Origin of the sequence: Serratia sp. BIGb0234, from assembly GCF_024809915.1 — a bacterium.
In the GTDB taxonomy this organism is placed as follows: domain Bacteria; phylum Pseudomonadota; class Gammaproteobacteria; order Enterobacterales; family Enterobacteriaceae; genus Serratia; species Serratia liquefaciens.
Genome location: NZ_JANUEI010000001.1, coordinates 110,341 through 166,298, shown reverse-complemented (window position 1 = coordinate 166,298; position 55,958 = coordinate 110,341). Strand labels below are relative to the sequence as shown.

Below are 55,958 nucleotides of genomic sequence, written 5' to 3'. Positions count from 1 at the left end.
TTCCGCTGCAGCGAACGCAGCCTGGCGGGGCAATAGAGCGTCAGATTTTCGCACTGCTCCAGCTGTTGCCAGAGCGCCAGTTGCAAAATACGGTTTTCTACCATAAAACCCAGCTCCGGCAGGCCGAGCGAGGCGGCGTCAAACGCTACCCGTGAAGAGGCCCACTCCCAGGTTTCCAATCGGCGGTAAGGCGCCGAGCGCATCGCTTGCACCGCCGGCCAGGCGCCGAGTTGTTTCAGCAACCCCACCGAGGTGCAGCCGATGGCGGAAATACGCAGATCCGGCGGGCTTTGCGCATCGAACGCCTGCGGAGCCTGATGTTCCAGCAAGGCCACCGACCAACCGGCCTGCGCCAGCCCCAATGCGGCGGCCGCGCCGACCATCCCGCCGCCTACCACCACGGCGTCATACCGTTTTTGAGATACGTTCATATTGGCTATGTTTTCTTAGTGAATTATCGCCATTCCCACCGGCATGGCGTTTGGCTCCAGTGTAACGGATTTTTAATTTGGCTTCAGGTCGCATGGTGTTTTCCCCGCGCTGGTCACAACGGCGTCAAATGTTTACAATAAGCGCCCTGCATGTCGCGTATCGCAACTTTCGTCCGCACTGAGTAATGGCAAGTCAATGACCAAAAAACTACATATCAAAACCTGGGGCTGCCAGATGAATGAATATGATTCATCGAAAATGGCGGACTTACTGGGAAGCACACACGGTTACCAATGGACCGACAACGCTGAAGAAGCGGACGTGCTGCTGCTGAATACCTGTTCGATCCGCGAGAAAGCGCAGGAAAAAGTTTTCGCCATGTTAGGGCGTTGGAAACTGCTGAAAGAAAAGAACCCGGCGCTGATCATCGGCGTCGGTGGCTGCGTGGCCTCACAGGAAGGCGAACACATTCGCAGCCGCGCGCCCTGCGTCGACGTCGTGTTCGGGCCGCAGACCCTGCACCGCCTGCCGGAAATGCTCAACCACGTGCAGGGCACCCGCAGCCCCATCGTCGACATCAGCTTCCCGGAAATCGAAAAATTCGATCGCCTGCCGGAACCGCGTGCCGAAGGCCCTACCGCCTTCGTCTCCATCATGGAAGGCTGCAACAAGTACTGTACCTTCTGCGTGGTGCCTTATACCCGCGGTGAAGAAGTCAGCCGCCCAAGCGATGACGTCCTGTTTGAAGTCGCCCAACTGGCGGCGCAGGGCGTACGCGAAGTCAACCTGCTCGGCCAGAACGTCAACGCCTATCGCGGCGCGACTTACGACGGCGAAATTTGCTCGTTTGCCGAACTGCTGCGCCTGGTGGCGGCCATCGACGGTATCGACCGCATCCGTTTCACCACCAGCCATCCGATTGAATTCACCGACGATATCATCGCGGTTTATGAAGACACGCCGGAGCTGGTGAGCTTCCTGCATCTGCCGGTACAAAGCGGCTCAGACCGTATACTGACCATGATGAAGCGCGCGCATACCGCGTTGGAATACAAAGCGATCATTCGCAAGCTGCGCAAGGCGCGGCCGGACATCCAGCTCAGCTCCGATTTTATTATCGGCTTCCCGGGTGAAACCCAGGCCGATTTCGAACAGACCATGAATCTGATTGCCGAGATCAACTTTGATACCAGCTTCAGCTTTATCTACTCGTCCCGCCCTGGCACACCGGCGGCCGATATGGTCGATGACGTCAGCGAAGAGGAAAAGAAACAGCGTCTGTACATCCTGCAGGATCGCATCAACCAGCAGGTGCTGCAGTTCAGCCGCCGAATGCTCGGAACCGTACAGCGTATTTTGGTGGAAGGCACTTCCCGCAAAAGCGTGATGGAACTGGCGGGCCGGACAGCCTGCAACCGCGTGGTGAACTTTGAAGGCACGCCGGATATGATCGGTCAGTTCGTTGATGTGGAAATCACCGAGGTTTTGACCAACACACTGCGTGGCGCAGTGGTGCGTACCGAACAGCAGATGGACCTGCGCGTGCATGAATCCCCGCAGTCAGTCATCGCCCGAACCCGAAAAGAGAACGCGCTGGGCGTCGGCATTTATCAGCCCTGACGCCCTCTCCGCAGTGCAGTAAGCCGTGGCGCCCGACGCCACGTCAGCGATTATCCTTATGACTTATCAGCCGGGTCTCGATGCCCGGCCATTTTCTTTTTTTTATTTTTTTGATTAAGAGGCGACATAACATGCAACTCCCACACTGCCCGAAGTGCAACTCCGAATACACCTACCAGGATAACAACCTGTTTATCTGCCCTGAGTGCGCCCACGAGTGGAGCGACAGCGCGCCGGCGGACGACAGCGATACGCTGATTGTCAAAGACGCCAACGGCAACCTGCTGGCCGACGGCGACGCCGTGACCGTAGTGAAAGACCTCAAGGTCAAAGGCAGCTCTTCCATGCTGAAAATCGGCACTAAAGTGAAGAACATCCGCCTGGTGGAAGGTGACCACAACATCGACTGCAAGATCGATGGCTTTGGCCCGATGAAGCTGAAATCCGAATTCGTGAAAAAGAACTGATCGCCAGCCCTGAATCTCCCAAGCATTACGCGGCTGTTTTGGCCGCGTTTTTCCTCCTTCGACCCTTGAATTTTGCCGCCGACGCACAGATAGATCATGGGTAAACTTGCGCCAGTGCGGCGCACCATGAATAATTCAAGGTAGAGAGTTCAGGCTTGGCCCTGGACGCGCGTACCGAAAACCAACCAGGCCCGATATGAGCCTTGAGGAATAGTTTGAACGTCGCAACACAAGAAATTTTGTTAGAGCCGGCAGACAATAAGCGATTGCTCAGCCTGTGCGGCCCGTTTGATGACAATATCAAACAACTCGAACGCCGGTTGGGCATTGAGATCAACCGCCGTGACAACCGTTTCAAGCTGGTCGGCAAGAACCCTTGCGTGGTTGCCGCCGCCGATATCTTGCGCCATTTGTATGTGGACACCGCCCCCATTCGCGGCGTGATCCCGGATATCGACCCGGAGCAGATCCATTTAGCGATCAAAGAAAGCCGGGTGCTGGAACAGGTTGCCGACAGCGTGCCGGATTACGGCAAGGCGGTGGCCATCAAAACCAAACGCGGCATGGTGAAACCGCGTACGCCGAATCAGGCGCAATACATTGCCAATATTCTCGATCACGACATCACCTTCGGCATCGGCCCGGCCGGTACCGGCAAGACCTATCTGGCGGTTGCTGCTGCGGTGGACGCATTGGAACGCCAGGAGATCCGCCGCATTCTGCTGACCCGTCCAGCGGTTGAAGCCGGTGAAAAACTGGGCTTCCTGCCGGGGGATCTGAGCCAGAAGGTCGATCCTTACCTGCGCCCACTGTATGACGCCCTGTTCGAAATGCTGGGCTTTGAGCGCGTGGAGAAGCTGATCGAACGTAACGTGATAGAAGTCGCTCCGCTGGCCTATATGCGCGGCCGTACGTTGAACGACGCGTTTATCATCCTCGACGAGAGCCAGAACACCACCATCGAACAGATGAAGATGTTCCTGACGCGTATTGGCTTCAACTCCAAGGCGGTCATCACCGGTGACGTGACGCAGATAGACCTGCCGCGCAACCAAAAATCCGGCCTGCGCCACGCGGTGGAAGTGCTTTCTGACGTCGAAGAACTGAGCTTCAATTTCTTCCATAGCGAAGACGTGGTACGCCATCCGGTGGTGGCCCGCGTGGTCATCGCTTATGAAGCCTGGGAAGCCGCCGAACAAAAACGCAAAGATGCTATTGCCGAACAACGTAAACGCGAGGCGAGCATCGCCTCCGAGCAGGAGACACCATGAGTCAGGTGATTTTGGATCTGCAGATTGCCTGTGCAGACAGCAACGGCCTGCCGGATGAAGCCACCTTCCAGCGCTGGCTGGAAGGCGTGCTGCCGCAGTTTCAGGAGGAGGCCGAGGTCACCATTCGCCTGGTGGATGAAGCGGAAAGTAACGAGTTGAACCTGACCTATCGCGGCAAAGACAAACCGACCAACGTGCTGTCTTTCCCGTTCGAAGCTCCCCCGGGTATCGAGCTGCCGCTGCTGGGCGATCTGATCATCTGCCGTCAGGTGGTTGAACAGGAAGCCATCGAGCAAGAGAAGGCGCTGGAGGCCCACTGGGCGCATATGGTTGTCCATGGCAGCCTTCATCTGCTAGGGTATGACCACATCGAAGACGATGAAGCCGAAGAAATGGAGTCTTTGGAAACCGAAATCATGCACGGACTGGGTTACCCGGACCCGTACCTGGCGGAAAAAGACCCCCTCTGACGTCAGCTGATTTCCCCGCAGCCCCCGTATGGGGCTGCCGCTGACTCCCCTAACTCTGACATGAGTGATATTAACTAAAACGCCATGAGCGACGACCATTCACAAAGCAATGACAGCCCCAGTCCCAAGAAGGGGTTCTTTACTCTTATCCTTAACCAGCTGTTCCACGGCGAACCCAAAAACCGTGGCGATCTGGTAGAGCTGATCCGTGATTCCGAGCAAAACGACCTGATCGATCCCGATACCCGAGACATGCTGGAAGGCGTGATGGATATCGCCGAGCAGCGCGTGCGCGATATCATGATCCCGCGCTCCCAGATGGTGACGCTCAAGCGTAACCAAACGCTGGAAGAGTGCCTGGACGTGATCATTGAATCCGCCCACTCGCGCTTCCCGGTGATCAGCGAAGATAAAGATCACATCGAAGGCATTCTGATGGCCAAGGATCTGCTGCCGTTTATGCGCGCGGAATCCGAGGAATTCAGCATCGACAAGGTGCTGCGCACCGCCGTGGTGGTGCCTGAAAGCAAGCGAGTAGACCGGATGCTGAAGGAGTTCCGCTCCCAGCGTTATCACATGGCGATTGTCATTGACGAGTTCGGCGGCGTGTCCGGCCTGGTCACCATCGAAGATATTCTGGAACTGATTGTCGGCGAAATCGAAGACGAATATGACGACGAAGACGATCTGGATATCCGCCAGCTCAGCCGCCATATGTATACCGTGCGAGCGCTGGCGCCGATTGAAGACTTCAACGAAGCCTTCGGCACCCACTTCAGCGACGACGAGGTCGACACCATCGGCGGCCTGGTGATGCAGGCCTTCGGTCACCTGCCTGCACGCGGGGAAACCATTGAAATCGAAGGTTACCTATTTAAAGTTGCGATGGCGGACAGTCGACGTATCATCCAGGTTCATGTAAAAATTCCGGACGATTCTCCGCAACCGAAACTGGAAGAATAAATCAAACATGGCTAAAGCCTCTTTCCTTGAACGCCAGTGGGTTCGCGCCCTGCTGGCGCTGTTGACCGGCGCCAGCGGCACGCTGGCGTTTTCCCCTTACGATATCTGGCCGGCGGCCCTTGTCTCTCTGTTCGGCCTGTTGGCCGTAACCCTGAACCGCACCACCAAACAGTCTGCCTTGCTCGGTTTTTGCTGGGGTTTCGGTCTGTTCGGGACGGGAATCAACTGGGTTTACGTCAGCATTGCCGACTTCGGCGGCATGCCTTTCTCCATCAACATTTTCCTGGTCGTGCTGCTGGCGGCTTACCTGTCGCTGTATACCGGGTTGTTCGCCGGGTTGCTGGCACGTCTGTGGCCGACCACCAGTTGGTACCGTTTAGCGATTGCCGCGCCCGTGTTATGGCAAGTCACCGAGTTTTTACGTGGCTGGGTGCTGACCGGTTTCCCCTGGCTGCAGTTTGGCTACAGCCAGATTAACGGCCCGCTGAAAGGCGTGGCGCCGTTGCTCGGGGTAGATACCATCACCTTTATGCTGATGGCGATCGCCGGGCTGTTGGTGTACGCCGTCAATCAGCGCCGGATCGCCGCGGCTGGGGTTGCCGTCGCACTGCTGTTGCTGCCGTGGCCGTTGCGCCAGCTGCACTGGTTTACCCCGCAACCGGACAAGGCGGTCAACGTCGCGATGGTGCAGGGCAATATCGCTCAGTCGATGAAGTGGGATCCGAAAGCGTTGGTCAGCACCTTGCAAACCTATTTGGACGAAACGCGTCCTTATATGGGCAAAGCGCCGATCATCATCTGGCCGGAGTCTGCCATTCCGGATTACGAAGCCAGCCAGAACGGCTTCCTGACCATGATGGATGACCTGATGCGCGCCAAAAACAGCAGCCTGATCACCGGTATTGTTGATGTGCGTGCTACGCCGCAGGGCCAGCAAATCTACAACAGCGCCATCGTGCTGGGCGAACCGACGCCGTACGTTTATCCGGCCAAGGACCGCTATAACAAGCACCATCTGGTGCCGTTTGGCGAGTTTGTGCCGCTGGAAACGCTGCTGCGCCCGCTGGCACCGTTCTTCGATTTACCGATGTCTTCATTCAGTCGTGGCGACTACGTCCAGCCACAGCTCAGCGTGAAAGGCTATAACCTGACGGCGGCAATCTGTTATGAGATTGTTCTCGGCCAGCAGGTACGCGACAACTTCCGGCCGGACACCAACTTCCTGCTGACCATCTCCAACGACGCCTGGTTCGGCCATTCCATCGGCCCATGGCAGCACTTCCAGATGGCGCGCATGCGTGCTCTGGAGCTGGGTCGCCCTCTGTTGCGCAGCACCAATAACGGCGTCACCGCCGCGGTAGACGCCAACGGTGAGGTGATCGCTGAGATCCCTCAGTTCACCCGCAAGGTGCTGGAGGTGAAAGTCACACCAACCACCGGCATAACGCCTTATGCCCGTTTTGGCGCCACGCCATTGTGGATAATCACCCTGCTGCTTGGCGGCCTGGCGTTGATCCTCGGCCTGCGCCGTAAATAAGCCCCCGGGGCGCTGCCCGTCAGCGCCCCGCTTCCCTCATCCACCTTGCTGCTTGCCACGCCGCACTCTCCCACGCGGCTAGCATAAAGCGTCGCCAAATCAATGCTTCTGGCACACTCCTTGCTTTAATTACTCTGTTATAGAGAGCCGATTTACTTTTACTGACGTTTTGTCGCACCTGTGCACAACTCAAGAGCATGACCGGCACCACAAAGGTGCATTGGGGTTTTGTTGCATTAATTTGGTGCGCGTGGCGTCTCAAAAAAAGAAACATTTTAGTTTCAATTCATTCACAATCGGCTATTTTCTAACGGTTATGTGTTCTAAGACTATCTTTATACTTGAGCAATAAATCTCCATTTAGAATCTGATGCTCTTTGAATTTGAGCCACCACAACAGCAAAGGAGTTGGACCATGCAAATGCGTAAATTGGCGTTATCGTTACTGCTGATCGGTATGGCAGGTAACGTAGCCCATGCGGAAGAACTGACCGGTACGCTGAAGAAAATCAAAGACAACGGCGTGATCGTTGTCGGCCACCGCGAATCGTCAGTGCCGTTCTCCTACTACGACAACCAGCAAAAAGTTGTGGGTTACTCCCAGGACTACTCCAACCAAATCGTTGAAGCGGTTAAGAAAAAACTGAACGCTCCTGATCTGCAGGTCAAAATGCTGCCGATCACCTCACAGAACCGTATCCCGCTGCTGCAAAACGGCACCTTTGACTTCGAATGCGGCTCGACCACCAACAACCTCGAACGCCAAAAACAGGCGGCCTTCTCCGATACCATTTTCGTGGTCGGTACCCGTCTGCTGGTGAAAAAAGGCTCTGACGTCAAAGACTTCAAGGATCTGGCGGGCAAACCGGTCGTGGTGACCTCAGGCACCACCTCTGAAGTGCTACTCAATAAACTGAACGACAGCGGCAAGATGAACATGCGCATCATCAGCGCCAAAGACCACGGCGACTCCTTCCGTACCCTGGAAAGCGGTCGTGCAGTAGCCTTTATGATGGATGACGCCCTGCTGGCGGGTGAACGCGCGAAAGCGAAGAAGCCGGACCAATGGGAAATTCTGGGCACACCGCAGTCGAAAGAAGCCTACGGCTGTATGCTGCGTAAAGACGATCCTGAGTTCAAGAAACTGGTCGATGACACCATCGCTCAGGCTCAAACTTCAGGCGAAGCAACAAAATGGTTTGATAAGTGGTTCAAACAGCCTATTCCACCGAAAAACCTCAACATGAACTTCGAACTGTCCGACGACATGAAGCAACTGTTCAAAGAGCCTAACGATAAAGCATTGAACTAATAGAACAAGAGCTGGGGCGGCCGCCAGGCCAAACCAGCCCTGTTGATGGCTGGGACAGACAGGAATACGGGAGGCCGTTCCCCTCCCGTATTTTTCCCATAACGCATTACCGATGCCCGCACACATAAGTCAGCCCGACTGGCCGCGGCGCCCTCGGCGTTGAATAGTCATCAATCTTTAGGCGCTCTGCGCCCGCTTAACGGAGTTTGTTATGTCAATAGATTGGAACTGGGGTATCTTCCTGCAGCAGGCCCCGTTTGGGAATACCACCTACCTCGGCTGGATTTGGTCCGGCTTTCAGGTCACGGTAGCCCTCTCCGTCTGTGCATGGATTATCGCTTTCTTTGTCGGTTCGCTATTCGGTATTTTGCGTACCGTGCCCAACCGCTTTCTTTCCACTCTCGGTACCTGTTACGTCGAACTGTTCCGTAATGTGCCGCTGATCGTCCAATTCTTTACCTGGTATCTGGTGATCCCGGAACTGCTGCCGGCGAATATCGGCATGTGGTTCAAAACCGAACTCGATCCTAACGTGCAATTCTTTGTTTCCTCGATGCTGTGCCTCGGGCTGTTTACTGCCGCTCGCGTCTGCGAGCAGGTACGTGCTGCCATTCAGTCACTGCCACGCGGTCAAAGAGCGGCCGGGTTGGCGATGGGCCTGACGCTGCCGCAAACCTACCGCTACGTGCTGTTGCCGAATGCCTACCGGGTGATTGTGCCGCCGATGACCTCGGAAATGCTCAACCTGGTCAAAAACTCCGCCATCGCTTCCACTATCGGGTTGGTCGACATGGCTGCCCAGGCCGGCAAACTGCTGGACTACTCTGCGCATGCCTATGAATCCTTTACCGCGATTACGCTGGCCTATATCGCCATCAACGCCGTGATCATGCTGTTTATGCGGTTGGTAGAGAGAAAAGTGCAGTTGCCCGGCAACTTGGGGAGTAAATAATGTACGAATTTGACTGGGCATCGATTGTCCCAAGTTTCCCTTATCTGCTGCAGGGCCTGTTGATCACGCTGAAGATCACCGTGACCGCCATCGTCGTCGGTATTCTGTGGGGAACCGTTCTGGCGGTAATGCGCTTGTCGCCCATCAAACCGATCAGTTGGTTCGCTGCCGTTTACGTCAACCTGTTCCGCTCCGTCCCGCTGGTGATGGTGCTGCTGTGGTTCTATCTGGTGGTTCCAAGCTTATTACAACAGGTTCTAGGGCTGTCGCCGAAAACCGATATTCGCCTGATCTCGGCTATGGTAGCCTTTTCCCTGTTTGAAGCGGCTTATTACTCGGAAATTATCCGCGCCGGTATCATCAGCATCTCCCGCGGCCAGTCCTCAGCCGCGCTGGCACTGGGCATGACCCAATGGCAGTCAATGAAGCTGGTGATCCTGCCGCAGGCGTTCCGCGCCATGGTGCCGCTGCTGCTGACCCAGGGCATCGTACTGTTCCAGGATACCTCCCTGGTGTACGTACTGAGCCTGGCTGACTTCTTCCGTACCGCCTCGACCATTGGCGAGCGCGACGGCACCCAGGTTGAAATGATCCTGTTTGCCGGCTTTGTCTACTTTGTTATCAGTCTCGCCGCCTCGGCGCTGGTAAGCTATTTGAAGAAAAGGACTGTTTGATGATATCCCTGAAAAATGTTTCTAAGTGGTACGGTCACTTTCAGGTTCTGACCGATTGCACCACCGAAGTAAAAAAAGGCGAGGTGGTGGTGGTCTGCGGTCCTTCAGGCTCGGGCAAGTCTACCCTGATCAAAACCGTCAACGGTCTGGAGCCGATCCAGCAGGGCAATATCCTGGTGAACGGTACTCCGGTCAACGACAAGAAAACCAATCTGGCGCAGCTGCGTTCCAAGGTCGGTATGGTATTCCAGCACTTCGAGCTTTTCCCGCACCTGTCGATCATCGATAACCTGACGCTGGCGCAGGTGAAAGTGCTCAAACGCGACAAAGACGCCTCGCGCGAGAAAGGCCTGAAACTGCTGGAGCGCGTCGGCCTGACCGCACACGCCAACAAGTTCCCCGGCCAGCTTTCCGGCGGCCAGCAGCAACGCGTGGCTATCGCCCGAGCGCTGTGCATGGATCCTATCGCCATGCTGTTCGATGAGCCCACTTCGGCGCTCGATCCGGAAATGATCAACGAAGTGCTGGACGTTATGGTCGAACTGGCCAATGAAGGCATGACCATGATGGTGGTAACCCACGAGATGGGCTTTGCCCGTAAAGTGGCGAACCGGGTGATCTTTATGGATGAAGGCAAAATCGTCGAAGACCGTAATAAAGACGACTTCTTCAACAATCCGGAGTCCGAACGCGCGAAGGACTTCCTGGCGAAAATCCTGCACTGATGCCTCGCCTGCGCCCCGCCCGGGGCGCAGTTTCATTCCCTCTTTCCGGCACTAAAAGCACTTGTTTCTCTCCGATTTTGATCCGATGCTCACTGGATAACAAATAAGGAGATAAACATGCCCCGCCCTATCATTATCGATTGCGACCCCGGTCTGGACGATGCCATCGCCCTTGCCATGGCGCTGAGTTCACCAGAATTGGACGTTAAAGCCATTACCACCTCCGCCGGTAACCAGACGCCGGAAAAAACCCTGCACAATGCGCTGGGTCTGTTGACGTTGATGAAGCGTGAAGACATTCCCGTCGCTGCCGGTGCTGCCGCGCCGTTGATGCGAGACCTGGTGATTGCCGACTACGTTCACGGCAAAACCGGCATGGGTAATACCCATCTGCCAACGCCCGCCATCCAGCCGGTGGCGCAAACTGCCGTAGAGCTGATCGCCAGCCTGCTACGCAGCAGTCCGCAGCCGATCACGCTGGTGGTCACCGGCCCCATGACCAATATCGCGCTGCTGCTGGCCCAACACCCAGAGCTGAAAGGTAACATTGAACGCATCGTGTTTATGGGGGGAGGTATGAATGCCGGCAACACCACCCCGGTGGCAGAGTTCAACATCTATGTCGATCCCGAAGCCGCCGAAATGGTGTTGAAATCCGGCGTGCCGCTGACCATGGCAGGGTTGAACGTGACTCACCAGGCGCTGGTGCTGCCACATGATATCGAACGCATCCGTCAGATAAACAACCCGGTGGCGCAGGCGGTGGCCGAAATGCTCGACTTCTACCTGCCGCTGTACCTTAGCCATCCCCGTGGGCTGCCCGGTGCCGCGATGCACGACCCCTGCACTATCGCCTGGCTGCTGGCACCACAGCTGTTTGGCAGTATCGAACGCTGGGTCGGCGTGGAAACCAAAGGGGAATATACCCTCGGCATGACCGTAGTGGATATCTTCGGTCAGAACGGCAAGCCGGCCAACGTTGAAGTGCTGACCGATATCGATCGCGAAGGCTTTATCGATCTGTTGGCCGAGCGCGTAGCCCGCTATTGACCACCGGGCGGGAAACCGCCCTGTCATTCAATATTTTTGATTTAACTCAGCGAATTTTTACGCTATCACTGGCCCAGGCTTGCCTCTAAGATGCTGTTAAACGCACAGCATCGCTGACACCTTAGACCAAGCCTGGAGATAGCCCAATGAGTCGTATACTGGTCCTGAAATCAAGTATCCTGGGTGATTACTCCCAGTCTGGAAAATTAGTCGATTTTTTTGTTCAACAGTGGCATGAAGCACACCCCAATGACAGCTTTACGGTTCGCGACTTAGCCAACCCGACACTGCCGGAGCTGGATGGTGAAGTGATTGGCGGGTTTAGCGCCGGTGACAAACCTTTAACACCGCATCAGCAAAAGACGCTGGCACTTTCCGATGAGCTGATCGCCGAGCTGAAATCGCACGACACCATTATCATCAGCGCGCCGATGTACAACTTCAACATCCCGACGCAGCTGAAAATCTATTTCGATCTGGTGGCGCGCGCTGGCCAAACCTTCCGCTACACCTCTGAAGGCTCTGAAGGTCTGGTCACCGGCAAGAAAGCGATTGTGATCTCCAGCCGCGGCGGTATCCACGCGGATACGCCAACCGATCTGATCACGCCGTACCTGAAGCTATTCCTGGCGTTTATCGGCATTACCGACGTCGAGTTCGTGCTGGCGGAAGGCTTTGCTTACGGCCCTGAAGCAGCAGAAAAAGCCGCTCAGGAAAGCCGGGTTGTGGTGGCTCAGAAAGTGCCCGCCAAAATCGACACCGCCCCGCAGGCTGAAGTAGCTACGGCCGCTGCCGGCGGAAGCTTTCTTGGCAACCTGATGAAAAAACTGTTTGGCTAAGAGCAGCGCCTGCCCTGACCTTTTCTAGCGGAGAGGCCAGGGCGCGCAGCAAGCTTAAGGTTCGAAAGGCCGACGCTGGAACTGGTCATGACCGCATTTCGGGCACAGCGGCAGCACTTCCGGCGTGTAAAACGCCAAATGATGGTGGCATTTTTCGCACACCAGATTACCCAGCCCGACAACCTCACCGCTGTGGTAAACGCCATGGTGGCTGACGTCCTTGAACACCTCGCGCCATTCCAACTGAGTTTTGTCGGTAATATCCGCCAGCTCCTGCCACAGGCTCTCCTTGATGACCCGCATGAAAACGCTGTCGGTAAACTCGTCCCGGCTCTCCTGATAACTGCGAGCGAACTCTTCCAGATCGCGCCGTACCGCCTGTGTAACCTGCTCAACTTCGTCGCGCGTCAGTTCACCCGCTTCGCTTAGCCGTTTTTCTGCGCTCGCGACCAGCGAGTCAATATCACGCTCGCCATTTTTCAGGCGTTCTGTCAGAGATGCCACCAATTCGCGGTAGTACTGAGCAACCTTGTTCATAATCTCTCCTCGATGAACTTACGTGACTGGGCTTACCTCCTAAACTATCCCTTATCATTTTAGCCGTAAATTGCTGATGTCACTTGGCAAGACATGGTTTCCTCAAGATGTGAGTCTTATCATGGCCGGTATTTTTTAAATACGTCGAGTCGGGCGCTTGGTGTTGTTGCCGGGAGGTCTTATCAGCTATGCTATGCGGATCTATAAGTACTCAACAGAATGCTACAGAAATCCCCCCGATAGGTTTCGAGTCACGGCCAGGCGGCCAGTACGTGAAACCCAAGAGCTTACAAAGGTAAGTGACTGGGTTGAGTGTACGCAGCCAACAACGCTGTGGCTTGAAAGATGAAGGGGGAGCTGTTTTACACCTACAGGACCACCAGCCGCCATGCAAGAGCAATACCGTCCAGAAGACATAGAATCGAACGTACAGCTTCACTGGGAAGAGAAGCAAACTTTCAAAGTTACCGAAGATGCGAGCAAGGAAAAGTATTACTGCCTATCCATGCTGCCGTACCCATCAGGCCGTCTGCACATGGGGCACGTTCGTAACTACACTATCGGCGACGTGATCTCGCGCTACCAGCGCATGCTAGGTAAAAACGTGCTACAGCCTATTGGTTGGGATGCGTTCGGCCTGCCGGCGGAAGGCGCTGCGGTTAAAAACAACACCGCACCGGCTCCGTGGACCTACGACAATATCGAATACATGAAGAACCAGCTGAAACTGCTGGGCTTCGGCTATGACTGGGATCGCGAGATCGCCACCTGCGATCCGGACTACTACCGTTGGGAACAGTGGTTCTTCACCAAGCTGTACGAAAAAGGCCTGGTCTACAAGAAGACTTCCGCGGTGAACTGGTGCCCACACGATCTGACCGTGCTGGCCAACGAACAGGTGATCGACGGCTGCTGCTGGCGCTGCGACACCAAGGTTGAGCGTAAAGAGATCCCACAGTGGTTTATCAAAATCACCGACTACGCCGATCAGCTGCTCAACGATCTGGACACGCTGGAAAGCTGGCCAGAACAGGTGAAAACCATGCAGCGCAACTGGATTGGCCGTTCCGAAGGGGTGGATATCACCTTTGACGTAGCGGGCAGCGACGAAAAGCTGACGGTTTACACCACCCGTCCTGACACCTTTATGGGCGCGACCTACGTGGCCGTAGCCGCAGGTCACCCATTGGCGCAGCAAGGCGCGGTGAACAACCCGGCGCTGGCTGAATTTATCGAAGAGTGCCGTAACACCAAAGTGGCCGAAGCCGAAATGGCGACGATGGAGAAAAAGGGCATGCCGACCGGCCTGTTCGCCATCCATCCGCTGTCCGGCGAACAAGTGCCAATTTGGGTCGCCAACTTTGTGCTGATGGAATACGGTACCGGCGCGGTGATGGCGGTTCCGGCTCACGATCAGCGCGACTGGGAATTCGCCACCAAATACGGCCTGCCAATCAAACCGGTCGTTCTGGCCCTCGACGGCAGCCAACCGGATGTACAAGCTGAAGCGATGACCGAGAAAGGCACGCTGTTCAACTCCGGCGAGTTTGACGGTCTGGATCACCAAGACGGTTTCAACGCCATTGCCGACAAACTGGTCGCCAAAGGCGTTGGTCAGCGCAAGGTTAACTACCGTCTGCGCGACTGGGGCGTTTCCCGCCAACGTTATTGGGGCGCACCAATCCCGATGGTCACGCTGGAAGACGGTACCGTGATGCCAACGCCAGAAGACCAACTGCCGGTGATCCTGCCGGAAGATGTGGTGATGGACGGCATTACCAGCCCGATCAAAGCCGATCCTGAGTGGGCGAAAACCACCGTTAACGGCCAACCGGCGCTGCGCGAAACCGACACCTTCGACACCTTTATGGAGTCGTCCTGGTACTACGCGCGCTATACCTGCCCGCAGTACGACCAGGGGATGCTGGATCCAGCCGCTGCCAACTACTGGCTGCCGGTCGATCAGTATGTCGGCGGCATCGAACACGCCATCATGCACCTGATGTATTTCCGCTTCTTCCACAAGCTGCTGCGTGACGCTGGCCTGGTCGACTCCGACGAGCCGGCAAAACGCCTGCTGTGCCAGGGCATGGTGCTAGCAGACGCCTTCTATTACACCGGCAACAGCGGCGAACGCGTCTGGGTTTCCCCGGTCGACGCCAACGTTGAACGTGATGACAAAGGCCGCATTATCAAAGCCACCGATCCACAAGGTCGTGAACTGGTCTATGCTGGCATGAGCAAAATGTCGAAGTCGAAAAACAACGGCATCGACCCGCAGGTGATGGTTGAGAAATACGGCGCAGATACCGTCCGTCTATTCATGATGTTTGCTTCACCGGCAGAAATGACGCTGGAATGGCAGGAATCCGGCGTAGAAGGGGCAAACCGCTTCCTGAAACGCGTGTGGAAACTGGCCTACGAACACCTGGAAAAAGGCGCCGTTCAGCCGCTGAACGTGGCAACGCTGAGCGAAGATCAGAAAGCGCTGCGCCGCGATCTGCACAAAACCATTGCCAAAGTGACCGACGATATCGGCCGTCGTCAGACCTTCAACACCGCGATTGCCGCCGTGATGGAACTGATGAACAAGCTGGCCCGTGCACCGCAAGAGAGCGAGCAAGATCGCGCCCTGCTGCAGGAAGCGCTGTTGGCAGTCGTTCGCATGCTGTATCCGTTCACTCCGCACGTGTGCTTCTCACTGTGGCAGGCGCTGGGCGGTGAAGGCGATGTGGATACCGCAGCCTGGCCGCAAGCCGACGAGCAGGCTATGGTCGAAGACTCCAAGCTGGTGGTGGTGCAGGTCAACGGTAAGGTTCGCGCTAAAATCACCGTGGCTGCCGATGCAACCGAAGAGCAGGTACGTGCGCGTGCCGCTGAGGAGCATCTGGTCGCTAAATATCTGGACGGGGTCACGGTTCGTAAAGTGATCTATGTTCCGGGCAAATTGCTTAACCTGGTTGTGGGTTAACACAAGGAGGCGTTGTGCGACATCGTATTCTGACGTTGTTGCTGGGGTTGGCGGTGCTGGTCACCGCCGGCTGCGGTTTTCACCTGCGTGGTACCACGCAGGTCCCTTCGGAAATGAAGACGCTGCTGCTGGACAGCTCGGACCCTTATGGTCCGCTGACCCGCGCGGTGCGTGAGCAGTTACGTCTCAGCGACGTGACCATCGTCAAGGATGCCAAGCGTAAGGATCTCCCTTCCCTGCGCATCATTGGCGCCACGGAGAGCCAGGATACCGCCTCTATCTTCCAGGACGGTAAAACCGCTGAGTACCAAATGGTACTGACCGTTCAGGCACAGGTGCTGATCCCGGGTCACGATCTGTATCCGCTAAACGTTAAAGTTTTCCGTTCGTTCTTCGATAACCCGTTGACCGCATTGGCAAAAGATTCCGAACAGGACATTATTCGCCAGGAAATGCGCGAGCAGGCCGCCCAACAGCTGGTACGTAAGCTGCTGACGGTGCACGCTGCGGAAGAAGAAACCCAACAGAAAGCCGCTGCCGCCGGTGAAAAAGCGGCAAGTCGCGTAGATCAATGATTCGTATTTACCCTGAACAACTTGCCGCGCAGCTCCGAGAGGGGCTGCGCGCTTGTTATTTATTGACCGGCAACGAGCCGCTGTTACTGCAGGAAAGCCAGGATCTGATCCGCCACGCGGCCCAAGAGCAGCAGTTCACCGAGCATTACAGCATTTCGCTCGACGCCCATACCGATTGGGATGCCATCTTCAGCATCTGCCAGGCCATGAGCCTGTTCGCCAGCCGTCAGACGCTGCTGCTGATCTTCCCTGAGAACGGGCCGACGGCACCGATCGGCGAACAGTTGATCAAACTGGCCGCACTGCTGCATGACGACATTTTGCTGATGCTGCGTGGGCCACGCCTGACCAAAGCGCAAGAAAACAGTGCCTGGTTCAAGGCGCTCAGCCCGCACGGCGCTTACGTCAGTTGCCAGACGCCGGAACAGGCGCAGCTCCCCCGCTGGGTCGCCCAACGTGCCAAAACCCTGAAGCTGGAACTGGACGACGCGGCAAACCAACTGCTGTGTTACTGCTACGAAGGCAACCTGCTGGCGCTGTCGCAGGCGCTGGAGCGGCTGTCGTTGCTGCACCCGGATGGCAAACTCACGCTGCCGCGCGTTGAACTGGCGGTAAATGATGCAGCCCACTTCACGCCATTCCACTGGCTGGACGCCCTGTTGGCCGGAAAAAGCAAACGCGCCTGGCATATCCTGCAGCAGATGCAGCAGGAAGATGTCGAGCCAGTGATCCTGCTGCGAACCCTGCAACGGGAACTGCTGCAGTTGCTCAACCTGCAACGCCGCATGGCGACAGTGCCTTTGCGTACGCTGTTCGATCAATACAAGGTTTGGCAAAACCGCCGTAACCTGGTAACTCAGGCATTGCAACGGCTGTCCGGCGCCCAGCTGCGGCAAGCGGTTCATCTGCTGGCGCAGATAGAAATCACCCTTAAGCAGGATTACGGCCAGTCGGTCTGGTCTGAATTGGAAACCCTGTCGATGCTGCTGTGCGGCAAACCTCTGGCCACGAGTTTTTCAGATGTCCACTAATCCGCAAGGCACTCCCGTTCTGCACGCCCTGTTTGGCGGCACCTTCGACCCTATCCATTACGGGCATCTGCGGCCGGTGGAAGCGCTGGCCGCAGAGGTTGGTCTGAACCGGGTTACGCTGTTGCCGAACCATGTTCCGCCGCACCGCCCTCAGCCCGAAGCGAACGCTCAGCAACGGTTGAAAATGGTGGAATTGGCCATTGCCGGTAACCCGCTGTTTGCTGTTGACGATCGTGAACTGCATCGCACCACCCCTTCCTATACCATCGAGACGCTGGAAGCCATTCGTAAAGAACGTGGCGCCGCCTTGCCTCTGGCGTTTATCATTGGCCAGGACTCGCTGTTGACGCTGCACAAATGGCACCGCTGGCAGTCGCTGCTGGATACCTGTCATCTGCTGGTGCTCGCTCGCCCTGGTTACAACGATCGCATGGATACGCCTGAGTTACAGCAGTGGCTGGAGCAACATCAGGTGAGCGATCCCGCCCAGCTCAGCCGGCATCCTCACGGATTTATTTATCTGGCCGATACGCCACAGCTGGAGATTTCGGCCACGGAAATTCGTCAGCGCCGCCATCAGGGACTCAACTGTGACGACCTGTTGCCGCGTTCAGTACAGCGCTATATCGAGTTACAGGGTTTATATCGCTAGCAACAGCCGCGTGATATACTGCGCCGCTATTTTTCAGGTATTCGCTGAAAACCCCGGAATCCTTAGCTGGCCGGGCAGTCACCAGCTGGCTTTCAGCGGCATCCTGCCGACTTATCATTGATTCAGGCCGCAAAACGGGCAAGTTGCCCGCCGCAGTCGAATGAACAGAACACACCCGAGGGGGAACCTTTGCAAGGTAAAGCGCTCCAAGATTTCGTCATCGATAAAATTGATGACCTGAAAGGCCAAGACATTATCGCTCTGGATGTACAAGACAAATCCAGCATCACCGATTGCATGATCATCTGCACCGGGACCTCTACCCGTCACGTGATGTCGATCGCCAACCACCTGGTGCAGGAAGCCCGCACCGCCGGTATGGAACTGTTCGGCATGAAAGGCCAGGAAGCCTCCGACTGGATCGTTGTCGACCTGGGTGACGTGATCGTTCACGTGATGCAAGAAGAGAGCCGTCAGTTGTACGAGCTGGAAAAACTCTGGAGCTAAGCGGTGAAACTGCAACTGGTAGCCGTCGGCACTAAAATGCCAGACTGGGTGCAGACCGGCTTTATGGATTATCTGCACCGCTTTCCGAAAGACATGCCGTTTGAGCTGACCGAAATCCCGGCGGGCAAGCGCGGCAAGAATGCCGATATCAAACGCATTCTGGAAAAGGAAGGCGAGCAGATGCTGGCTGCGGTAGGCAAAGGCAATCGCATTGTCACGCTGGATATTCCCGGTACGCCGTGGGAAACGCCGCAGTTGGCGCAACAACTCGAACGCTGGAAGCAGGACGGCCGCAACGTCAGCCTGCTGATTGGTGGCCCGGAAGGGCTGGCCCCGGCGTGTAAGGCTGCCGCCGAACAGAGTTGGTCGCTCTCACCGTTGACATTACCGCATCCTTTAGTGCGCGTGCTGGTGGCTGAAAGCCTCTATCGCGCCTGGAGCATTACAACAAATCATCCTTACCACCGGGAATAACCGGTGGTAATAGTGACAGAGTGAAATAAAGCAGCGGGATGAAAATAGAACGTAACCCTTTTCGCGACTATACGGCCGAATCCGCCCTGTTTGTACGCCGCGCCCTGGTGGCGTTCTTGGTCATCCTGGTGCTGACCGGCACCCTCATCGCCAATCTGTATAACCTGCAAATCGTCCGCTTTGAGGATTACCGCACCCGCTCCAACGAAAACCGCATCAAACTGGTGCCGATCGCGCCCAGCCGCGGCATTATTTACGATCGCAACGGCACTCCGCTGGCGCTCAACCGCACCATCTATCAACTGGAGTTGATGCCGGAAAAGGTCGATGACCTGAAAGCCACGCTACAGGCGCTGCGTTCGGTGGTCGATTTGACCGATGACGACATCACCAACTTCGAAAAAGAGCGCAAGCGCTCGCGCCGTTTCGTCTCTATCCCGGTGAAAACCGCCCTGAGTGAAGTGCAGGTGGCGCGTTTTGCGGTTAACCAGTTCCGCTTCCCCGGCGTAGAGGTCAAAGGCTACCAGCGTCGCTATTACCCTTACGGCTCCGCCCTGACCCATGTGATCGGCTACGTGTCGAAGATCAACGACCGTGACGTCGAACGCCTGGATAAAGACGGCAAGCTGGCCAACTACGCTGCGACGCACGACATCGGCAAGCTGGGCATCGAACGCTATTACGAAGAAACCCTGCATGGCAAAACCGGCTACGAAGAGGTTGAAGTCAACAACCGTGGCCGGGTGATCCGCCAATTGCATGAGCAACCGCCTTCCGCCGGCAAAGACGTCTATCTGACGCTGGATCTCAACCTGCAGCGCTATATCGAGCAGTTGCTGGTGGGCAGCCGTGCGGCAGTGGTGGTGAGCGATCCGCGCACCGGCGGCATTCTGGCTATGGTGTCCAACCCCAGCTATGACCCGAACCTGTTCGTCGACGGCATCTCCAGCAAGGATTACCAGGGGCTGCTCAACGATCCGAACCGGCCGCTGATCAACCGTGCCACGCAAGGGCTCTACCCACCCGCCTCCACGGTGAAGCCGTATATTTCCGTTTCGGCGCTCAGCGCCGGGGTGATCACCAAGAACACCATCGTCTTCGATCCCGGCTGGTGGCAATTGCCCGGCTCGGAAAAACGCTTCCGCGACTGGAAAAAATGGGGCCACGGCCGCCTGAACGTCACCAAAGCGTTGGAAGAGTCCGCGGATACCTTCTTCTATCAGGTCGCTTACGACATGGGCATCGATCGCCTTTCAACCTGGCTGACCAAGTTCGGTTACGGCGAATATACCGGCATCGATCTGTCAGAAGAGCGTTCCGGCCTGATGCCGACTCGTGACTGGAAATTCAAGCGCTATAAAAAACCCTGGTATCAGGGGGACACCATTCCGGTAGGTATCGGCCAGGGTTATTGGACGGCGACGCCGATCCAGATGGCCAAGGCGCTGACCACCCTGATTAACGACGGCAACGTCAAAACGCCGCACCTGCTGCAGAGCACCCGTATCAATGGCGTGCTGGTGCCTTTCCAGCAGGAAGAGAGCACGCAGATCGGCGATATTCATTCCGGCTTCTGGGAAATTGCCAAAGACGGCATGTATGGCGTGGCCAACCGCCCAAATGGGACGGCACGCAAGTACTTTGCAGGTACGCCATACAAAGCCGCGGCGAAATCGGGGACCGCACAGGTATTCGGTTACGAAACCTATAACGCCCACAAACTCGCAGAGCACCTGCGTGACCACAAACTGATGACGGCCTTCGCTCCCTTCGATAATCCGACGGTTTCGGTCGCCATCATTCTGGAAAACGGCGGTGCCGGTCCAGCGGTCGGGACGATCACTCGTCAGATCCTCGACCATATCTTGCTGGGCGACAACAATACGCAATTACCGGACGCGGCTCCGCTGCCGCCTGGTGTAGAAGGTGATTAAGGTAGAACATGACTGAAAGCCAACAAAAAGCGTCGATCTGGACCAAAATCCATATCGACCCCACATTCCTGCTGTTAATTCTGGCCCTGCTGGTCTACAGCGCTTTCGTGATGTGGAGCGCAAGCGGCCAGGACATCGGCATGATGGAGCGCAAGATCGGCCAGATTGTCATGGGGTTGATCGTCATGGCCGTCATGGCGCAAATCCCGCCGCGGGTCTATGAAAGCTGGGCACCGTATCTGTATATTTTCTGCGTGATACTGCTGATTTTGGTAGACGCTTTCGGCCAGATCAGTAAAGGTGCCCAGCGCTGGCTGGATCTCGGCTTCGTGCGTTTCCAGCCGTCCGAGATCGCCAAGATCGCGGTACCGCTGATGGTAGCGCGCTTTATGAACCGCGACGTCTGCCCCCCTTCGCTGAAGAATACGGCGATTGCGCTGGTACTGATTTTCCTGCCTACGCTGCTGGTTGCCGCACAGCCGGATTTAGGCACCTCGATTCTGATCGCCGCCTCCGGCCTGTTCGTGCTATTCCTGTCCGGCATGAGCTGGAAGCTGATCGCCGTAGCCGCCGTGCTGCTGGCGGCCTTTATCCCGGTGCTGTGGTTCTTCCTGATGCACGGCTATCAGCGCGACCGCGTTATGATGCTGCTCGATCCGGAAACCGACCCCCTTGGCGCCGGCTACCACATTATTCAGTCGAAAATTGCCATCGGCTCAGGCGGTCTGTCCGGTAAAGGCTGGCTGCATGGTACTCAGTCACAGCTGGAATTTCTGCCGGAACGCCACACCGACTTTATCTTTGCGGTGCTGGCCGAAGAGCTGGGGCTAGTCGGGGTACTGGTGCTGCTGGCGCTATACCTGCTGGTGATCATCCGCGGTTTGATGATCGCCGCCAAGGCGCAAACCACCTTCGGCCGAGTGATGGTCGGCGGGCTGATGCTGATTTTGTTCGTTTATGTGTTTGTTAACATTGGTATGGTCAGTGGTATTTTACCGGTAGTTGGCGTACCTTTGCCTCTGGTCAGTTACGGGGGTTCGGCGCTGATTGTGCTTATGGCTGGGTTCGGCATTATCATGTCGATCCACACGCATCGGAAAATGATGTCTAAAAGTTTATAAGAGGTGAGTAATGCGTAAGGAATGGCTTTGGGTCGGCGTAGTCGCGGTATTGCTTTCCGCCTGTACCGCCCCGACCACGGAACAGCAAGCGCCGCCGCAGCAGCCGTATAACGGACCGGTGGTGGAAATCGGTGGCGTTGAGCCTCAATATGAACCCTATAACCCTAATAATCTGCAGGATTATAAGGTTAATGGCGACACTTACCGCATTGTAAAAGATCCTCAGAACTTCTCGCAGACCGGTCTGGCCAGCTCCTATGGTGAAGAAGCAAGGGGGAATACCACCGCGCTGGGGGAACAGTTTGATCCTAACGGCCTGACCGCCGCACACCCGACGCTGCCGATCCCAAGCTACGTACGCGTGACCAACCTGGCCAACGGTCGCCAACTGGTAGTGCGCGTTAACGATCGCGGGCCTTACACCAAAGGTCGCATCATCGATTTGTCACGAGCCGTAGCCGATCGTCTGAACCTGTCCAACAACACCAAGGTCAAGGTTGATTTCATCAACGTTGCCCCGGATGGCACCCTCAGTGGCCCTGGCACCATCGGCACTACCGTCGCCAAACAAAGCTATGCCCTGCCCGCTCGCCCGGATCTGGGCTCCAGCAGCATGGGAACTCCCATTCAACAGGACGTCCCAGTAGCCAGCGGTGCCGCCGTGCGCCCGATTGACAACAGCAGCCTGAACACCGGCGACGCGGCTCCGGCAAGCAGCGCCGGCAATAGCCGCAGCGGCTTCCTCGGCGCGCCAAGCGCCGTACCGGCCGGCGTGTTGGAAGGCTCAGAGCCTGAACCCGCCGCCATTGCCGCACCGGTCGTCGCGACCGCAGCCGTTGCAGCAAGCAGTGCCTCTTCAACAGGCGGCTATGTGGTGCAGGTCGGCGCGCTGAGCAGTGCCGAGCGCGCGCAAAGCTGGCAGCAAAGCCTGAGCCAAAAATTCGGCGTACCGGGTAAGGTTGCCGCCAACGGCAGCGTCTACCGCGTACAGCTCGGCCCGTTCAGCGACCGTCAGCAAGCAGCTCAGCTGCAGCAGCGTCTGGCCACTGAAGCGCAGCAACAATCTTTTGTCACTGCCGCACCCTAAACATAGACCGGCGGGCAATCGCGACCGATAAGCTGATTTTTAGCTGAAACATTTTCTTTCAGCAAAAGCTTGTAAAGCGTGATAAGTCAGAGGATTGACTAATGCCTGCCAGGATCTCATCTGTTATAGTGTGGCTCGTTTTTTAACTTTACCCTCATGGATGTTGTAGTCTCGATCATGAAACAAGTAACTTCTTTTCGCTTAATCAAGAGCATAGCGCTCGGCACCGTTATCGCGATGAGTGCAACCACCGTTGCGCATGCCGATGACGTTAATATCAAGACCATGATCCCAGGCGTGCCGCAGATCGATGCGGAATCCTACGTCCTGATTGATTACAATTCCGGTAAAGTTTTGGCGGAAATGAACGCCGATGCGCGCCGTGACCCTGCCAGCCTGACAAAAATGATGACCAGCTACGTCATCGGTCAAGCGCTGAAAGCAGGCAAAATCGGCCAGGAAGATCTGGTGACCGTAGGTCAAGACGCCTGGGCAACCGGCAACCCGGTATTCAAAGGCTCTTCCCTGATGTTCCTCAAGCCTGGCGACCGCGTACCGGTCTCCAAGCTGACCCGCGGCATCAACCTGCAGTCAGGTAACGACGCCTGTGTGGCCATGGCCGACTACGTGGCCGGCAGCCAGGACGCATTCGTTAACCTGATGAACACCTACGTCAGCAAGCTAGGCTTGCAGAACACCCACTTCCAAACGGTACACGGCCTGGACGCACAGGGTCAGTACAGCTCCGCACGCGATATGGCGTTGATCGGCCAGGCGCTGATCCGCGACGTGCCGGACGAATACGCGATTTATAAAGAAAAAGAGTTCACCTTCAACAATATCCGCCAGATGAACCGTAACGGTCTGCTGTGGGATACCAGCCTGAACGTGGACGGCATCAAAACCGGCCATACCGACGCCGCGGGCTATAACCTGGTGGCTTCTGCGACCGAAGGCCAGATGCGTCTGATCTCCGCAGTGCTGGGCGGTCGTACTTATAAGGGCCGCGAAACCGAGAGCAAGAAACTGCTGACCTGGGGCTTCCGCTTCTTCGAAACCGTTGCGCCACTGAAAGTAGGCAAAGAGTTTGCGTCTGAGCCAGTCTGGTTCGGCGATGCAGATCGCGTTGAGTTGGGCGTAGACAAAGACGTTTACCTGACCATCCCACGCGGCCGCATGAAAGATCTTAAAGCCAGCTACGTGCTGAACACCCCGGAAATTCATGCGCCACTGGCTAAAAACCAGGTTGTCGGCAGCATCAACTTCCAGTTGGACGGTAAAACCATCGACCAGCGTCCGCTGGTAGTGATGAACGAAGTGAAAGAAGGCGGTTTCTTCAGCCGTATCGTCGATTACATCAAACTGATGTTCCACCACTGGTTCGGTTAACAGTTGAAATGGGCAAAATTGCCCCCATATACTGATTAACATTAACTCCCGCTCCGGCGGGAGTTATAATTTATAGACTCGCTATATCGATAGCCGCACTCTGGAGCGCACATGAAAACTAAACTGAACGAACTGCTCGAATTCCCTTGCTCATTTACCTACAAGGTAATGGGCCTGGCACAACCCGAGCTGGTAGACCAGGTGGTTGAAGTGGTGCAGCGCCACGCTCCTGGGGACTATAACCCGCAGGTTAAACCTAGCAGCAAAGGCAATTACCACTCCGTGTCCATCACCATCAATGCCACCCATATTGACCAGGTGGAAACCTTATATGATGAGTTGGGCAACCTTGAAATTGTCCGCATGGTGCTGTAATTCCAGCACAATCCTCTGCTTTTCAACCCGGGCCAGAGCATCCTCTGCCCGGGTTGCGCATTTTGAGTCAGCTATCCCAAAAGGATTGGAGCTGCATCAAGGCGGCAAGCGGCCGAATCCCGCTGAGCTTACTTAAGTAAGTGATTCGGGTGAGAAAGCGTGGCCAACACAGAGGCAGCTTCAAGCATGAAGGGTATAAATGCTGGTCGCGGGCCAGAGCGCCCGGTATAATGGCTTTACCACTTCTGTAACCTGACGATGACTCTTTTGCAACCAGACAAGATCATTTTGCGTCAGCTGGGGTTGCAGCCCTACGAGCCTGTATCCCAAGCCATGCACAACTTCACCGATCGCCGAACCGAAGCCACGCCCGATGAGCTGTGGTTGGTTCAGCATCAGCCCGTATTTACTCAGGGCCAGGCCGGTAAAGCGGAGCATCTGTTAATGCCGGGTGACATTCCGGTGATCCAGAGCGATCGCGGTGGCCAGGTAACCTACCACGGGCCGGGGCAACAGGTGATGTACGTGATGGTCGATCTGAAACGCAGCAAGGTTGGCGTTCGCCAACTGGTCACGGCTATCGAAGATACCGTTATTAATACCCTCGCCCACTTTCACATTGAATCGCGTGCCCGTCCGGATGCGCCCGGTGTTTACGTGGGGGAGCAAAAGATCTGTTCGTTGGGTTTGCGGATCCGCAAAGGCAGTTCATTCCACGGCCTGGCCCTGAATGTGGCCATGGATCTCACCCCTTTCCAGCGTATCAACCCTTGCGGTTACGCCGGCATGCAGATGGCGCAGGTCAGCGCGCTGGCGCCCGGCGTCGGCATAGAAGACGTACACCCCGTCCTGGTACAGGAATTTGTTCATTTACTCGGCTACCCGAAGGTCGAGCTTCGTAACTGGAACCTGCACGATTATGAGTAAACCAATTCAGATGGAACGCGGCGTCAAATACCGCGATGCAGACAAAATGGCGTTGATCCCGATTAAAACGGTGGTCACCGAACGGCAGGAGCTGTTGCGTAAACCCGAGTGGATGAAAATCAAACTCCCTGCCGACTCTACGCGCATTCAGGGCATTAAAGCCGCAATGCGTAAAAACGGTCTGCATTCGGTGTGCGAAGAAGCTTCCTGCCCGAACCTGTCTGAGTGTTTCAACCACGGCACCGCGACCTTTATGATCCTGGGCGCAATCTGTACTCGTCGCTGCCCGTTCTGCGACGTAGCCCACGGTCGTCCAGTAGCCCCGGATGCCAACGAGCCGGAGAAACTGGCTCAGACCATCGCCGATATGGGCCTGCGCTATGTGGTGATCACCTCGGTTGACCGCGACGACCTGCGTGACGGCGGTGCCCAGCACTTTGCCGACTGCATCGCTGCCATCCGCGCGAAAAACCCGACCATCAAGATTGAAACCCTGGTGCCTGACTTCCGCGGCCGTATGGATCGCGCACTGGAAATTCTGACCGAAACGCCGCCGGATGTGTTTAACCACAATCTGGAAAACGTGCCGCGTGTTTATCGCCAGGTGCGTCCGGGCGCTAACTACGAGTGGTCACTGAAGCTGCTGGAGCGGTTCAAGGAAGCGCATCCGCATATCCCAACCAAGTCTGGCCTGATGGTCGGCCTGGGGGAAACCAATGCGGAAATCGTTGAGGTCATGCGCGATCTGCGTCGCCATGGCGTCACCATGTTGACCCTGGGCCAGTACCTGCAGCCAAGCCGTCATCACCTGCCGGTGCAGCGTTACGTCAGCCCGGCCGAATTCGATGAAATGAAAGAAGAAGCGATGGCAATGGGCTTTACCCATGCAGCCTGCGGTCCGTTTGTTCGTTCCTCCTACCATGCCGATTTGCAGGCAAAAGGGATGGAAGTGAAGTAATCGCAGCAATGATTTGTTACGTTTCCCCCTGCGGAAACGGCAAAAAACGGATGTCCTCGCGGCATCCGTTTTTTATTGCCTGGCAGAAAGCGTGATTAAACGTCTTTCTTTTCGACGCTCTGCGGGTTGGCCTGGCTTTCTGCGGTGTTGGCTGGCGGTGGGGTGGTATCGTCGCCCACGGCCTTTTTAAAGCCCTTCAGCGCCGCACCTAAATCCGCGCCCAACGTGCGCAGTTTGCTGGTACCGAACAGCAAGATGATCAACACCGCAATCACCAGAAGTTTGGTAATACTGATCCCTTCCATACTCACCTTCTTATTCATATAGCGCTGCGAATGCAGCGAGAAAACAAACCTTGCCTGCGGGTATTTACCTACTTTCTCCGGAGCAAGACAACAGCAACATGTAACAGAGTGAGATCCCCACCACGGCTCAATTTTATCCGCACTGGGCATTAATCAGACTATTCTGAGTTTAGAAGCCGCGTGGTACGCTGTCACCCTGCTCATCATGGAGTTGCCGGATGTACAAGCCATCAGTCATAGATACCCGAAAATCCGGCCTTAGCTTTGCCAGACGCACCTATCTGCCGCGCATCGTCGGCCTGGGCATAGGTTCTCTGTGCGTATTTTCAGTTTTCTACACCCAAAACACCGCCCCATGGTTGTGGGTCCTGCTGATTTTGCACGGCTTTATCTGGCCACACCTCGCCTATCAATGGGCACGACGTTCCTCCCAGCCGTTCAAGGCCGAAATCCGTAACCTGCTGATCGATTCGTTTTTCGGCGGCCTGTGGGTGGCGATGATGGCCTTCAACGCCTTGCCGTCGGTGGTAATCTTATCGATGATGGGAATGAACAACATAGCCGCTGCGGGTAAGCCGCTGTTCTTCAAAGGCCTGGCGGCACAGTTGGCCGGCGCTCTGACGATCGGCGCCCTGATGGGCTTTCCCTTTCAGCCGGAAAGTACGGCGTCGCAGGTCTACCTGTGCCTGCCAATGATCTACCTCTATCCGATACTGCTGGGGTTAGTCACCTACCGCACCGCCAAACGGCTGGCGGAAAAGAAACAGGAGCTGCTGCGCATCAGCATGCGTGACGGGCTTACCGGGTTGTACAACCGCCGCCACTGGGAGCATTTGCTGCATCATCAATTTGACAGCTGTCGCCGTTATCAGCACACCGCAACCCTGATCCTGATGGATATCGATCGCTTTAAAACCATCAACGACACCTTCGGCCATGCGTTGGGGGACGAAGCGCTGGCGGTGCTGGCGGAAGAACTGTTAATTGGTCTGCGCGCCGTAGATATTGTCGGACGCTACGGCGGCGACGAATTTGGCGCAGTGCTGCCCAACACCAGCGCCGAACAGGCCAGCATTGCGTTATTGCGCATTCAGGAACGGCTCAATGAGGTCATTTTTCGCGAAGCCCCGCAACTGCGGCTCAACATCAGCGCCGGCATTGCGGATTATAACGGCGAGATGAGCGGCTATCTGGACTGGTTGAAAGCCGCAGACAATGCGTTGTACCGCGCCAAGAACAACGGCCGCAATCGCCTGGAGCTGGCCGTACCCGGCCATTGACGCCCAGAGTGACGACTTCCGCTTTTTCTGTCACTTTTGCTACTACAAAACGGGCTGCGCTAGGTGTAACATCCCCTATGCACAGCTAAACAGCCGTGCCGAACAACGGAGATGACATTCCTCCATAACCGCCCTCACAGGCTGATGATGTCTACGTAACCTCTCAGAGGGGTGCGTAGCGTTACGCCTGAACCTTTCTGAGTTTTATTTCCCCTTGAATGAAAGGTAGTTTCGACCATGTTGAGTTCTTTACTGGCAGTTTTTATTGGCGGCGGTCTCGGCAGCGTGCTGCGCTGGACCATAAGCATGAAGATGAACCCGCTCAATGCGCACATCCCGCTGGGTACGCTGGCGGTGAACCTGCTGGGCGGTTTTATCATCGGCCTGGCTATGGCGATATTCACCCGGATGACACACCTGGATCCGACCTGGAAACTGCTGATCACCACCGGTTTTTGCGGCGGCCTGACCACCTTTTCCACCTTTTCTCTGGAAGTGGTGTATTTACTGCAGGATGGTCGTTTCGCCTGGGCGTTGGGCAATATGCTGCTCAACCTGGCGGGATCGCTGGCGATGACCCTGTTGGCGTTTATGCTGGTCATCTGGATCAACGGGCAATAAGTGATTTCGTTGCCTTAATGTTTCCTTAATCTCCCGTGCGCATAATCTCATCCAGTCACCCCAACTGGATGAGAACTCAGATGCCAAGCCTGCCAAGAACCGTCACTGAAGTTGCCGCAACCCTGCTGTGCCTGCTGGTTGTTGTCGCCTTTATCAAGGTATATCTGTTCGCCTAAACCACAGCGCTTCCCCACCTTTACCCTTGCCCTATTGCCTATTGCCGTTGTTGCATTACAATTGAGAATGAACGTTCACACCCAGAAGGTGAACAACACATTTCTTGGCAAAGGATCGGGACATGATATCCACCAGCGACAGCAAGCAGGCTAAAGTACAGGCCCGCCGCGATCAGATTGTCGACGCCGCAAAACTCTGCTTTCGCCAGCACGGTTTCCACGCCGCCAGCATGGCGGAAATCGCGCATGCCTCGCAGCTGAGCGTTGGCCAGATCTACCGCTATTTCGACAATAAAGACGCCATCATCGAAGAAATCGTCAACCGCATCATCGCCAGTAAAATGCGCCGCCTGGAAGATCTCGGCGACCATATCAACCTGATCGCCGGCACTCTGGCAGCACGCAGCCTGTTTCAGCAACCGGGCGAAACTGAAACCGATCACATGCTGATGCTGGAAGTGACCGCTGAAGCCACCCGTAACCCGACGGTGGCGAAAATGCTCAGCGATGCGGAAACGCGCTTGTTTCATCATGTTTGCCAAAGCCTGCGTCGGCTCTACCCATATTTCAGCGAGCAGGAAATTGCCGCCAGGGTGGAATTTATTGCCGTATTAAGCGAAGGCACCGGCTATCGCATACTCACCACACAAAAAGCCGACGTCAGCTTGCTGAACGGCTTATACCAACAAGCTATCTCTCACCTGTTCAGGAAACCTTAATCCTTATGACCAGACCATTAGCCAGACAACGTCTGGTGTACGCGCTCGTGCTTGGCCTGCTCGCCTCACTGGGGCCGCTGTGCATCGATCTCTACCTGCCCGCTCTGCCGGAGATGGCCGGAGAGCTGAATACCTCTACCGCCACGGCACAGCTCAGCCTGACCGCCGGCCTGCTGGGGTTAGGCGTCGGCCAGCTGATTTTCGGCCCTTACAGCGACAAGCTCGGCCGCATGCGTCCGCTGCTGGTGTCGTTAGCGCTGCTGCTGTTCGCGTCACTGTGGTGCGCGTTGGCGCCGAATATCGACCAGTTGTTGATTGCCCGCCTGTTGCAAGGGCTGGCCGGGGCCGGTGGTGCCGTCATTTCGCGCGCTATAGCCCGCGATCTCTATTCCGGGCATGAACTGACACGGTTCTTCGCCCTGCTGATGTTGGTTAACGGCCTGGCGCCGATCGTTGCGCCAGTGCTGGGGGGAGCCATGCTGCAGTTCATGGACTGGCGAGGAATTTTCGGCGTGCTGGCAGGTATCGCAGTGCTGCTGTTTACGCTAGCCAGTTTGAAGCTCAGCGAGTCACTGCCCGCGGAACGTCGCAGCCAGGGCGGAATTTTGGCGATGTTGCAGTCGCTGGGCGGCTTGCTGACCCAACGCCAATTTATGGGCCTGTGCCTGACGCAAGGTTTCGTCATGGCCGGGATGTTCGCCTACATCGGCGCCTCTCCTTTCGTGCTGCAACAGATTTACGGCCTCAGCCCGCAGATGTTCAGCCTGTGCTTCGCCATCAACGGCGTCGGGCTGATTATTTCGGCGCAAATCTCCAGTCGCCTGAGCATACATTGGGGAGAAAGAAAGGTGCTGAAAGGCGGCTTAACGCTGGCTGCGGTTTCCTCGCTGCTGCTGTTGCTGGCTGCCAGCCTGCATGCCCCGCTGGTCCTATTGCTGGTGCCGCTGTTCTTCTCGGTAGCGGTGATCGGCATCGTGGGCCCTACGGCGTCATCTTTGGCGATGCAAAGCCAAGGGGACAAAGCCGGCAGCGCCTCCGCATTGATTGGCGTGAGCATGTTTGCTTTGGGTGCCTGCAGCGTGCCACTTACCGGCCTGGGCGGCACCTCCAGCGTGTCGATGGCGCTAACCATCGTCGGCTGTTATGCCATCGCCATCCTGCTGTTTAAGCTGCTGGTACGTAAACCGCAGGCGTAAATCGTCGTAAAAAGGCAATAAAAAACCCGCTCTGAGAGCGGGTTTTAAGAATTTCGGCTACTGTAGCTTAGATAGCGATAACGTTAGCAGCAGATGGCCCTTTGGCACCGTTCGTGATTTCAAATTCTACACGCTGGCCTTCAGCAAGAGTTTTGAAACCATTGCTAGCGATGGCAGAGAAATGAACGAAAACGTCCTTGCTACCATCTTCCGGAGTAATGAAGCCGAAGCCTTTGGATTCATTAAACCACTTAACGCTACCTTTAATCTTAGACATCAAACTTACCTTTAACGTGAATGTAAGACACAAAACGTGTGTCCAGTACAGTACAGCAATTAGACGGGATTTTGTCCACAACCTGGATCACATAAAAACGATAAAAAGTGAAAAAATCCGTCTCCGCCGCTGTAAACCGCCTACCCCCTTGGCCATTGCCACCACGGGCAGTCCAATCCTCTCTAAACCCCAGCGAACAGCGGTCGAACGCCTGTTTGATGGGGCGTCAACGCGTATTGACGGCGTGATGCAGACACAATCGCTATGAAATATAACCATATAGTCTTTTTGCTTCCGGCCGCGCTGCACTAGGGTTAAAACTTGTTAACCACTGTGAGCCAAGACTATGACCAGCCAACTGGCCGAAAAAATCATCGCCTATCGCCGTGAACTGCATCAGAACCCTGAGCTGTCCAACCATGAGTTTGCCACGACCGCCCGCCTCACCCGTTGGCTGGAAGAGGCCGGTATCCGTATTTTGCCGCTCGGGCTGAAGACTGGCGTAGTGGCCGAAATCGGCAGTGGCAAGGGGCCGATCATTGCGCTGCGTGGCGATATTGACGCCTTGCCGATCGAAGAAATTTCCGGCGTGCCGTTCAGCTCGCAAAACAGCGGCGTGATGCACGCCTGCGGACATGATTTTCACACGTCGGTCATGCTCGGCGCCGCGCACTTGTTGAAAGCGCGTGAGGCGACTCTGCCCGGTACGGTGCGTATTTTCTTCCAGCCAGCAGAAGAAACCTTCAACGGAGCTCAACACCTGATCGACGCCGGTGCGCTGGATAACGTGGCGGCAGTGTTCGGTTTGCACAATGCCCCCGAATTGCCGACCGGCACCTTTGCCACCCGAGCAGGCCCGTTTTACGCCAACGTCGATCGTTTCCAAATTCTGATCACCGGCAAGGGCGCGCACGCTGCCAAGCCGGAGCAAGGGGTCGACACCATCGTCACCGCCAGCCAGATCGTTACCGCATTGCAAACCCTGCCCAGCCGCAGCTTCAGTTCGCTGGAATCCCTGGTGGTGAGCGTCACGCGTATCGAGGGCGGCAATACCTGGAACGTTCTGCCGCAGACCGTAGAGCTGGAGGGCACGGTGCGCACCCACAGTGATGCGGTTCGCCGTCAGGTACCGGATAAAATCCGCCAGGTGATTAACGGCGTGGCCGCCTCGCTTGGCGCAGAAGCAGAATTGCGCTGGCAGGCTGGGCCACCGGCGGTCATCAACGACCCACGCTGGGCAGCGTTCAGCAAAACCGTCGCCGCCGAAGCGGGTTACCGGGTGGAAGAAGCCGAGTTACAAATGGGCGGCGAAGACTTCGCGCTTTATCTGCATCATGTCCCGGGCGTGTTCGTCAGCATCGGTTCGGCAAGCGAGTTCGGCCTGCACCATCCGCGTTTCAATCCGGATGAACAGGCGATTTTCCCCGCTTCGCAATATTTCGAACTGTTGGCGGAGCGCACGCTGCAACAATTAACCACGGTGCCGGAAAAAGCCACCAGCAACGTGTAAACCTGTCTGATTATTATTTCGCGGCGTAGAGTATTCTGCGCTGCGATTTATTATTTCCCTCACCGTTATATTTGCTATTTTCAACATTTGAATATGCTGTTTTGTTGTTTTACATCCTGATGACGCTAATCAATAGTGGAGCTCTAAAGAGAGCGCCACACCGGCATTTAACAGGGTGAAAGCAATGAGCAACAGTGCGAATAATCAACGGCAATTACGTCTTGGCGCCATTTTGCATGGCGCGTCGGGAAATATGTCTGCCTGGCGGCATCCGGATGCCACCGCCGACGCCAGTATTAATCTCGATTTTAATATTGCCACGGCGAAAAAAGCCGAACAGGGTAAATTGGATTTCGTGTTTGTTGCCGACGGCTTATATATCAATGAGAAGTCCATCCCGCACTTTCTCAATCGTTTTGAACCGCTAACCCTGCTTGCCGCCCTGTCCGCAGCGACCGACAAAATCGGCCTGGTGGGCACATTATCCACCTCCTACAGCGATCCTTTTACCGTGGCTCGCCAGTTCGCCAGCCTCGATCACCTGAGTAAAGGCCGGGCGGGCTGGAACGTTGTCACCTCGCCACTGGAAGGATCCGCGAAAAATTTCTCGCGCGCCGAACATCCGGAACACAGCTTGCGTTACCGCATTGCCAGCGAATACCTCGACGTAACCAAAGGGCTGTGGGACTCGTGGGAAGCCGATGCCTTCGTGCGCAACAAGCAGAGCGGCGAATTTTTCAGTGCCGGAAAACTGCATACCCTGAACCATCAGGGAGAGTTCTTCTCTGTTCAGGGGCCACTGAATATTGGCCGTACGCCGCAGGGCCGTCCGATCCTGTTCCAGGCGGGCGCTTCGGAAGACGGCAAGCAATTGGCGGCCAAACACGCCGATGCCATCTTCACTCATCATGAATCGCAACAACAGGCGCAAGCATTTTATCAGGACGTCAAAAAACAGTTGGTGGAACAAGGGCGCGAACCGGATGACCTGCGGATCTTCCAGGGCGTCAGCGTGATCGTCGGTGACGATAATGAAGACGTGGAGCGTCAGTATTGGGAAACCGCGCGCCTGGTCAGCATCGAAAATGCGCTCAATTATCTGGGCCGCTACTTTGAGCACTATGACTTTTCGCGTCACCCGCTGGATGAACCCTTCCCAGACATTGGCGACCTGGGGCAAAACAGCTTTCGCAGCACCACCGACGCCATCAAACGCAACGCCCGTGAGCGCAATCTGACGCTGCGTGAAGTGGCGCTGGAGGCGGCCTCACCACGTCCGGTATTCGGCGGTACGCCGGAAGCGGTGGCCGACGGCCTGCAAAACTGGTTCGACACCCAGGCCGCCGACGGTTTCATCATCAGCGGCGGTACGCCAAATTCATTCAGCCACTTTGTCGACCGCGTAGTGCCCATTTTGCAACAACGCGGCCTGTTCCGCAGTGATTACAACGGCGACACGCTGCGCGATCACCTTGGCCTGAAGCAGCCACTGAACCAATTTACCCAATAACAATAATATTATTTTCAGGGATAGCTGCTATGCGAAATACCTTTACCGTCACCGCCGTTGCCGCACTACTGGCTTCGTTAAGCCTGGCCGGCACGGCGCTGGCAGCCGGCACCGGCATCGATTTAAAAGCCAATGAAACCCGCATTCATGTGGCGAAAAACCCGCAGGCGATCGCCAAACTGCCGCAAGGTTTCCATTTCGTGCAACCGGGCAAGTTCACCGTGGCGATTGCCGCGCTCAATACCCCGCCGCTGGCGCTGTTCGCCTCGGACAATAAAACGTTGATTGGCAGCGAATCCGACATCGCACAGTTGGTCGCCGACAGTCTGGGCCTGGAACTGAACGTGGTGCAAACCTCGTGGGAGGACTGGCCGCTGGGCGTCGCCTCTGGCAAATACGACGCCGCCATCACCAACGTCACCGTGACCAAAGAGCGTAAGACACGCTTTGATTTCGCCACCTATCGCATCGATTCCCTCGGCTTCTACGTGAAATCGGGCGGCAAGATCACTTCGATTAAAGAGGCCAAAGACATCGCCGGGTTGAAGATCATCGTCGGCTCAGGCACTAACCAGGAAGCCATTCTGCTGGACTGGGACAAACAGAACCAACAACAAGGGCTGAAACCGCTGCAGCCTGTCTACGTCACCGATGATGCCGCCGCCACACTGGCTCTCCAGTCCGGCCGCGCCGACGCTTATTTCGGTCCCAATGTGATGGGTGCCTACAAGGCTGCGCTCAATGGCCGTACCAAACTGGCGGGCACGGTAGACGGCGGCTGGCCAAAAGTGGCGCACATTGCCGTCACCACCAAAAAAGGCAATGGCCTGGTGTACGCAGTGAACGAAGCGCTGAACGGGGTGATCCAGGGGGGGCAATACGATCAGGTATTGAATCGTTGGGGTGAGAGCGTCGAACGCATCCCGCACTCGGAGATCAACCCACAGGGCTTGGGCGATTAGGAGCATACAGATGGCAAATGACGTTTTTATCCAAACGCTGCCGGACGATCCGCTGATCGAACCGGTGATCGCAGGGTTGTTCGACGAGTACCGCCGACGCTACGGCAACTATTTTGGTGACCAGGAGCAGGAAACGCTGGATCTGTACGCCCCACCACAGGGTGCCTTTATCGTGCTGCTGCGGGCCGGAGAGCCCATCGCCATGGGCGCTTTCAAACGCTACGATCCGCAAACTGCCGAGCTCAAGCGTATCTGGACCCGAACAGACCTGCGCCGACAGGGGCTGGCGCAGCGGGTATTGCAACAGTTGGAAACGCTGGCGCTGGAACAGGGTTATCGTCAGCTCTATCTGACCACCGGCTTTCGCCAGCCGGAGGCCGTGGGCCTGTATTTGAGCAACGGCTATCAGCCACAGTTCGATCCCAGCGTCGACAGTGAGGTCTACAGCCGCCCGCCCTACGACGGCCGACTGCCGTTTCGCAAAAGCCTGACAACAGCGGACGCACTCTGTTGCGCGCCGGAAAGGAAGATTGCCTAGGGGGCAGCCCCCTTCTTAACCCTTTTTTATCTGTTTCAGGAGATCTGCAATGTCCAAACAAGAAGTGTTAAAAGTGGTTCCCGCACGCTACCCGCTACGGCTGGTGGGCGCGCTGTTTTCAGTCTTTATTCTGGCGGCCATCGTCCAGTCGGTGGCGGCTAACGAACGTTGGGAATGGGGCGTATTCGCCGAGTGGTTCTTTGCACCGGCGGTGCTGTCGGGCTTGGGGCAGACCCTGCTGCTGACGCTGCTTGGCACCCTGTTCAGCATCATCTTCGGCACCCTGCTGGCGCTGGCGCGGCTGTCACGCTCTTATCTGCTGGCCTCGCTGGCGTGGGGGTATATCTGGCTGTTCCGCTCACTGCCGCTGATTCTGGTGCTGATTATTTTGTATAACTTTTCATACCTGTACGATGCGATTTCGTTAGGTATTCCCTTTACTTCGGTGGTGTTCGCCAGCTATCCGACCATCGATATTCTCAGCCAGTTCTCCGTGGCGGTGCTGGGGCTGACGCTGGTGCAATCGGCCTATACCGCAGAAATCATCCGCGGCGGCATTCTCGGCGTGGAATACGGCCAGCATGAGGCCGCGGCGGCGCTTGGCCTGCCGGGTTATCGGCGCACCTTTCGTATCATTCTGCCGCAGGCGCTGCGCTCCATCGTTCCGACCGGTTTCAACGAAATCATCAGCCTGGCGAAAGGCACTTCCATCGTTTACGTATTGGCGCTGCCTGAGCTGTTTTACACCATTCAGGTGATCTATAACCGCACTCAGCAGGTGATCCCACTGCTGATGGTCGCCACGATTTGGTACCTGTTCATCACCACCGCACTGTCGGTCATTCAGTATTACATTGAGCGCTATTTCGCCCGGGGCGCGGTCCGCGAACTGCCGCCAACGCCATGGCAGAAACTGGCCGGCTGGTTAAAACGTTAGGAGGATCCCATGTCCGAAGCCATTGATTATTATGCCCTGCGCGAAGCGCCGGTGCGCAACATTGTCCCGGTACCGGCCCGCGGCCTGATTGAGATCAGCAACGTGAGCAAATATTTCGGCAAGCATAAAGCGCTGGACGACGTCAGCCTGACGCTGCAGCCGGGAACCGTCACGGTCATTCTTGGTCCCTCAGGTTCCGGCAAGTCCACCCTGCTGCGGGCCATTAATCATCTCGAGCGCGTCGACGAAGGTTTTATCCGTATCGACGGCGACTACGTCGGCTACCGACGCAAGGGTGACAAGCTGTATGAGCTGAAAGAAAACGCCATTCTCAAGCAGCGCATCAACGTTGGCTATGTGTTCCAGAACTTCAACCTGTTCCCTCACCTGACGGTCCTGGAAAACATCGTTGAAGCGCCGGTGGTACATAAGATTTACTCGCGAGCCCAGGCCAAAGAGGTCGCTTATCAACTGTTGGATACCGTCGGCCTGCGGCACAAGGCGGATGCCTACCCGCGTCACCTGTCCGGTGGTCAGCAACAGCGTATCGCCATTGCTCGTGCTCTGGCGCTGAATCCAAAGGTGATTTTGTTCGATGAACCGACTTCGGCGCTGGATCCGGAACTGGTTGGTGAAGTGTTGGACGTCATCAAAGGACTGGCGGATCTGGGAGTTACGCTGGTGGTGGTGACCCATGAAATTGGCTTTGCGCGCGAAGCGGCGGATCAGATTGTCTTTATGGTCGATGGGCAAATCGTCGAACAGGGGAATGCGCGACAGGTACTGAACCATCCGCAGCATCACCGCACCGTCAACTTTCTCAATAAGGTTCTGTAACTGCAGGGCGCCCAACGGCGCCCCGTTCTATCATGCCTGCGCGAAACGGCGTTTTTCGGCGACGAAATCCAGCGGTTTGATGCCGTGCTGGTTGCGATCTTCTTCTGTCTGCAACGCTGACGGAATAAACCAGGTCACTTCAAACAACAGTCCGTCTGGATCATGACCGTAAATGCTCTTGTGCACGCCATGGTCTTCCTCCAGCCCAAGAATGCCCCGCTGCGCCAATTGATCGCGAATGCGCTCCAGTTCGTCCAGGCTATCGACTTCCCAGGCCAGATGATACAACCCGGCCGGAGGTTCGTTTTCCGCCGGCGGCTCACCGTTAGCGCGAAAAACACCGGCCCGCTGCTGCCCCAGGTTCTTGCTGAACAGCGCCAAATCGTGATCATTATCCGAATCGGCCGCCTGGGTAAACACCGCTTTATCGGGGCTGCCTGAAGGTTTGAGCTTGAATCCCAGCACCTGATGATAAAAGTCCGCGCTTTGCTGCACGTCACTGACATACAACACCGCGTGGTTAAGCCGTTTAATTCCCATCGATTTTCCCTTTCAGAAATGAATAAAGTCAGGCTGAAAATAGCATGCGGCCACCACGCGGCTAAATGCCGTTATCGCATTATCAAATGCCGGGCACGCAATCTGTCACTGCAAGGCATTCCGCGCTATCATAAGCACTGTATTGAACGACTTTATGAGAATGATGATGAACGGCAAGATAACGACTTTTTTTGAAGACAAAGGCTTCGGCTTTATTACCGATGAGAACGGGGAAAATCGTTATTTTCACGTGATTAAAGTGCAAAACCCGGAGCTGATTAAGAAAAACGCGGCGGTGACTTTCGAACCGACCAACAACACCAAAGGCCCGTCGGCATTTGCGGTCAAGGTGCTGGCGTCGAGCAAGTACATCATCATCGCCAACGAAAGAATCAAAATCACCAGCATCAAATCCTTTAATACTTTCACCAAGGAAGTGCCGGTGAAAGCGGACGTGGATAAAGAAAATACCGTGCTGTCGGTTGGCCTGCTGATGAACCGCATCCGCCCGCAGTCTGAGGACGCGTCCCAGACCATGCAAACGCTGCGCATGCTGACCATCACCACCTTCCAGAACGACACCCATACCTTCTCCGAGCACGAGATCGACATGGACGAAACGCTGAAAGTGCTTAAAAGCCTGTAATCCCTTTCCAGGCGTATAAAAAACATTCAAAGCAATTTGATATCACCTGTGTTAGCGTGGGTTTTCACCTGACACAGGCCATTTATTATGTCTGATACCAGCAGTGTTAAAGGTTTCATCAACCGCTCAACCCAAATCGCCTGCCCGAAATGCGCCTATGTGACGACTCAAAAGTGCTCGATGCTGCGGCAAAAAGTCATGCTGATCTGCCCAAACTGCGGCACCGAGTTTGAACCCAAGCAGAACTGACGCCTTTATTTAAACAGAATGTGGTCCACGCTGTTGCCACTGATCACATTAAACGACTCCACCCTGTTACGCCCCTGCGACTTGGCGCGATAAAGCGCGATATCAGCCATATTCATCAGCTGTTCCAGCGATTTCACCTCATTCATCGCCAGATTGGCGACGCCAACGCTGATAGTGATTTTTAGCGGAACCTTGCCACCAGGATACAACTCGGTTTTTTGCACCAATTGCCGTAAATGCTCCGCCAACGCCACACCCTGCGCCGCCAGCGCGCGCGGCAACATAATGGCAAACTCTTCACCGCCCAAACGCCCAAACAGTTGATCGTGACGCAGCTCGCGCCTGACAATGTGGGCGAATGAAGCCAATACCTGATCGCCGGCCAAATGGCCGTGGGTATCATTGATCTGTTTAAAGTGATCAATATCGATCAACAGCAGCGACACCGCTTCTTTCGATTTATATTTGTGCTCCAGCATTTCACCGGCCTTGCGCGTCAGTGCATTACGCGCCAAGACGCCCGTAAGGAAATCATGATTGGCACTGTGCTCCAGGCGCCGCAGCAGCTTACGGTTAACCGCGATTGAGCTGGAAAGGATCAGCGGCCCCATGACCAACATGGCAATGCCCAGACGGGCTGACATCAGCGTATCGAGGTAGGCATTATGGTTGTTCGGCGTTTCATACAGCATCAGGTTAGCCGAAATGCTGCTGATCTCGGTCATGCCGGTTAGCAATGTCAGCAGCGTCACGGTGAACAACTGATAGCGGACCGCGCACCACAGCAACGCAGGGATCGGAAAAGCAATCGCCCCCGGCCCGCCGATATACACGCTAAATACCAGTGAAAACAGCAGCGCCAATAGCGGCATACTGGCACGCAGCTGCCAATTGATCTGCAGGCGCAGCAGTTGTTTAAGCCGCGGGGCGGCCAGCAATACCGGCAGCAACAGCAGGTTGGTCGAGAACTGTTCGCTGAACCACGCCAGCCAGGCGATAATCGCCGTGTTGTTGTACAGGCTGTCATTGCGCAGTATCGACAGTGTCGATGCCACTGCCGCACCGCTCAGGCTGGCAGTAAACATATAGAGGATCGCCTGAGGTTTGCCCATTCGGCGCTGCGACTGCGGCAACAGCAGCATCACACCGTAACCGGTAGCAATCAGGGACATGTTGCAGGCATTCAACCACAGCGCCAGCGACAGGCTTTCACCGTTGGTCAAATCGGCGGCGATCATCCCCAGATAGGTGATCAACCACCCCGCAGGGCTGGCATAGGCCGGTTTGCGTAATAATAGACCGAGTAAAATCGCATTCACCGGCCAAAACAGAGAAAGCGAACCTATTGGACGTGTAAAAATACCCAGCAGGGAAAGTAAATAGGCCAGCAGAAAAAGCGTGATCAACTGGATGGCGACCGGCAATCCCTGCTTGGGGTTTATTCTGGCGTTCATCGCCTTATCCATATATTTATAATCACCAGAGCAATTCTATGCATATTCCCTCGCCCGACATGATGAGGAAGACATAACAATCAGTGTTAAAATTAAAAAATACAGACAGATCAGCAACAAAGATAGATTCGTTTTTAATTAACAGAATGCTCTTAACGCCATCGCTCACCGGTATCCTGCAATGCGAAACGGATTTTCACCCGCCCGAAAATAATGTTCAAGGATATCTAACAGCATAGCGTAAACCATCACCGATGATCACAACGCCAAAACCATAATAATAAGATGGGTATTTTACCTACCGCTCAAGCCATGCTGCCAGTTATTATTTTCCGGTAAGACGCAACGAAGCGCAATTCATAAAAAAAGCCCGCGCAATGCGGGCTCGCTTGAAGAGCAGCTAATTGACAGTTACGACACGATCATTGCATGACCCTGTTGCCGCTCATTGTATCGCCGGAAGCTTAAGCCCACCTTAGCAACAAAAAACCCGGCCTAGGAACCGGGAATATTTGTACGAAATGCAGTGTTAGCCCAAGCAGGCTAATAACGCACACTAATTTACGCCCCAATTGTGTAGAAAAAATGAGCGAAAAAAATAGCGCGCGCAATGAATCTCGCCATGCCTGGTTAACTTCCCCTTCATCAGTGAAAGGGAATCGCGCTTAAGCCAATTTGGCGGCAAATGCCGCAACGCGCTGGCCGTACAGCGTAGCCGTTTCCAGATCGCCCGACAGCATTTCATCCACGCCGGCGTCTGCTGGGGTCTGCACCAGCAGCCCAACGGACCCGCCGAGGTTGTTCACATCGGTACGTTGCGCCGCCTTGGTATTGGCAGGCATCAGCCCCAGACTGACCCACAGACCACCATGCTGAGAGGCCAGCGTTTGCAGCGCGATCAGCGTCACCTGCTTGTCGCCGTTCAGGCTGGCGCTGTTAGTGAAGCCACCAAAAACCTTGTCCTGCCATTTGCGGGTAAACCAGGCTTTTGAACTGGCATCGGCGAATTTTTTGAATTGCCAGGACGGGCCCCCCATATAGGTCGGCGAACCAAAGATAATGGCATCCGCCTCATCCAGTTTTTGCCAGGCTTCATCGCTGATATTGCCTTCCTGATCGATAGCGATCAGTTCAGCTTCGGCACCTTGTGCAACCACGTTTGCCAAACGTTCGGTGTGGCCGTAGCCGGAGTGAAAAATTACCACTGTCTTCGCCATTAGAAACTCCCTGATCGTTGTATAAGGGTGCCTATGGCACCCGGGGATACTCTGATCCAATCTAATCAACTGTCTCCGGGGTGAATACCAAATTTATCTGACAGAGTTATTCAAAAAAACCGGATGCTTATCAGCTCGCTCCTGACCGTTAACCCTGCTGCCGGGCGAAGTCAATAAACGCGCGCAGCGGCCGCGGCATTTGCCGATTAGCGGGATAATAAAGGTAAAATCCGGGGAAAGGCGGCGTCCAGGCCGTGAGCAACGAAAGCAACCGGCCGTCCCTCAGGGCCTCAGCCACCTGGCTCTCGAACAAGTAGGCAATCCCCAGCCCATCCATAGCAGCACGCACCAGAACCTGCGGTTCATCCACGATCAAGGGCCCCTCCACTGCAATCTCCAGCTTTTCGCCACCGCGCTCGAACTCCCAGCGATAGAGACTGCCGTTGGTCGGCCAGCGAGTATTTAGGCAACGATGCTGTCGTAGCGCATCCGGCGTCTGTGGTACGCCGTAACGAGCCAGGTATGTCGGCGATGCGACGACACACATGCGTTGCTCGCCTCCCAGCGCAACCGCCACCATGTCTTTTTCCAGCCGCTCATGCAAACGTACGCCCGCGTCGAAACCGGCGGCAACAATATCCACCAGCCGATCGTCCACGCTTAGATCCACCACAATATCGGGATAATGTGCATTGAACGGCGCTAACAACGGGGCCAGATAATAAATCGCCGCCAAACCGGACGCGTTAAGGCGTAGCGTGCCCGCCGGTTGTAAACGCAGCGCAGCCGTCTGGGTGACGGCGGCCTCAATTTCGGCCAAGGCCGGCGAAAGGCGCGCTAACAGCTGCTCCCCCGCCTGGGTAAGCGCCACGCTGCGAGTGGTACGATTCAACAGCCGAACACCAAGCCGGGTCTCCAGATTACGCTGAGTCTGGCTGAGTGCGGAAGCGGACATACCCAGTTGCGCTGCGGCACGGGCAAAACCGCCATGCTCCACAATGGCAGCAAAAGCGCGCAGCTCTGCAAAGTCACTTCCTCTCATTATGCCTCCTGCGCTTAATAATTCATGAAGATTATAGCGTATTCAATCAGAGTATCGCGGGGCCTATTCTGGGGAAAAACCACAGAGGAATGTACGATGCATACATCACTGGCCCTAAACCACTACCGTCTACTGGGCCGTTCCGGCCTGCGCGTCTCGCCGCTGGCACTCGGCACCATGACCTTCGGCACCGACTGGGGCTGGGGGGCGGAACAGGCGGAGGCCCGCCGTTTGTTTGACGTTTACGTCGAGCGCGGCGGCAATTTCATCGATACCGCCAACCGCTACACCGAAGGCAGCGCCGAGCGTTTTGTCGGGGAGTTCGCTGCCGGACGCCGCGATCGGTTGGTAATCGCCACCAAATACACGCTGCCCATGCAACCTGATAATCCCAACTCCGGCGGCAACCATCGCAAGAGTATGGTGCGTTCAGTGGAAGACAGCCTGCAGCGCCTGAATACCGATTATATCGACCTGCTGTATCTGCACGCCTGGGACTTCACTACTCCGGTAGAAGAGATCATGCACGCCATGGATGACCTGGTGCGCGCCGGCAAGGTGCTGTACCTGGCCGTTTCGGATCTCCCCGCCTGGCAGGCTGCCAGAATGCAGACGCTGGCGGATTTACGTGGCTGGTCACCGCTGATTGGCCTGCAGATCGAATACAGCCTGCTGGAACGCACCGTCGAGCGTGAGCTGATCCCGATGGCACAGGAAATGGGCCTCGGTGTGATCCCTTGGTCACCGCTGTCCGGCGGTATCTTGAGCGGTAAATACAGCCGACGTGATTTGCAGCCCATGGGGGAAGAGAACGGGACAAGGCGCGCAATGGTACGCAATAAGGGCATGCTGACCGAACGCAACCTTTCGATCGCCGCTCAGGTACAGGCGCTGGCCGACGAATCCGGCTTCAGCGCTTCGCAAGTGGCCCTGGCCTGGACGCTGCGTAACCCGGCGGTGACCGCCCCCATTATTGGCGCACGTACGCTGGCGCAATTGGAAGATAATCTGGGGGCATTAGACGTCCGGCTCACAGAAGATCAATGGCAACGGCTGGAAACTGCCAGTGCCATCGAGCTCGGTTTCCCTCATGATTTTCTGGCGTTGCAGGCCACGCGCGACATTATGTTTGGCGGGCAAATGATTGAGCGCAGGTAAAAAAAATCCCGCACAAGGCGGGATAAACTTAACAGGGATGGGGTAATACACTACAGGGAATGGATAACACACAACATCATCGGGTAGCTGTTAAATTACCAGCCACAATGTATAGAACTGTCATGCCTGCGTAAGGTTGCTCCGACAGATGTAACCTCGGATGGAAATGTGACATTTTTACTGCGGCGCCGCTTGTTCATCGGCGCCAAAGTCCCGGCACCGCCCTCGCAGAAATGATTAATAAACAATCAATAAAGGGCTATTAACCCCGAGCAATGCTAAACTGAGGCTCCTTACATCTACCCGGTGAAAGATATGTCTATCTTTGATGCCCTTAAGATGTTCAGCGACTCATCAGTAAAAGTGACCTGCCCGAAATGCGCTCACGTATCTGAACAAAACAGTCGCAAAATGCGTAAAAACATCACCATGATCTGCCCTAAATGCGGGCACTATTTCCTTCCTGGCGAAAAATAGCCCCCTCTCATTGGCGATACTGTATACCGTAAGCAGCCGGCGCTATCGCGGCGGCACAAAGCGGTCTGGATGGGATGACGGCTGTTAACGGATTTCAATGCTGATATCGGGGTAGGCCTTCTCACCGTCGCTGAGATAATGGCCCAACGACCGATAGGCCAATACATAAAGCGCTGTAGCTGCGCACAGGCAAAATAGCGTTACCAGCAAGAATTTTGATTTACGCACGGTGAGATCCTAATGGGCATTTGGCTTTATTTTAACGCCGCAGCATAAACAAAAGCTCAATTGTTCACCGATCTGATCGCACATAAACAAAGCCCCAGCGCAGAGCCGGGGCTTCAATATCGAATTATTCAGATAAACGAATCAACCCGGTCCCCTCTTTCCCTCTACGGTGGAATAGCAAGACAGTTGAGCAATGCCGTTCGCCAATCGTGGAGGCCGTATTCAGTGTTTATCCGGCAAGCGAGCCAACAGCAGTTCTCGCCGCCGTCCGCTGAAATACTTCAGCATCAGCGCCAGGCAAACCAACCAGGCAGGGATCAGCAACAGGCTAAAAATGGCCGCGGCGGGATACTGGTAACGCAGCAGTTCCGCACCGGCGAGCACGCCAAATATAGCGCCAAAACGCCCTACTCCATACATGCTGCCCACCCCGGTGGCGCGGCAGCTGGTGGGATAATACGAAGCAGACAGTGACGCCAGCGCAGATTGCCCGCCACCGGAAGCAAATCCCATAAAGAACACCAGTGAACCCAACAGCAGTGTATGAGTGACGTTACCAACCGCCAGGCCCACGCCATAGGCCAATACCCCGGCGGCCAGATAGGTCAGCGCCAGGACCTTATTGGGTTCACGGCGATCCATCACCCACCCGATCAGTATGGATCCCACACCACCGCCTAACGGGAACAGCGCACTGATATGGGAAAATTGCAGCACCGACAGCCCCGCCTCTTTTAGCAACAGCGGCATCCAGCTAACAATCATATAAAACACCAGCATGCTCATAAAACAGCTCAGCCACAGCAACCCTGTGACGGTGCGATGCGGCGAAGTCAGAATGGCACGGATAGCGGAATGTCCGTCGGCTATTTTTTCCGCAATGACGAAGTGCTCAGCCCGCTCGACCCCTTCCTTCTTTATGCGCTGTAAAACGGCGCGAATACGGGCACTGGGATAGCCCTTAAGCACCATATAGCGTACCGACTCCGGCAGTAGCCACGGCAGTGCTACACACAGCAGGATAGGCACCACGCCCCCTACCACCAACACTGAACGCCAGCCAAATGAAGGGATAAGGTAACCGGCCAGCAGGCCACCGACAGCCGCACCCAGCGGGAAACCGCACAGCATGGCACTGACTATCATGGTGCGCCGCTTACTGGGGCAATATTCGGACAGCAGCGTGATGCTATTGGGCATCGCAGCCCCTAACCCTAATCCGGTAATAAAACGCAGCAGGGTCAATGATCCTATCGAAGTTGACCAGGCGGTTGCCAGACTGAACACCCCAAACAACAATACGGAATAGATCACCGCCGGTTTGCGGCCCACCCTGTCTGCCAGCGGCCCGGACAGCAGCGAACCAAACGCCAGGCCAAACAACGCCGCGCTCATGGCGGGCCCCAGTTCGGCTTTCCGCACTCCCCATTCGTCCAGCAGTGAAGGGGCCACGTAGGCAATCGCAGCCATATCGTAACCGTCCATGAAAATCACCAAAAAACACAGCAGAAGCAGTAGCCATTGGAACGGGGAAAATGGCGATTGATCGATAAAGGCTTCAATATCCAGAGATGCACCATGAGACATGAGGTCAGGCTCCTGTCAGCGAATAGAGGGACTCTGCGGGCTGCCACGGGCTGGCGGCAGCCGGTGAGCGATTATAGTTTTATGCAGACATTGCTGATTTCAGAGTAAAAGTCCAAAGAGTGACGCCCGCCCTCGCGCCCCATGCCGGACAGTTTGCTGCCGCCAAACGGGGTGCGCAGATCGCGGGCATACCAGCTGTTAACCCAGACGATGCCGGTATGAACGCGCCGAGCCAGGCGATGCGCCCGCCCGACCTGACTGGTCCATAACGCGCAGGCCAGACCATATTGGCTGTCGTTGACCCGCGCCAGCACTTCCTCTTCGTTATCGAAAGGCGATATGTGACATACCGGTCCAAAAATCTCTTCGCGCACGCAGCGTGCGTCGTCGCCCAGGCCGGTCCAAATGGTTGGGCGGATCCAGGAGCCGTTATCGCGCTCGTCACCGAATACCGGTACCCCACCGCCGGTGATCAGGGTGGCTCCCTCGGTGCGGGCCAGCTCAAAGTAGGAAAGCACTTTGTCCCGATGCTTTTGCGACACCAGCGGGCCGAGATCCACGCCCTCCTCATCGGGATAACCTATTTTCAAGGCTTCGGCCCGTTGCTTTAATGCCGCGACGAAACGATCGAAGATCGGGCGCTCGACATAAACCCGTTCAGAGCACAAACACACTTGCCCAGTGTTGAAAAATGAGGAGCGTGCTACGCCAGCGACCGCCGCCTCAAAGTCAGCATCGGCAAACACCACCGCGGCATTTTTCCCGCCCAATTCGAAAGAGACTTCTTTTACGCCATCCGCCACCGCTTTCATGATGGCGCTGCCCGTACGAGATTCGCCGGTAAAGGAAACGGCGGCAATCTCCGGCTGGCGGGTAAGGTACTCGCCTGCGGAACCCGGTCCGAAACCGTGGATCAGGTTAAATACCCCGGCAGGCAAACCGGCCGCGTGCATCACTTGCGCCAGCAGCGTTGCTGAAGAGGGGGTTTCTTCCGACGGTTTGCACACCACGGTGTTACCCATGGCCAACGCTGGCCCGAGTTTCCAGGTCAGCAGCAGCAGCGGCAAATTCCAGGGAGAAATTACGGCCACCACCCCTAGCGGTTTGCGGACCGTATAGTTGAACAGCAGGCCACCATCGGCCTGTGGCGTTTCGCAGCATTCATTGACCGAGGTTGCAGCTAGATCGGCGAAGGTACGGAAGTTGGCAATGGCGCGGGGAACGTCCAGCGTACGCGCCAGACTCTCGGGGCGTCCAGTGTCCGCCACTTCTGCCGCGACAAATTCGTCAAAACGGGCTTCGATACCCTCGGCCACCCGGTGCAATAGCGCCACACGTTCCGGCACGCTCAGTTGCCCCCAAGGCCCGGAGAGTGCGGCATGGGCGGCTTTGACCGCTGCCGCTACCTGCGCTTCCCCCGCTTCGGCAACTCGCGAAACGAGGTGTCCATCCACGGGGCTGATATTGTCGAACTGCCGGATCCCATCGACAAACTGGCCGTCGATATACAAGGGTAAATCCGGCGCGGATTGATAAATTGCCACGGCACTGTTCCTCCTGAGTCACAAAACGGCACGAAGAAACCTGCCATTGGCGTCTGAAAGCAACGCCGTTGGAGGGGAGCTTCGACCGGGTATCGTTACGCAGTGTAGGGAGCCGTAGAAATAAGGTGAAAATGAATAAAGCGGGCTTTGCTATGCCGTTTGGTTATAGCCAGGCAACGCATTGTCTTCCTGAACCGCCAATTTCAGGCATTCAATCAGTTGCCTGCTCGCCGGCGTCAAAGGCTTATCTTCACGGATGGAAAACCCGACCTCGGTGGAAGGGCCCACGTCGCCAAGCGGCAGTTGGAACAGCAGACCGGCCGCAATAAAGCGCCGCGCCGCGGCGGTCGGCATCAGGCCAAGGAATGAAGAATCCACCAGCAGGTTGACGTTGGTCAGCAGCGACAATGACTCCACGATATTTTCAGGGGCCGGCAGCCCGGACTCCTTGAAGAATTGATCGGCCACACGCCGGGCCGGCGAGTCGAGCGGCGGCAGGATCCACGGCCATGACGCAAGGTGTTGAAGGTTAAGATTGGCTTCTTGCACCAGCGGATGGCGGCTGCCGGCCACCACGCAAAGGCTGTTGCAATATAATGCCCGGTGACTCAGCGCCATGCGGGCGGTCAGAGGCGCATCGGGCTCGGGCAAACGCCCTACCACCACATCCAGCTCACCGGTCGCTAATGCAGGAAATAAGTAATCCTGCGGCCCTTCCCGTACGGTGACCAGAATTTTGGGTGCTCGCTCTTTCAGCAACAAGATGGCGCGCGGCAACAAACGGGCGCTGGCCGAGATCTGCGTTCCCACCACAACATGGCCGGTAACGCCGCCCTTGAAGGTGTTCAGCTCATCGGTCAGGTAGCGCAGCTCGGCAATCACCGATTTAACCCGCTCTCCCAGCAAGACACCACAGTCCGTTGGGGTTACGCCCCGATTATTACGGTCGAACAGGATGGTATCCAGCTGTTGTTCCAGTTCGCGGATCGCTTTGGTCACGGCGGGCTGGGTCAGATTCAGTTCCCGAGCCGCACGCGCAATCGACTGATTGCGTAATACCCGGTCAAAAATCAGCAGTGGACGCAGCTTGAGCCGGTTCAGGATCATATCGCTCACGTTAAAAGGGGAACGTTCATTCATTGCCGTTTACTCCCAAAAATCGTCTGGCCCAGGCACCAAGTCTGGCGACTATGGCATAACTTTAAGGAATAGCAAAAGCCACTTTATTCATTTTTCGCTTATTGGCCATCTGATTAGACTGCCCTGTATCCACTCTCGCCGGCTGGCTAAATCGTGTTCGCCAACGCTCTCTTTCTTCAAGGGCATGACTCACGACAATACCCAGCCGCAGGGAAAACGGCCACGTTCACGCGTGGCGCATAACAGGAGAGTCATGTGTCAAATTCACTGAAGCCTGAACACCATGAAGCGGCCAAAATGCTCAGGCAGGCCGCCGAGAGTGGCCGCCCCTGCGCGCCGGTTCGCCACCTGGTGGGTTCACAGGATATCGATGCCGCCTATGCCGTACAGCGGGTCAATAACCAAGAGCGGATCCAAAAGGGATACCGGCCGGTGGGTAGCAAAATCGGGCTGACGTCGGCGGCGGTACAGCGCCAACTGGGGGTCAATCAACCGGATTTCGGCCAGCTGTTCGCCGACATGGCGCTGTGTGACGGTGAAGAGATTGCCGCCGGTCGGCTGATTCAGCCCAAGGTGGAAGCCGAGATCGCCTTGGTACTTGAACAGGATCTGCCCCATGAAAAAAACACGCTCGCCGACCTGATCCGCGCTACCGCCTATCTGCTGCCCGCTCTCGAAGTGGTTGATAGCCGCATCGCCGGCTGGGATATCTCGCTGGCGGACACCATTGCCGATAACGCCTCCTGCGGACTGTTCGTGCTGGGCAACCGCCCGGTGCTGTTGAAGGACGTCGATCTGCTGGGCTGCGGCATGGTGCTGGAGCGGGCTGGCGAACCGGTTTCGGTGGGTGCCGGAGCCGCCTGTCTGGGCAATCCGCTGCTTGCCGCCTTGTGGTTGGCGGACACGCTGGCGCAACGCGGCAACGCTTTGCGTGCCGGCGATATCATCCTCACTGGCGCATTGGGGCCGATGGTAGCGGCCTGCGCTGGGGATGTGTTTAGCGCCCGCATTGAGGGCCTCGGTCAGGTCAGCGGCCGCTTCGCCCCTGCCGCAGGAGGTGATCAATGAGCAACTCAGCGCAAATTGCCGCTGCAATCATCGGTTCGGGCAACATCGGCACCGATCTGATGATCAAGATCCTGCGCCACGGTCAGCACCTGAAAATCGCTGCGATGGTCGGAATCGATCCTGCCTCCGACGGCCTGGCCCGTGCGAATCGGCTGGGCGTGGCGACGACGTCCGAAGGCATTGATGGCCTGCTCGCGCTGCCCGATTTCAGCGAAATCAAAGTGGTTTTTGACGCCACTTCGGCCGGGGCGCACGCGCACCACAATAAGTTGTTGCAACAGTACGGTGTACGGGTAATCGACCTGACCCCGGCAGCCATCGGCCCCTACGTGGTACCGGTAGTCAACCTGGCAACTCAGGGCGACGCCCCCAATCTGAATATGGTCACCTGCGGCGGACAGGCCACCATTCCGATGGTGGCCGCCGTCGCCGGCGTCACCGATGTTTACTATGCCGAGATCGTCGCTTCGGTCTCCAGCCGTTCTGCCGGGCCCGGCACTCGCGCAAACATCGACGAATTTACCGAAACCACCGCGCTGGCACTGCAAAGCGTAGGCGGAGCAAGGCGTGGCAAGGCCATCATTATCCTCAACCCGGCCGAACCGCCCTTGATGATGCGCGATACCGTTTTCTGCCTGACGCCACCGAGCGATCGACAAGCAATCACCGAGGCGGTGGTTGCCATGGTCGCCAAAGTGCAAGAGTACGTTCCCGGCTATCGACTCAAGCAGGAAGTCCAGTTTGAAACCATCGCCCCGGCCGATGCGCACCTTTACCCGGATCTGGGGCCGCAGGGTGGCCTGAAAGTCTCCATCTTCCTGGAGGTCGAAGGGGCCGCTCACTATTTACCGGCCTACGCCGGCAACCTCGACATCATGACGTCAGCCGCACTGGCCTGCGGTGAGCATATCGCAAGGCGTTTGCTGCAAGGTCAGGGAGCATGAAGATGAAAAAACTCTATATCTCCGACGTCACTCTGCGTGACGGTTCCCACGCGGTACGCCACCGTTACTCGCTGCCACAGGTCAGACAAATCGCCACCGCGTTGGATCGCGCTGGGGTCGACTCGATCGAAGTGGCCCACGGTGATGGGCTATCCGGCTCCAGCTTCAACTACGGCTTCGGCGCGCACAGCGACGTCGAGTGGATTGCCGCTGCCGCAGAGTCGGTCAGCCATGCCCGGATCGCGACGCTGCTGTTGCCGGGTATCGGTACCGTTCACGATTTGCGCAATGCCTATGATGCTGGCGCGCGGGTAGTGCGCGTCGCCACTCACTGCATCGAAGCGGATATTTCGCGCCAACACATTAGCTATGCGCGTGAGCTTGGGATGGACACCGTCGGCTTTCTGATGATGTCCCATATGGCTGAACCCAAACATCTGGCACAGCAGGCGAAACTGATGGAGTCCTACGGGGCCACCTGCGTGTACGTGGTCGATTCTGGCGGCGCCATGCTGATGCAGGATATCCGCGATCGCTTCCGCGTTCTGCGCGAGGTGCTCGATGAAAACACGGAAATCGGCATGCACGCTCACCATAATTTAGCGCTTGGGGTCGCCAACTCGATTGTCGCAGTGGAGGAAGGCTGTCAGCGGGTCGACGCTTCACTGGCCGGTCAGGGCGCCGGTGCCGGCAATGCGCCGCTTGAGGTCTTTATCGCCACCGCCGAACGTTTGGGCTGGAACCACGGTTGCGACCTGCTGCAACTGATGGACGCGGCAGACGATCTGGTGCGTCCATTGCAGGATCGTCCGGTACGCGTCGATCGTGAGAGTCTGTCGCTGGGGTATGCCGGCGTCTACTCCAGTTTCCTGCGCCATGCCGAAAAGGCGGCGGAGCAGTATCAACTTAAAACCGCCGATATCTTATTGGAGGTCGGCCGTCGGCGTATGGTCGGCGGCCAGGAAGATATGATCGTTGACGTCGCCCTGGATTTGCTGGCCCAGCGAAACAGCCTTCAGGAGAACATTGCATGAGCAAAATCATGGATCTTACCGCACTGGCCACTCAGCTAGACCAGGCCACACTCAGCCAGCAAGCCACCGCACAGTTAACCGGACAGCAGGCTCTGGATCTTCCCACGGCCTATCGGATTCAGGCTGAAGGGATCCGGCTGCGCGAGCAGCGTGGAGAGCGTCGCGTCGGCCTGAAGCTGGGTTTCACCAGCCGCGCCAAAATGCAGCAGATGGGCGTTGACCATCTTATTTGGGGAGAACTGACCGATGCCATGCAGATTGAAGAAGGAGGAACACTGGATCTGCGCGAGTTGATCCACCCGCGCGTGGAACCTGAACTCTGTTTTATCACCGGCAAAGAGATCAATGGCCCGCTGTCCCTGGCCGAAGCCGGCCGGGTGCTTGAAGGGGTATGCCCTGCGCTGGAGATTATCGATTCCCGTTACCGCGATTTCCGCTTCACCCTTGAAGACGTGATTGCCGACAACTGCTCATCCGCCAAATTCGTCGTGGGGGCCTTGCAGAACCCGCAGCGCGCCATCGATAACCTTGGTGTGGTGATGAACTTTCATGGGCGTCCGGTGCAGGTTGGCAGCACCGCAGCTATTCTTGGGCATCCATTGCGTGCACTGGTACAGATCGCCAGCCTGCTGCATCAACAAGAACGCGTACTGCCTGCCGGTTCGGTGATCCTCGCTGGCGCGGCAACCGCAGCAGAAGCTTTACGCCCCGGGCTACATGTCAGCGTCGATATTTCCGGTTTTGGGCGAACGGCATTTCATACCGAGGGCCAGCTATGACTAACCAGGCTGTGGTTGTTAAGGGAAAAGCCGCCCCGCGCGGACGTTTTCCACACGTGAAACGGGCCGGCGACTTTCTGTTTGTCTCCGGCACCAGTGCCAGATTGCCGGACAACAGTATTGCCGGGGCCGAAGCCGATGCCATGGGTGCAACCCGCCTGGCTATCGACGTTCAGACTCGCGCGGTGCTCGATAATATTCGCGACATCCTGCGCAGTGTCGGAGCCGACCTGAATGATGTTGTCGAGATCAGCGCTTTTCTCGTCAATATGAACGATTTTGCTGGCTATAACGCGGTGTATGCCGACTATTTTGACTACGACGGCCCAACCCGCACCACCGTGGCGGTGCATCAACTGCCCCACCCGCACTTGTTAATTGAAATCAAGGCCATCGCCTATAAGCCCCAAAAATAACCTGTGCATATCCTCTGCCCTACGAATCGGAGAATAACAATGTCTAACTTCAAATATGGATTTCCGCTCAACTTCAATACTTGGCTAGACAGTAACGCGCATCGGCTCAAGCCCCCGGTCAATAATCAACAGATCTGGCAGGACAGCGATTACATGGTTACCGTCGTCGGCGGGCCGAACCAGCGCACCGATTTTCACGATAACCCGGTAGAGGAGTTCTTCTACCAGTTTAAAGGAAATGCCTATCTGAACATCTGGGATGACGGCCGTTACGACCGCATCGACCTGCGTGAAGGGGACATTTTCCTGATGGCACCCCATGTGCTTCATTCTCCTCAACGCCCGGAAGAGGGCAGCCTTTGCCTGGTGCTGGAACGGATGCGCCCGGAAAATGAGCCGGACGCCATACAGTGGTCATGCGCGGCCTGCGGCAACCTGATCAAAAGATATGAAATGAACCTCAAGAGCATCGTGGCGGATCTCCCTCCGGTTTATGAACAATTTTATGCAACCAGCGATGAAGAACGCCGCTGCAGCCAGTGCGGCGAGATCCACCCAAGCCGCGATGCACAAACCTGGCATCGCACACTGAAGGCAACAGAAACCCGATGAAAATAGATATCCACTCGCATTTTTTCCCTAAAATCAGCCAACAAGAGGCTGCCAGGCTGGATGTTGAGCGGGCTCCCTGGTTGGCAACCCACGGGCGCGAAGGCCAGATCATGCTCAATGATAAGCCTTTCCGGCCGGTCTATGACGCCCTGTGGGATGCCGAACGCCGCCTGGAACAGCTGGATGAACAGCAGATCGATATTCAGATCATGTGCGCCACGCCGGTCATGTTTGCCTATGACGTCGCTCTCGATCGCGCCCTGCCCTGGGTCCAATTGATGAACGATCGGGCGCTGGAGATGGCGTCTGCCAATCCGCGACGGCTGAAGGTGCTGGCGCAGGTTCCCCTGCAGGACAGCGAGGCCGCCTGCCGCGAAGCCAGCCGGGCAAAAGAGTGTGGTCATATTGGCGTGCAAATAGGTAATCACGTAGGGGCAAAGGATCTGGATCATGAATCGCTGATCGTCTTTCTGACCCACTGCGCCCACGAGGGTATCCCGGTGCTGGTACATCCCTGGGATATGATGGGCGGCGCGGAGCGTATGAAGAAATGGATGCTGCCCTGGCTGGTGGCAATGCCGGCGGAAACGCAATTGGCGATCCTCTCTTTGATCCTCTCAGGCGCCTTCGAACGCTTGCCGCGCAGCCTGAAACTCTGCTTTGCCCACGGGGGCGGCAGCTTTGCTTACCTGATGGGGAGGGTTGATAACGCCTGGGAGCAGCGCGATATCGTGCGTGAAGATTGCCCGCATAAACCGTCAAGCTATCTGGATCGCTTCTCCGTCGACTCCGCGGTGTTCGATCCACGGGCGCTAGAGCTTCTGGTGGATACCCTGGGTGCGGAACGGGTCATGCTGGGCTCCGATGCTCCCTTCCCGCTGGGGGAACAACAGATTGGCCATTTGGTCAGCAGCTCTGCCTTGCCGGAGAAAAGTAAGCGTCAGATTTTGGGTGAGAACGCGCAGTCGTTTTTCTGTTTGCCGAACCGGTAACCGCCGCATTTCGGGAACGAGATGGCTCGTTCCCGAGCTAAACAACGGCAGCGGCGTTATTGCTTCAGCATGTAGATAAACGAATCGACGACGTCGCCACTTGCCGTAGTCACACTGACGGCCACCCGCTCATAACCTTCTCCCTCAAATTCATCGAGGGTTTGCCAGTGGGCGGCAAGATTGTCGGAACAAAACAGAAAACCCTGAACCCGGCTGCCGCTGTTATCCAGCACGATGCCCGGATAGCCCATTTCGGCGCCCCACCCTGCATTCAGCAGCGTTCCCCCCACACTGCCCTCTTCCCAACTTCCGCCGATGCTTTCCATGATGTGCGCGTTTGGCCGCCCTGGCCCTAACGTCCCGTAAACAAACAAACTCAACATGTTATGTCCTGCATTCTGATGATTTGCTACAGAAACTAGCACAGCGTCGGCAGCCAACATAGTCGTTAGCCGGGTAATTAAATGGATTTTCGAGCCAGGGACTGGAGGACAGCGTTGCAGGCGGTTCAATGGCTGCTTGCACGCTTAAGTGCAGCCATCATTCACTGCTTACCCGACAGGATCGCCGGTTTTGTTTTTCGAACCGTTAATGATGAATACTGCTTTCCTGTGAAAATGTTTCCTTCAATAAATCAATAAAGGCTCTTAATCTTCCGGTGACATAGCGCCTACTCGGATAAAGGCACCATAAAATCAGCTCTGGCTGTTCACTTACCCCCAGGTGAAGCAACCTGCCGGCTTTGATGTCATCGGCGACCAAAGCTTCCGGTAGCAGTGCGGAACCGACTCCCGAAATGAGGGTGGAACGGGTGATAAACGGAGAGGAGATATATAACTCCGTGTTCACATTGAAATGTCGTGGTTCCCCCTCCAAAACGGTACTAATTTGATTCGGTTTCCAGTGCGTTCCAATACTGATGAAAGGAAGTTCCGTGAGCGGGTCTCCCAAAGCCAGTTGTTCCCTATATTGCGGTGACGCAACAAATATTAATGTCTCTTTGAATATTTTTATACCTATCATCTCTTCATCCGCCATCGGATTTACACGAATAACGGCATCGAAACCTTCTCGAATAGGATCAACCAATCTGCTGTCAGCAATAAGTTCAAG

General features: G+C 56.2%; 60 protein-coding genes and 1 riboswitch (2 of these 61 only partly in view). Of the genes, 46 read left to right on the top strand and 14 right to left on the bottom strand.

The window, feature by feature from the left end; genetic code table 11:
• On the bottom strand, positions 1-431 hold the 5' end (the start) of the coding sequence (gene ubiF / locus M2407_RS00935) for a 3-demethoxyubiquinol 3-hydroxylase (RefSeq protein ID WP_259216561.1). Its footprint begins 751 nt before the window's first position; the window shows 431 of its 1,182 coding nt (coding positions 1-431); its start codon is at positions 429-431; its stop codon lies beyond the left edge, outside the window.
• A 196-nt stretch (positions 432-627) separates the two neighbouring features.
• Here ubiF and miaB point away from each other — a divergent pair, with 196 nt between their 5' ends.
• The 12 genes from miaB to M2407_RS00875 all read left to right on the top strand — a co-directional run bounded on the left by miaB (position 628) and on the right by M2407_RS00875 (position 12,312).
• Positions 628-2,052 (top strand): tRNA (N6-isopentenyl adenosine(37)-C2)-methylthiotransferase MiaB, encoded by a 1,425-nt coding sequence (gene miaB / locus M2407_RS00930; RefSeq protein WP_020825633.1) that lies wholly within the window; start codon positions 628-630, stop codon positions 2,050-2,052.
• A gap of 131 nt (positions 2,053-2,183) precedes the next feature.
• A complete protein-coding gene (locus tag M2407_RS00925; protein ID WP_020825632.1) occupies positions 2,184-2,519 on the top strand; it encodes a zinc ribbon domain-containing protein YjdM in 336 nt (111 codons plus the stop codon).
• Between the two features lie 215 nt (positions 2,520-2,734).
• Positions 2,735-3,790 (top strand): PhoH family protein, encoded by a 1,056-nt coding sequence (locus M2407_RS00920; protein ID WP_259216559.1) that lies wholly within the window; start codon positions 2,735-2,737, stop codon positions 3,788-3,790.
• Positions 3,787-4,260: an rRNA maturation RNase YbeY gene (gene ybeY / locus M2407_RS00915; protein ID WP_115059640.1), complete on the top strand. Its 474-nt coding sequence runs from the start codon at positions 3,787-3,789 to the stop codon at positions 4,258-4,260. The genes M2407_RS00920 and ybeY overlap by 4 nt, the downstream gene beginning before the upstream one ends.
• An 84-nt stretch (positions 4,261-4,344) precedes the next feature.
• Positions 4,345-5,223: a CNNM family magnesium/cobalt transport protein CorC gene (gene corC, locus M2407_RS00910; protein WP_012005653.1), complete on the top strand. Its 879-nt coding sequence runs from the start codon at positions 4,345-4,347 to the stop codon at positions 5,221-5,223.
• Positions 5,224-5,230: 7 nt separating this feature from the next.
• Positions 5,231-6,760, top strand: coding sequence for an apolipoprotein N-acyltransferase (gene lnt / locus M2407_RS00905; protein WP_046374286.1), 1,530 nt, complete (start codon positions 5,231-5,233; stop codon positions 6,758-6,760).
• 415 nt (positions 6,761-7,175) lie between these two features.
• Positions 7,176-8,072 (top strand): amino acid ABC transporter substrate-binding protein, encoded by an 897-nt coding sequence (locus M2407_RS00900; protein ID WP_020825628.1) that lies wholly within the window; start codon positions 7,176-7,178, stop codon positions 8,070-8,072.
• 211 nt (positions 8,073-8,283) lie between these two features.
• Complete coding sequence (locus M2407_RS00895; protein ID WP_017891917.1) at positions 8,284-9,024, top strand: amino acid ABC transporter permease; 741 nt, start codon at positions 8,284-8,286, stop codon at positions 9,022-9,024.
• Positions 9,024-9,698, top strand: a complete 675-nt coding sequence (gene gltK, locus M2407_RS00890; RefSeq protein WP_020825627.1) for a glutamate/aspartate ABC transporter permease GltK — start codon at positions 9,024-9,026, stop codon at positions 9,696-9,698. The genes M2407_RS00895 and gltK overlap by 1 nt, the downstream gene beginning before the upstream one ends.
• Positions 9,698-10,423: an amino acid ABC transporter ATP-binding protein gene (locus tag M2407_RS00885; RefSeq protein WP_020825626.1), complete on the top strand. Its 726-nt coding sequence runs from the start codon at positions 9,698-9,700 to the stop codon at positions 10,421-10,423. The genes gltK and M2407_RS00885 overlap by 1 nt, the downstream gene beginning before the upstream one ends.
• A gap of 117 nt (positions 10,424-10,540) precedes the next feature.
• The gene (rihA, locus tag M2407_RS00880) at positions 10,541-11,473 is read left to right on the top strand and encodes a pyrimidine-specific ribonucleoside hydrolase RihA (RefSeq protein ID WP_259216557.1); all 933 of its coding nucleotides are present in this window, start codon (positions 10,541-10,543) and stop codon (positions 11,471-11,473) included.
• Positions 11,474-11,619: 146 nt separating this feature from the next.
• Positions 11,620-12,312 carry an FMN-dependent NADH-azoreductase gene (locus M2407_RS00875; protein ID WP_259216556.1) on the top strand — a complete coding sequence of 231 codons (693 nt, stop codon included), beginning with the start codon at positions 11,620-11,622 and terminating at the stop codon, positions 12,310-12,312.
• A gap of 54 nt (positions 12,313-12,366) precedes the next feature.
• Here M2407_RS00875 and M2407_RS00870 read toward each other — a convergent pair whose 3' ends face one another.
• On the bottom strand, positions 12,367-12,849 hold the full coding sequence (locus M2407_RS00870; RefSeq protein ID WP_046374288.1) for a zinc ribbon-containing protein: 483 nt from the start codon (positions 12,847-12,849) through the stop codon (positions 12,367-12,369).
• Between the two features lie 388 nt (positions 12,850-13,237).
• Between M2407_RS00870 and leuS the strand changes: the two genes are divergently transcribed.
• From leuS to lipA, 13 genes are all read left to right on the top strand, one after another.
• Positions 13,238-15,820 (top strand): leucine--tRNA ligase, encoded by a 2,583-nt coding sequence (leuS, locus tag M2407_RS00865; RefSeq protein WP_048759487.1) that lies wholly within the window; start codon positions 13,238-13,240, stop codon positions 15,818-15,820.
• A 14-nt stretch (positions 15,821-15,834) separates the two neighbouring features.
• Complete coding sequence (lptE, locus tag M2407_RS00860; protein ID WP_020825621.1) at positions 15,835-16,395, top strand: LPS assembly lipoprotein LptE; 561 nt, start codon at positions 15,835-15,837, stop codon at positions 16,393-16,395.
• On the top strand, positions 16,392-17,426 hold the full coding sequence (gene holA, locus M2407_RS00855) for a DNA polymerase III subunit delta (protein ID WP_130015901.1): 1,035 nt from the start codon (positions 16,392-16,394) through the stop codon (positions 17,424-17,426). Before lptE ends, holA begins: the two co-directional genes overlap by 4 nt.
• A complete protein-coding gene (gene nadD, locus M2407_RS00850; RefSeq protein WP_048759491.1) occupies positions 17,416-18,078 on the top strand; it encodes a nicotinate-nucleotide adenylyltransferase in 663 nt (220 codons plus the stop codon). The genes holA and nadD overlap by 11 nt, the downstream gene beginning before the upstream one ends.
• 189 nt (positions 18,079-18,267) lie before the next feature.
• Positions 18,268-18,585 carry a ribosome silencing factor gene (gene rsfS / locus M2407_RS00845; RefSeq protein ID WP_020825618.1) on the top strand — a complete coding sequence of 106 codons (318 nt, stop codon included), beginning with the start codon at positions 18,268-18,270 and terminating at the stop codon, positions 18,583-18,585.
• 3 nt (positions 18,586-18,588) lie between these two features.
• Positions 18,589-19,059 (top strand): 23S rRNA (pseudouridine(1915)-N(3))-methyltransferase RlmH, encoded by a 471-nt coding sequence (rlmH, locus tag M2407_RS00840; protein ID WP_004949595.1) that lies wholly within the window; start codon positions 18,589-18,591, stop codon positions 19,057-19,059.
• 38 nt (positions 19,060-19,097) lie between these two features.
• Positions 19,098-20,993: a peptidoglycan DD-transpeptidase MrdA gene (mrdA, locus tag M2407_RS00835; RefSeq protein ID WP_020825617.1), complete on the top strand. Its 1,896-nt coding sequence runs from the start codon at positions 19,098-19,100 to the stop codon at positions 20,991-20,993.
• 8 nt (positions 20,994-21,001) lie between these two features.
• Positions 21,002-22,114 (top strand): peptidoglycan glycosyltransferase MrdB, encoded by a 1,113-nt coding sequence (mrdB, locus tag M2407_RS00830; RefSeq protein ID WP_020825616.1) that lies wholly within the window; start codon positions 21,002-21,004, stop codon positions 22,112-22,114.
• 10 nt (positions 22,115-22,124) lie between these two features.
• Positions 22,125-23,201, top strand: coding sequence for an endolytic peptidoglycan transglycosylase RlpA (gene rlpA / locus M2407_RS00825; protein ID WP_259216554.1), 1,077 nt, complete (start codon positions 22,125-22,127; stop codon positions 23,199-23,201).
• Between the two features lie 177 nt (positions 23,202-23,378).
• Positions 23,379-24,590 carry a D-alanyl-D-alanine carboxypeptidase DacA gene (gene dacA / locus M2407_RS00820; protein WP_020825614.1) on the top strand — a complete coding sequence of 404 codons (1,212 nt, stop codon included), beginning with the start codon at positions 23,379-23,381 and terminating at the stop codon, positions 24,588-24,590.
• Between the two features lie 111 nt (positions 24,591-24,701).
• A complete protein-coding gene (gene ybeD, locus M2407_RS00815) occupies positions 24,702-24,965 on the top strand; it encodes a DUF493 family protein YbeD (RefSeq protein ID WP_020825613.1) in 264 nt (87 codons plus the stop codon).
• 258 nt (positions 24,966-25,223) lie between these two features.
• The gene (lipB, locus tag M2407_RS00810) at positions 25,224-25,892 is read left to right on the top strand and encodes a lipoyl(octanoyl) transferase LipB (protein WP_020825612.1); all 669 of its coding nucleotides are present in this window, start codon (positions 25,224-25,226) and stop codon (positions 25,890-25,892) included.
• A complete protein-coding gene (gene lipA, locus M2407_RS00805) occupies positions 25,885-26,850 on the top strand; it encodes a lipoyl synthase (protein WP_020825611.1) in 966 nt (321 codons plus the stop codon). The genes lipB and lipA overlap by 8 nt, the downstream gene beginning before the upstream one ends.
• A gap of 95 nt (positions 26,851-26,945) precedes the next feature.
• Here lipA and tatA read toward each other — a convergent pair whose 3' ends face one another.
• Entirely contained in the window at positions 26,946-27,155 is a 210-nt protein-coding gene (tatA, locus tag M2407_RS00800) for a Sec-independent protein translocase subunit TatA (RefSeq protein WP_020825610.1), read from the bottom strand.
• A gap of 218 nt (positions 27,156-27,373) precedes the next feature.
• On the opposite strand from tatA, the gene M2407_RS00795 reads away from it, so the two are divergent.
• The 4 genes from M2407_RS00795 (at position 27,374) to M2407_RS00780 (ending at position 31,147) form a co-directional block, all read left to right on the top strand.
• On the top strand, positions 27,374-28,435 hold the full coding sequence (locus M2407_RS00795) for a diguanylate cyclase (protein WP_259216551.1): 1,062 nt from the start codon (positions 27,374-27,376) through the stop codon (positions 28,433-28,435).
• A 98-nt stretch (positions 28,436-28,533) separates the two neighbouring features.
• A riboswitch (Fluoride riboswitch) is annotated at positions 28,534-28,596 on the top strand.
• A 76-nt stretch (positions 28,597-28,672) separates the two neighbouring features.
• The gene (gene crcB, locus M2407_RS00790) at positions 28,673-29,056 is read left to right on the top strand and encodes a fluoride efflux transporter CrcB (protein WP_259216550.1); all 384 of its coding nucleotides are present in this window, start codon (positions 28,673-28,675) and stop codon (positions 29,054-29,056) included.
• Positions 29,057-29,354: 298 nt separating this feature from the next.
• Positions 29,355-29,951, top strand: a complete 597-nt coding sequence (locus M2407_RS00785; protein ID WP_020825607.1) for a TetR/AcrR family transcriptional regulator — start codon at positions 29,355-29,357, stop codon at positions 29,949-29,951.
• 5 nt (positions 29,952-29,956) lie between these two features.
• Positions 29,957-31,147 carry a multidrug effflux MFS transporter gene (locus M2407_RS00780; RefSeq protein WP_020825606.1) on the top strand — a complete coding sequence of 397 codons (1,191 nt, stop codon included), beginning with the start codon at positions 29,957-29,959 and terminating at the stop codon, positions 31,145-31,147.
• A gap of 67 nt (positions 31,148-31,214) precedes the next feature.
• On the opposite strand, the gene cspE is transcribed toward M2407_RS00780, so the two are convergent.
• Positions 31,215-31,424 carry a transcription antiterminator/RNA stability regulator CspE gene (gene cspE / locus M2407_RS00775; protein ID WP_002210315.1) on the bottom strand — a complete coding sequence of 70 codons (210 nt, stop codon included), beginning with the start codon at positions 31,422-31,424 and terminating at the stop codon, positions 31,215-31,217.
• Between the two features lie 346 nt (positions 31,425-31,770).
• Between cspE and M2407_RS00770 the strand changes: the two genes are divergently transcribed.
• The 6 genes from M2407_RS00770 to M2407_RS00745 all read left to right on the top strand — a co-directional run bounded on the left by M2407_RS00770 (position 31,771) and on the right by M2407_RS00745 (position 37,718).
• Positions 31,771-32,934, top strand: coding sequence for a M20 peptidase aminoacylase family protein (locus M2407_RS00770; protein WP_115059652.1), 1,164 nt, complete (start codon positions 31,771-31,773; stop codon positions 32,932-32,934).
• A 184-nt stretch (positions 32,935-33,118) separates the two neighbouring features.
• Positions 33,119-34,444: an LLM class flavin-dependent oxidoreductase gene (locus M2407_RS00765; RefSeq protein WP_020825604.1), complete on the top strand. Its 1,326-nt coding sequence runs from the start codon at positions 33,119-33,121 to the stop codon at positions 34,442-34,444.
• Between the two features lie 29 nt (positions 34,445-34,473).
• Positions 34,474-35,406 carry an ABC transporter substrate-binding protein gene (locus M2407_RS00760; RefSeq protein ID WP_048759511.1) on the top strand — a complete coding sequence of 311 codons (933 nt, stop codon included), beginning with the start codon at positions 34,474-34,476 and terminating at the stop codon, positions 35,404-35,406.
• 10 nt (positions 35,407-35,416) lie between these two features.
• Positions 35,417-35,944, top strand: coding sequence for a GNAT family N-acetyltransferase (locus M2407_RS00755; RefSeq protein WP_046374299.1), 528 nt, complete (start codon positions 35,417-35,419; stop codon positions 35,942-35,944).
• 49 nt (positions 35,945-35,993) lie between these two features.
• Positions 35,994-36,881 (top strand): amino acid ABC transporter permease, encoded by an 888-nt coding sequence (locus M2407_RS00750; RefSeq protein ID WP_020825601.1) that lies wholly within the window; start codon positions 35,994-35,996, stop codon positions 36,879-36,881.
• A gap of 9 nt (positions 36,882-36,890) precedes the next feature.
• A complete protein-coding gene (locus M2407_RS00745) occupies positions 36,891-37,718 on the top strand; it encodes an amino acid ABC transporter ATP-binding protein (protein ID WP_020825600.1) in 828 nt (275 codons plus the stop codon).
• Positions 37,719-37,748: 30 nt separating this feature from the next.
• Here the strand turns inward: M2407_RS00745 and M2407_RS00740 are convergent, their stop codons facing one another.
• Positions 37,749-38,258 carry a VOC family protein gene (locus M2407_RS00740; protein ID WP_259216548.1) on the bottom strand — a complete coding sequence of 170 codons (510 nt, stop codon included), beginning with the start codon at positions 38,256-38,258 and terminating at the stop codon, positions 37,749-37,751.
• A gap of 166 nt (positions 38,259-38,424) precedes the next feature.
• Between M2407_RS00740 and M2407_RS00735 the strand changes: the two genes are divergently transcribed.
• Together M2407_RS00735 and M2407_RS00730 are read left to right on the top strand one after the other, a co-directional pair.
• Positions 38,425-38,904, top strand: coding sequence for a cold-shock protein (locus M2407_RS00735; protein ID WP_041415242.1), 480 nt, complete (start codon positions 38,425-38,427; stop codon positions 38,902-38,904).
• Positions 38,905-38,991: 87 nt separating this feature from the next.
• Entirely contained in the window at positions 38,992-39,153 is a 162-nt protein-coding gene (locus M2407_RS00730) for a YnfU family zinc-binding protein (RefSeq protein WP_020825597.1), read from the top strand.
• 5 nt (positions 39,154-39,158) lie between these two features.
• Here the strand turns inward: M2407_RS00730 and M2407_RS00725 are convergent, their stop codons facing one another.
• From M2407_RS00725 to M2407_RS00715, 3 genes are all read right to left on the bottom strand, one after another.
• On the bottom strand, positions 39,159-40,607 hold the full coding sequence (locus M2407_RS00725; protein WP_259216547.1) for a sensor domain-containing diguanylate cyclase: 1,449 nt from the start codon (positions 40,605-40,607) through the stop codon (positions 39,159-39,161).
• A gap of 665 nt (positions 40,608-41,272) precedes the next feature.
• A complete protein-coding gene (locus tag M2407_RS00720) occupies positions 41,273-41,824 on the bottom strand; it encodes a flavodoxin family protein (RefSeq protein ID WP_020825595.1) in 552 nt (183 codons plus the stop codon).
• 148 nt (positions 41,825-41,972) lie between these two features.
• The gene (locus M2407_RS00715) at positions 41,973-42,866 is read right to left on the bottom strand and encodes a LysR family transcriptional regulator (protein WP_174573860.1); all 894 of its coding nucleotides are present in this window, start codon (positions 42,864-42,866) and stop codon (positions 41,973-41,975) included.
• 96 nt (positions 42,867-42,962) lie between these two features.
• Between M2407_RS00715 and M2407_RS00710 the strand changes: the two genes are divergently transcribed.
• Together M2407_RS00710 and M2407_RS00705 are read left to right on the top strand one after the other, a co-directional pair.
• Positions 42,963-44,024, top strand: coding sequence for an aldo/keto reductase (locus M2407_RS00710; RefSeq protein WP_259216545.1), 1,062 nt, complete (start codon positions 42,963-42,965; stop codon positions 44,022-44,024).
• Positions 44,025-44,339: 315 nt separating this feature from the next.
• A complete protein-coding gene (locus M2407_RS00705) occupies positions 44,340-44,501 on the top strand; it encodes a YnfU family zinc-binding protein (protein ID WP_259216544.1) in 162 nt (53 codons plus the stop codon).
• An 84-nt stretch (positions 44,502-44,585) separates the two neighbouring features.
• On the opposite strand, the gene M2407_RS00700 is transcribed toward M2407_RS00705, so the two are convergent.
• From M2407_RS00700 to M2407_RS00685, 4 genes are all read right to left on the bottom strand, one after another.
• A complete protein-coding gene (locus M2407_RS00700; RefSeq protein ID WP_165366286.1) occupies positions 44,586-44,729 on the bottom strand; it encodes a hypothetical protein in 144 nt (47 codons plus the stop codon).
• A gap of 222 nt (positions 44,730-44,951) precedes the next feature.
• Positions 44,952-46,316: an MFS transporter gene (locus M2407_RS00695; RefSeq protein ID WP_259216543.1), complete on the bottom strand. Its 1,365-nt coding sequence runs from the start codon at positions 46,314-46,316 to the stop codon at positions 44,952-44,954.
• Between the two features lie 71 nt (positions 46,317-46,387).
• Positions 46,388-47,860: a 2-hydroxymuconic semialdehyde dehydrogenase gene (locus tag M2407_RS00690; RefSeq protein WP_259216542.1), complete on the bottom strand. Its 1,473-nt coding sequence runs from the start codon at positions 47,858-47,860 to the stop codon at positions 46,388-46,390.
• A gap of 150 nt (positions 47,861-48,010) precedes the next feature.
• Positions 48,011-49,000, bottom strand: coding sequence for a LysR substrate-binding domain-containing protein (locus tag M2407_RS00685; protein ID WP_046374304.1), 990 nt, complete (start codon positions 48,998-49,000; stop codon positions 48,011-48,013).
• Positions 49,001-49,297: 297 nt separating this feature from the next.
• Between M2407_RS00685 and M2407_RS00680 the strand changes: the two genes are divergently transcribed.
• Genes M2407_RS00680 through M2407_RS00650 form a run of 7 tightly spaced genes read left to right on the top strand, consistent with a single transcriptional unit; the run spans position 49,298 to position 54,845 of the window.
• A complete protein-coding gene (locus M2407_RS00680) occupies positions 49,298-50,068 on the top strand; it encodes a 2-keto-4-pentenoate hydratase (protein ID WP_130016056.1) in 771 nt (256 codons plus the stop codon).
• Entirely contained in the window at positions 50,065-51,012 is a 948-nt protein-coding gene (locus tag M2407_RS00675; protein WP_259216539.1) for an acetaldehyde dehydrogenase (acetylating), read from the top strand. The genes M2407_RS00680 and M2407_RS00675 overlap by 4 nt, the downstream gene beginning before the upstream one ends.
• Entirely contained in the window at positions 51,009-52,046 is a 1,038-nt protein-coding gene (dmpG, locus tag M2407_RS00670; RefSeq protein WP_259216538.1) for a 4-hydroxy-2-oxovalerate aldolase, read from the top strand. Before M2407_RS00675 ends, dmpG begins: the two co-directional genes overlap by 4 nt.
• Positions 52,043-52,825 (top strand): 2-keto-4-pentenoate hydratase, encoded by a 783-nt coding sequence (locus tag M2407_RS00665; protein WP_020825586.1) that lies wholly within the window; start codon positions 52,043-52,045, stop codon positions 52,823-52,825. The genes dmpG and M2407_RS00665 overlap by 4 nt, the downstream gene beginning before the upstream one ends.
• Entirely contained in the window at positions 52,822-53,241 is a 420-nt protein-coding gene (locus tag M2407_RS00660) for a RidA family protein (RefSeq protein WP_020825585.1), read from the top strand. The genes M2407_RS00665 and M2407_RS00660 overlap by 4 nt, the downstream gene beginning before the upstream one ends.
• Before the next feature lie 39 nt (positions 53,242-53,280).
• Positions 53,281-53,853, top strand: a complete 573-nt coding sequence (locus M2407_RS00655; RefSeq protein WP_046374308.1) for a 3-hydroxyanthranilate 3,4-dioxygenase — start codon at positions 53,281-53,283, stop codon at positions 53,851-53,853.
• Complete coding sequence (locus M2407_RS00650) at positions 53,850-54,845, top strand: amidohydrolase family protein (RefSeq protein WP_020825583.1); 996 nt, start codon at positions 53,850-53,852, stop codon at positions 54,843-54,845. The genes M2407_RS00655 and M2407_RS00650 overlap by 4 nt, the downstream gene beginning before the upstream one ends.
• Before the next feature lie 56 nt (positions 54,846-54,901).
• Here the strand turns inward: M2407_RS00650 and M2407_RS00645 are convergent, their stop codons facing one another.
• Complete coding sequence (locus M2407_RS00645; protein ID WP_130015887.1) at positions 54,902-55,228, bottom strand: gamma-glutamylcyclotransferase; 327 nt, start codon at positions 55,226-55,228, stop codon at positions 54,902-54,904.
• A gap of 205 nt (positions 55,229-55,433) precedes the next feature.
• Positions 55,434-55,958 carry the 3' portion of a LysR family transcriptional regulator gene (locus M2407_RS00640; protein WP_165366287.1) on the bottom strand. Its footprint extends 363 nt past the window's final position, so 525 of the gene's 888 nt are visible here — the last part of the coding sequence; its start codon lies off the right edge, out of view; the stop codon is at positions 55,434-55,436.

What these genes read in the sequence shown, in the direction of transcription:
- M2407_RS00715 (WP_174573860.1), bottom strand. Translation starts at nt 42,866, where the DNA reads ATGAGAGGAAGTGACTTTGCAGAGCTGCGCGCTTTTGCTGCCATTGTG.
- M2407_RS00725 (WP_259216547.1), bottom strand. Translation starts at nt 40,607, where the DNA reads ATGAACGCCAGAATAAACCCCAAGCAGGGATTGCCGGTCGCCATCCAG.
- M2407_RS00705 (WP_259216544.1), top strand. Translation starts at nt 44,340, where the DNA reads ATGTCTATCTTTGATGCCCTTAAGATGTTCAGCGACTCATCAGTAAAA.
- lipB (WP_020825612.1), top strand. Translation starts at nt 25,224, where the DNA reads ATGACTCTTTTGCAACCAGACAAGATCATTTTGCGTCAGCTGGGGTTG.
- M2407_RS00660 (WP_020825585.1), top strand. Translation starts at nt 52,822, where the DNA reads ATGACTAACCAGGCTGTGGTTGTTAAGGGAAAAGCCGCCCCGCGCGGA.
- rlpA (WP_259216554.1), top strand. Translation starts at nt 22,125, where the DNA reads ATGCGTAAGGAATGGCTTTGGGTCGGCGTAGTCGCGGTATTGCTTTCC.
- leuS (WP_048759487.1), top strand. Translation starts at nt 13,238, where the DNA reads ATGCAAGAGCAATACCGTCCAGAAGACATAGAATCGAACGTACAGCTT.
- M2407_RS00770 (WP_115059652.1), top strand. Translation starts at nt 31,771, where the DNA reads ATGACCAGCCAACTGGCCGAAAAAATCATCGCCTATCGCCGTGAACTG.
- ybeY (WP_115059640.1), top strand. Translation starts at nt 3,787, where the DNA reads ATGAGTCAGGTGATTTTGGATCTGCAGATTGCCTGTGCAGACAGCAAC.
- M2407_RS00645 (WP_130015887.1), bottom strand. Translation starts at nt 55,228, where the DNA reads ATGTTGAGTTTGTTTGTTTACGGGACGTTAGGGCCAGGGCGGCCAAAC.
- mrdA (WP_020825617.1), top strand. Translation starts at nt 19,098, where the DNA reads ATGAAAATAGAACGTAACCCTTTTCGCGACTATACGGCCGAATCCGCC.
- M2407_RS00780 (WP_020825606.1), top strand. Translation starts at nt 29,957, where the DNA reads ATGACCAGACCATTAGCCAGACAACGTCTGGTGTACGCGCTCGTGCTT.
- M2407_RS00675 (WP_259216539.1), top strand. Translation starts at nt 50,065, where the DNA reads ATGAGCAACTCAGCGCAAATTGCCGCTGCAATCATCGGTTCGGGCAAC.
- crcB (WP_259216550.1), top strand. Translation starts at nt 28,673, where the DNA reads ATGTTGAGTTCTTTACTGGCAGTTTTTATTGGCGGCGGTCTCGGCAGC.
- M2407_RS00650 (WP_020825583.1), top strand. Translation starts at nt 53,850, where the DNA reads ATGAAAATAGATATCCACTCGCATTTTTTCCCTAAAATCAGCCAACAA.
- M2407_RS00695 (WP_259216543.1), bottom strand. Translation starts at nt 46,316, where the DNA reads ATGTCTCATGGTGCATCTCTGGATATTGAAGCCTTTATCGATCAATCG.
- M2407_RS00755 (WP_046374299.1), top strand. Translation starts at nt 35,417, where the DNA reads ATGGCAAATGACGTTTTTATCCAAACGCTGCCGGACGATCCGCTGATC.
- gltK (WP_020825627.1), top strand. Translation starts at nt 9,024, where the DNA reads ATGTACGAATTTGACTGGGCATCGATTGTCCCAAGTTTCCCTTATCTG.
- M2407_RS00655 (WP_046374308.1), top strand. Translation starts at nt 53,281, where the DNA reads ATGTCTAACTTCAAATATGGATTTCCGCTCAACTTCAATACTTGGCTA.
- cspE (WP_002210315.1), bottom strand. Translation starts at nt 31,424, where the DNA reads ATGTCTAAGATTAAAGGTAGCGTTAAGTGGTTTAATGAATCCAAAGGC.
- M2407_RS00925 (WP_020825632.1), top strand. Translation starts at nt 2,184, where the DNA reads ATGCAACTCCCACACTGCCCGAAGTGCAACTCCGAATACACCTACCAG.
- M2407_RS00730 (WP_020825597.1), top strand. Translation starts at nt 38,992, where the DNA reads ATGTCTGATACCAGCAGTGTTAAAGGTTTCATCAACCGCTCAACCCAA.
- M2407_RS00765 (WP_020825604.1), top strand. Translation starts at nt 33,119, where the DNA reads ATGAGCAACAGTGCGAATAATCAACGGCAATTACGTCTTGGCGCCATT.
- M2407_RS00685 (WP_046374304.1), bottom strand. Translation starts at nt 49,000, where the DNA reads ATGAATGAACGTTCCCCTTTTAACGTGAGCGATATGATCCTGAACCGG.
- M2407_RS00710 (WP_259216545.1), top strand. Translation starts at nt 42,963, where the DNA reads ATGCATACATCACTGGCCCTAAACCACTACCGTCTACTGGGCCGTTCC.
- M2407_RS00720 (WP_020825595.1), bottom strand. Translation starts at nt 41,824, where the DNA reads ATGGCGAAGACAGTGGTAATTTTTCACTCCGGCTACGGCCACACCGAA.
- dacA (WP_020825614.1), top strand. Translation starts at nt 23,379, where the DNA reads ATGAAACAAGTAACTTCTTTTCGCTTAATCAAGAGCATAGCGCTCGGC.
- M2407_RS00750 (WP_020825601.1), top strand. Translation starts at nt 35,994, where the DNA reads ATGTCCAAACAAGAAGTGTTAAAAGTGGTTCCCGCACGCTACCCGCTA.
- lipA (WP_020825611.1), top strand. Translation starts at nt 25,885, where the DNA reads ATGAGTAAACCAATTCAGATGGAACGCGGCGTCAAATACCGCGATGCA.
- M2407_RS00760 (WP_048759511.1), top strand. Translation starts at nt 34,474, where the DNA reads ATGCGAAATACCTTTACCGTCACCGCCGTTGCCGCACTACTGGCTTCG.
- M2407_RS00735 (WP_041415242.1), top strand. Translation starts at nt 38,425, where the DNA reads ATGAACGGCAAGATAACGACTTTTTTTGAAGACAAAGGCTTCGGCTTT.
- M2407_RS00900 (WP_020825628.1), top strand. Translation starts at nt 7,176, where the DNA reads ATGCAAATGCGTAAATTGGCGTTATCGTTACTGCTGATCGGTATGGCA.
- holA (WP_130015901.1), top strand. Translation starts at nt 16,392, where the DNA reads ATGATTCGTATTTACCCTGAACAACTTGCCGCGCAGCTCCGAGAGGGG.
- M2407_RS00680 (WP_130016056.1), top strand. Translation starts at nt 49,298, where the DNA reads ATGCTCAGGCAGGCCGCCGAGAGTGGCCGCCCCTGCGCGCCGGTTCGC.
- miaB (WP_020825633.1), top strand. Translation starts at nt 628, where the DNA reads ATGACCAAAAAACTACATATCAAAACCTGGGGCTGCCAGATGAATGAA.
- rihA (WP_259216557.1), top strand. Translation starts at nt 10,541, where the DNA reads ATGCCCCGCCCTATCATTATCGATTGCGACCCCGGTCTGGACGATGCC.
- M2407_RS00785 (WP_020825607.1), top strand. Translation starts at nt 29,355, where the DNA reads ATGATATCCACCAGCGACAGCAAGCAGGCTAAAGTACAGGCCCGCCGC.
- dmpG (WP_259216538.1), top strand. Translation starts at nt 51,009, where the DNA reads ATGAAGATGAAAAAACTCTATATCTCCGACGTCACTCTGCGTGACGGT.
- nadD (WP_048759491.1), top strand. Translation starts at nt 17,416, where the DNA reads ATGTCCACTAATCCGCAAGGCACTCCCGTTCTGCACGCCCTGTTTGGC.
- M2407_RS00795 (WP_259216551.1), top strand. Translation starts at nt 27,374, where the DNA reads ATGTACAAGCCATCAGTCATAGATACCCGAAAATCCGGCCTTAGCTTT.
- mrdB (WP_020825616.1), top strand. Translation starts at nt 21,002, where the DNA reads ATGACTGAAAGCCAACAAAAAGCGTCGATCTGGACCAAAATCCATATC.
- tatA (WP_020825610.1), bottom strand. Translation starts at nt 27,155, where the DNA reads ATGGAAGGGATCAGTATTACCAAACTTCTGGTGATTGCGGTGTTGATC.
- M2407_RS00875 (WP_259216556.1), top strand. Translation starts at nt 11,620, where the DNA reads ATGAGTCGTATACTGGTCCTGAAATCAAGTATCCTGGGTGATTACTCC.
- M2407_RS00740 (WP_259216548.1), bottom strand. Translation starts at nt 38,258, where the DNA reads ATGGGAATTAAACGGCTTAACCACGCGGTGTTGTATGTCAGTGACGTG.
- lnt (WP_046374286.1), top strand. Translation starts at nt 5,231, where the DNA reads ATGGCTAAAGCCTCTTTCCTTGAACGCCAGTGGGTTCGCGCCCTGCTG.
- corC (WP_012005653.1), top strand. Translation starts at nt 4,345, where the DNA reads ATGAGCGACGACCATTCACAAAGCAATGACAGCCCCAGTCCCAAGAAG.
- M2407_RS00885 (WP_020825626.1), top strand. Translation starts at nt 9,698, where the DNA reads ATGATATCCCTGAAAAATGTTTCTAAGTGGTACGGTCACTTTCAGGTT.
- ybeD (WP_020825613.1), top strand. Translation starts at nt 24,702, where the DNA reads ATGAAAACTAAACTGAACGAACTGCTCGAATTCCCTTGCTCATTTACC.
- M2407_RS00895 (WP_017891917.1), top strand. Translation starts at nt 8,284, where the DNA reads ATGTCAATAGATTGGAACTGGGGTATCTTCCTGCAGCAGGCCCCGTTT.
- M2407_RS00745 (WP_020825600.1), top strand. Translation starts at nt 36,891, where the DNA reads ATGTCCGAAGCCATTGATTATTATGCCCTGCGCGAAGCGCCGGTGCGC.
- M2407_RS00870 (WP_046374288.1), bottom strand. Translation starts at nt 12,849, where the DNA reads ATGAACAAGGTTGCTCAGTACTACCGCGAATTGGTGGCATCTCTGACA.
- M2407_RS00665 (WP_020825586.1), top strand. Translation starts at nt 52,043, where the DNA reads ATGAGCAAAATCATGGATCTTACCGCACTGGCCACTCAGCTAGACCAG.